The sequence below is a fragment of the Polynucleobacter sp. 31A-FELB genome, from assembly GCF_018882405.1.
Lineage (GTDB): Bacteria > Pseudomonadota > Gammaproteobacteria > Burkholderiales > Burkholderiaceae > Polynucleobacter.
In genome coordinates this window covers 1-57,671 of sequence record NZ_JACVOO010000006.1, presented here as the reverse complement: position 1 = coordinate 57,671, position 57,671 = coordinate 1, and the positions used below count along the sequence as shown (strand labels likewise).

At 45.7% G+C, this 57,671-nt stretch carries 53 protein-coding genes, 1 tRNA gene and 1 pseudogene (1 of these 55 running past the window's edge); 26 read left to right on the top strand and 29 right to left on the bottom strand.

The genetic code is table 11. The annotated features are described in order from the left end of the window. From rsfS to rng, 4 genes and pseudogenes are all read left to right on the top strand, one after another. Window positions 1-368, top strand: a pseudogene (rsfS, locus tag ICN30_RS05370) (ribosome silencing factor); its annotated part reaches 16 nt to the left of the window's first position; the annotation flags it as partial. Window positions 369-381: 13 nt separating this feature from the next. Next, window positions 382-825, top strand: coding sequence for a 23S rRNA (pseudouridine(1915)-N(3))-methyltransferase RlmH (gene rlmH / locus ICN30_RS05365; RefSeq protein ID WP_216273817.1), 444 nt, complete (start codon window positions 382-384; stop codon window positions 823-825). A 7-nt stretch (window positions 826-832) separates the two neighbouring features. Further along, window positions 833-1,456, top strand: a complete 624-nt coding sequence (locus ICN30_RS05360; RefSeq protein WP_216273815.1) for a nucleoside triphosphate pyrophosphatase — start codon at window positions 833-835, stop codon at window positions 1,454-1,456. Next, window positions 1,453-2,916 (top strand): ribonuclease G, encoded by a 1,464-nt coding sequence (gene rng, locus ICN30_RS05355; protein ID WP_216273812.1) that lies wholly within the window; start codon window positions 1,453-1,455, stop codon window positions 2,914-2,916. Before ICN30_RS05360 ends, rng begins: the two co-directional genes overlap by 4 nt. Window positions 2,917-2,923: 7 nt before the next feature. Here the strand turns inward: rng and msbA are convergent, their stop codons facing one another. Next, on the bottom strand, window positions 2,924-4,687 hold the full coding sequence (gene msbA / locus ICN30_RS05350) for a lipid A export permease/ATP-binding protein MsbA (protein ID WP_216273811.1): 1,764 nt from the start codon (window positions 4,685-4,687) through the stop codon (window positions 2,924-2,926). Between the two features lie 10 nt (window positions 4,688-4,697). Between msbA and ICN30_RS05345 the strand changes: the two genes are divergently transcribed. The 3 genes from ICN30_RS05345 to ICN30_RS05335 are packed head-to-tail and all read left to right on the top strand — an operon-like array spanning window position 4,698 to window position 7,431. Then, on the top strand, window positions 4,698-5,477 hold the full coding sequence (locus tag ICN30_RS05345; RefSeq protein ID WP_216273810.1) for a glycosyltransferase family 2 protein: 780 nt from the start codon (window positions 4,698-4,700) through the stop codon (window positions 5,475-5,477). Continuing rightward, a complete protein-coding gene (locus tag ICN30_RS05340; protein ID WP_216273809.1) occupies window positions 5,474-6,253 on the top strand; it encodes a glycosyltransferase family 2 protein in 780 nt (259 codons plus the stop codon). Before ICN30_RS05345 ends, ICN30_RS05340 begins: the two co-directional genes overlap by 4 nt. A gap of 20 nt (window positions 6,254-6,273) precedes the next feature. Beyond that, window positions 6,274-7,431 carry a glycosyltransferase family 9 protein gene (locus ICN30_RS05335; protein WP_216273808.1) on the top strand — a complete coding sequence of 386 codons (1,158 nt, stop codon included), beginning with the start codon at window positions 6,274-6,276 and terminating at the stop codon, window positions 7,429-7,431. A 30-nt stretch (window positions 7,432-7,461) separates the two neighbouring features. Here ICN30_RS05335 and dnaE read toward each other — a convergent pair whose 3' ends face one another. Then, window positions 7,462-11,088, bottom strand: a complete 3,627-nt coding sequence (gene dnaE, locus ICN30_RS05330; protein ID WP_216273807.1) for a DNA polymerase III subunit alpha — start codon at window positions 11,086-11,088, stop codon at window positions 7,462-7,464. A 15-nt stretch (window positions 11,089-11,103) separates the two neighbouring features. Between dnaE and gluQRS the strand changes: the two genes are divergently transcribed. Then, window positions 11,104-12,057: a tRNA glutamyl-Q(34) synthetase GluQRS gene (gene gluQRS, locus ICN30_RS05325; protein WP_370626601.1), complete on the top strand. Its 954-nt coding sequence runs from the start codon at window positions 11,104-11,106 to the stop codon at window positions 12,055-12,057. Here the strand turns inward: gluQRS and ICN30_RS05320 are convergent. From ICN30_RS05320 to ICN30_RS05310, 3 genes are all read right to left on the bottom strand, one after another. After that, window positions 12,044-13,462, bottom strand: coding sequence for a DEAD/DEAH box helicase (locus ICN30_RS05320; protein WP_216273806.1), 1,419 nt, complete (start codon window positions 13,460-13,462; stop codon window positions 12,044-12,046). The two genes, gluQRS and ICN30_RS05320, sit on opposite strands and share 14 nt — an antisense overlap. Window positions 13,463-13,468: 6 nt before the next feature. Beyond that, window positions 13,469-13,873 (bottom strand): heme-binding protein, encoded by a 405-nt coding sequence (locus ICN30_RS05315; protein ID WP_216273915.1) that lies wholly within the window; start codon window positions 13,871-13,873, stop codon window positions 13,469-13,471. A gap of 73 nt (window positions 13,874-13,946) precedes the next feature. Then, the gene (locus ICN30_RS05310; protein ID WP_216273805.1) at window positions 13,947-15,131 is read right to left on the bottom strand and encodes an alanine--glyoxylate aminotransferase family protein; all 1,185 of its coding nucleotides are present in this window, start codon (window positions 15,129-15,131) and stop codon (window positions 13,947-13,949) included. A gap of 179 nt (window positions 15,132-15,310) precedes the next feature. Here ICN30_RS05310 and ICN30_RS05305 point away from each other — a divergent pair, with 179 nt between their 5' ends. Further along, window positions 15,311-15,994, top strand: coding sequence for a GntR family transcriptional regulator (locus tag ICN30_RS05305; RefSeq protein ID WP_255533116.1), 684 nt, complete (start codon window positions 15,311-15,313; stop codon window positions 15,992-15,994). Continuing rightward, a complete protein-coding gene (locus tag ICN30_RS05300) occupies window positions 15,991-19,083 on the top strand; it encodes an FAD-binding and (Fe-S)-binding domain-containing protein (protein WP_216273804.1) in 3,093 nt (1,030 codons plus the stop codon). Before ICN30_RS05305 ends, ICN30_RS05300 begins: the two co-directional genes overlap by 4 nt. Before the next feature lie 23 nt (window positions 19,084-19,106). Here the strand turns inward: ICN30_RS05300 and ICN30_RS05295 are convergent, their stop codons facing one another. From ICN30_RS05295 to queG, 3 genes are read right to left on the bottom strand one after another with little or no spacing between them, the layout of a single operon-like run. Then, window positions 19,107-19,448 carry an AzlD domain-containing protein gene (locus tag ICN30_RS05295; protein ID WP_216179062.1) on the bottom strand — a complete coding sequence of 114 codons (342 nt, stop codon included), beginning with the start codon at window positions 19,446-19,448 and terminating at the stop codon, window positions 19,107-19,109. Further along, entirely contained in the window at window positions 19,448-20,233 is a 786-nt protein-coding gene (locus ICN30_RS05290; protein WP_216273802.1) for an AzlC family ABC transporter permease, read from the bottom strand. The genes ICN30_RS05295 and ICN30_RS05290 overlap by 1 nt, the downstream gene beginning before the upstream one ends. A 44-nt stretch (window positions 20,234-20,277) precedes the next feature. After that, on the bottom strand, window positions 20,278-21,372 hold the full coding sequence (gene queG, locus ICN30_RS05285; RefSeq protein ID WP_216273800.1) for a tRNA epoxyqueuosine(34) reductase QueG: 1,095 nt from the start codon (window positions 21,370-21,372) through the stop codon (window positions 20,278-20,280). 43 nt (window positions 21,373-21,415) lie between these two features. On the opposite strand from queG, the gene tsaE reads away from it, so the two are divergent. From tsaE to ICN30_RS05260, 5 genes are all read left to right on the top strand, one after another. After that, window positions 21,416-21,943, top strand: coding sequence for a tRNA (adenosine(37)-N6)-threonylcarbamoyltransferase complex ATPase subunit type 1 TsaE (gene tsaE, locus ICN30_RS05280; RefSeq protein WP_216273796.1), 528 nt, complete (start codon window positions 21,416-21,418; stop codon window positions 21,941-21,943). 5 nt (window positions 21,944-21,948) lie between these two features. After that, window positions 21,949-23,286 carry an N-acetylmuramoyl-L-alanine amidase gene (locus ICN30_RS05275; RefSeq protein ID WP_216273794.1) on the top strand — a complete coding sequence of 446 codons (1,338 nt, stop codon included), beginning with the start codon at window positions 21,949-21,951 and terminating at the stop codon, window positions 23,284-23,286. Between the two features lie 86 nt (window positions 23,287-23,372). Beyond that, window positions 23,373-23,448: transfer RNA gene (locus ICN30_RS05270), tRNA-Lys, on the top strand. Between the two features lie 215 nt (window positions 23,449-23,663). Further along, window positions 23,664-24,041: a recombinase family protein gene (locus ICN30_RS05265; RefSeq protein ID WP_216273792.1), complete on the top strand. Its 378-nt coding sequence runs from the start codon at window positions 23,664-23,666 to the stop codon at window positions 24,039-24,041. Window positions 24,042-24,248: 207 nt separating this feature from the next. Continuing rightward, entirely contained in the window at window positions 24,249-25,025 is a 777-nt protein-coding gene (locus tag ICN30_RS05260) for an alpha/beta fold hydrolase (RefSeq protein ID WP_216273790.1), read from the top strand. Window positions 25,026-25,052: 27 nt separating this feature from the next. On the opposite strand, the gene ICN30_RS05255 is transcribed toward ICN30_RS05260, so the two are convergent. The 10 genes from ICN30_RS05255 to ICN30_RS05210 form a co-directional block, all read right to left on the bottom strand. Further along, window positions 25,053-25,988: an electron transfer flavoprotein subunit alpha/FixB family protein gene (locus tag ICN30_RS05255; RefSeq protein WP_216273787.1), complete on the bottom strand. Its 936-nt coding sequence runs from the start codon at window positions 25,986-25,988 to the stop codon at window positions 25,053-25,055. Further along, window positions 25,989-26,744, bottom strand: coding sequence for an electron transfer flavoprotein subunit beta/FixA family protein (locus ICN30_RS05250; protein ID WP_216273785.1), 756 nt, complete (start codon window positions 26,742-26,744; stop codon window positions 25,989-25,991). A gap of 59 nt (window positions 26,745-26,803) precedes the next feature. Beyond that, window positions 26,804-27,937, bottom strand: coding sequence for an acyl-CoA dehydrogenase (locus ICN30_RS05245; protein WP_216273784.1), 1,134 nt, complete (start codon window positions 27,935-27,937; stop codon window positions 26,804-26,806). A 10-nt stretch (window positions 27,938-27,947) separates the two neighbouring features. Further along, window positions 27,948-29,141, bottom strand: coding sequence for an acetyl-CoA C-acyltransferase (locus tag ICN30_RS05240; protein ID WP_216273781.1), 1,194 nt, complete (start codon window positions 29,139-29,141; stop codon window positions 27,948-27,950). Window positions 29,142-29,160: 19 nt separating this feature from the next. After that, complete coding sequence (locus ICN30_RS05235) at window positions 29,161-29,925, bottom strand: SDR family NAD(P)-dependent oxidoreductase (RefSeq protein WP_216273779.1); 765 nt, start codon at window positions 29,923-29,925, stop codon at window positions 29,161-29,163. A gap of 40 nt (window positions 29,926-29,965) precedes the next feature. After that, window positions 29,966-31,117 carry an acyl-CoA dehydrogenase family protein gene (locus ICN30_RS05230; RefSeq protein WP_216273777.1) on the bottom strand — a complete coding sequence of 384 codons (1,152 nt, stop codon included), beginning with the start codon at window positions 31,115-31,117 and terminating at the stop codon, window positions 29,966-29,968. A 33-nt stretch (window positions 31,118-31,150) separates the two neighbouring features. Next, complete coding sequence (locus ICN30_RS05225) at window positions 31,151-32,209, bottom strand: enoyl-CoA hydratase/isomerase family protein (RefSeq protein ID WP_216273774.1); 1,059 nt, start codon at window positions 32,207-32,209, stop codon at window positions 31,151-31,153. A gap of 31 nt (window positions 32,210-32,240) precedes the next feature. Beyond that, a complete protein-coding gene (gene mmsB, locus ICN30_RS05220; RefSeq protein ID WP_216273772.1) occupies window positions 32,241-33,137 on the bottom strand; it encodes a 3-hydroxyisobutyrate dehydrogenase in 897 nt (298 codons plus the stop codon). Window positions 33,138-33,276: 139 nt separating this feature from the next. After that, window positions 33,277-34,053: an enoyl-CoA hydratase gene (locus ICN30_RS05215; RefSeq protein ID WP_216273770.1), complete on the bottom strand. Its 777-nt coding sequence runs from the start codon at window positions 34,051-34,053 to the stop codon at window positions 33,277-33,279. A gap of 17 nt (window positions 34,054-34,070) precedes the next feature. Further along, window positions 34,071-35,576 (bottom strand): CoA-acylating methylmalonate-semialdehyde dehydrogenase, encoded by a 1,506-nt coding sequence (locus ICN30_RS05210; protein WP_216273767.1) that lies wholly within the window; start codon window positions 35,574-35,576, stop codon window positions 34,071-34,073. 178 nt (window positions 35,577-35,754) lie between these two features. Between ICN30_RS05210 and ICN30_RS05205 the strand changes: the two genes are divergently transcribed. Further along, a complete protein-coding gene (locus ICN30_RS05205; protein WP_216273764.1) occupies window positions 35,755-36,627 on the top strand; it encodes a LysR family transcriptional regulator in 873 nt (290 codons plus the stop codon). 21 nt (window positions 36,628-36,648) lie between these two features. Here ICN30_RS05205 and ICN30_RS05200 read toward each other — a convergent pair whose 3' ends face one another. Both ICN30_RS05200 and ICN30_RS05195 read right to left on the bottom strand, forming a co-directional pair. Beyond that, window positions 36,649-37,725 carry a CaiB/BaiF CoA transferase family protein gene (locus ICN30_RS05200; protein ID WP_370626599.1) on the bottom strand — a complete coding sequence of 359 codons (1,077 nt, stop codon included), beginning with the start codon at window positions 37,723-37,725 and terminating at the stop codon, window positions 36,649-36,651. Between the two features lie 2 nt (window positions 37,726-37,727). Next, window positions 37,728-38,411, bottom strand: coding sequence for a Crp/Fnr family transcriptional regulator (locus tag ICN30_RS05195; RefSeq protein ID WP_216273762.1), 684 nt, complete (start codon window positions 38,409-38,411; stop codon window positions 37,728-37,730). A gap of 107 nt (window positions 38,412-38,518) precedes the next feature. Between ICN30_RS05195 and ICN30_RS05190 the strand changes: the two genes are divergently transcribed. The 7 genes from ICN30_RS05190 to ICN30_RS05160 all read left to right on the top strand — a co-directional run bounded on the left by ICN30_RS05190 (window position 38,519) and on the right by ICN30_RS05160 (window position 46,774). After that, a complete protein-coding gene (locus ICN30_RS05190) occupies window positions 38,519-40,459 on the top strand; it encodes a long-chain fatty acid--CoA ligase (RefSeq protein ID WP_216273760.1) in 1,941 nt (646 codons plus the stop codon). Between the two features lie 2 nt (window positions 40,460-40,461). Continuing rightward, entirely contained in the window at window positions 40,462-41,253 is a 792-nt protein-coding gene (locus ICN30_RS05185; protein WP_216273758.1) for an ABC transporter ATP-binding protein, read from the top strand. Between the two features lie 29 nt (window positions 41,254-41,282). After that, window positions 41,283-42,197, top strand: a complete 915-nt coding sequence (locus ICN30_RS05180) for a branched-chain amino acid ABC transporter permease (RefSeq protein WP_216273756.1) — start codon at window positions 41,283-41,285, stop codon at window positions 42,195-42,197. A gap of 9 nt (window positions 42,198-42,206) precedes the next feature. Continuing rightward, a complete protein-coding gene (locus ICN30_RS05175) occupies window positions 42,207-43,283 on the top strand; it encodes a branched-chain amino acid ABC transporter permease (protein ID WP_216273754.1) in 1,077 nt (358 codons plus the stop codon). 68 nt (window positions 43,284-43,351) lie between these two features. Continuing rightward, the gene (locus ICN30_RS05170) at window positions 43,352-44,680 is read left to right on the top strand and encodes an ABC transporter substrate-binding protein (RefSeq protein ID WP_216273752.1); all 1,329 of its coding nucleotides are present in this window, start codon (window positions 43,352-43,354) and stop codon (window positions 44,678-44,680) included. Window positions 44,681-44,697: 17 nt separating this feature from the next. Next, window positions 44,698-45,510, top strand: a complete 813-nt coding sequence (locus tag ICN30_RS05165) for an ABC transporter ATP-binding protein (RefSeq protein WP_216273750.1) — start codon at window positions 44,698-44,700, stop codon at window positions 45,508-45,510. Window positions 45,511-45,523: 13 nt separating this feature from the next. Continuing rightward, complete coding sequence (locus tag ICN30_RS05160; protein WP_216273747.1) at window positions 45,524-46,774, top strand: phenylacetate--CoA ligase family protein; 1,251 nt, start codon at window positions 45,524-45,526, stop codon at window positions 46,772-46,774. A 15-nt stretch (window positions 46,775-46,789) separates the two neighbouring features. On the opposite strand, the gene ICN30_RS05155 is transcribed toward ICN30_RS05160, so the two are convergent. The 8 genes from ICN30_RS05155 to ICN30_RS05120 form a co-directional block, all read right to left on the bottom strand. Then, window positions 46,790-47,710: a hydroxymethylglutaryl-CoA lyase gene (locus tag ICN30_RS05155; protein ID WP_216273745.1), complete on the bottom strand. Its 921-nt coding sequence runs from the start codon at window positions 47,708-47,710 to the stop codon at window positions 46,790-46,792. A 16-nt stretch (window positions 47,711-47,726) separates the two neighbouring features. After that, window positions 47,727-49,742: a biotin carboxylase N-terminal domain-containing protein gene (locus tag ICN30_RS05150; RefSeq protein WP_216273743.1), complete on the bottom strand. Its 2,016-nt coding sequence runs from the start codon at window positions 49,740-49,742 to the stop codon at window positions 47,727-47,729. After that, the gene (locus ICN30_RS05145; RefSeq protein ID WP_216273912.1) at window positions 49,742-50,509 is read right to left on the bottom strand and encodes an enoyl-CoA hydratase/isomerase family protein; all 768 of its coding nucleotides are present in this window, start codon (window positions 50,507-50,509) and stop codon (window positions 49,742-49,744) included. The genes ICN30_RS05150 and ICN30_RS05145 overlap by 1 nt, the downstream gene beginning before the upstream one ends. Window positions 50,510-50,533: 24 nt before the next feature. Next, on the bottom strand, window positions 50,534-52,156 hold the full coding sequence (locus ICN30_RS05140) for a carboxyl transferase domain-containing protein (RefSeq protein ID WP_216273742.1): 1,623 nt from the start codon (window positions 52,154-52,156) through the stop codon (window positions 50,534-50,536). A 16-nt stretch (window positions 52,157-52,172) separates the two neighbouring features. Further along, window positions 52,173-53,354 carry an isovaleryl-CoA dehydrogenase gene (locus ICN30_RS05135; protein ID WP_216273741.1) on the bottom strand — a complete coding sequence of 394 codons (1,182 nt, stop codon included), beginning with the start codon at window positions 53,352-53,354 and terminating at the stop codon, window positions 52,173-52,175. An 11-nt stretch (window positions 53,355-53,365) separates the two neighbouring features. Then, window positions 53,366-53,806: a PaaI family thioesterase gene (locus tag ICN30_RS05130; protein WP_216273740.1), complete on the bottom strand. Its 441-nt coding sequence runs from the start codon at window positions 53,804-53,806 to the stop codon at window positions 53,366-53,368. A 151-nt stretch (window positions 53,807-53,957) separates the two neighbouring features. Next, window positions 53,958-54,383: a MerR family DNA-binding transcriptional regulator gene (locus ICN30_RS05125; protein WP_216863398.1), complete on the bottom strand. Its 426-nt coding sequence runs from the start codon at window positions 54,381-54,383 to the stop codon at window positions 53,958-53,960. 146 nt (window positions 54,384-54,529) lie between these two features. Next, complete coding sequence (locus ICN30_RS05120) at window positions 54,530-54,829, bottom strand: hypothetical protein (RefSeq protein ID WP_216273739.1); 300 nt, start codon at window positions 54,827-54,829, stop codon at window positions 54,530-54,532. A 145-nt stretch (window positions 54,830-54,974) separates the two neighbouring features. Here ICN30_RS05120 and ICN30_RS05115 point away from each other — a divergent pair, with 145 nt between their 5' ends. The 3 genes from ICN30_RS05115 to ICN30_RS05105 are packed head-to-tail and all read left to right on the top strand — an operon-like array spanning window position 54,975 to window position 56,213. Continuing rightward, on the top strand, window positions 54,975-55,169 hold the full coding sequence (locus ICN30_RS05115) for a hypothetical protein (protein WP_216273738.1): 195 nt from the start codon (window positions 54,975-54,977) through the stop codon (window positions 55,167-55,169). Between the two features lie 7 nt (window positions 55,170-55,176). After that, the gene (locus ICN30_RS05110; protein ID WP_216273737.1) at window positions 55,177-55,533 is read left to right on the top strand and encodes a hypothetical protein; all 357 of its coding nucleotides are present in this window, start codon (window positions 55,177-55,179) and stop codon (window positions 55,531-55,533) included. Between the two features lie 2 nt (window positions 55,534-55,535). Next, window positions 55,536-56,213: a response regulator transcription factor gene (locus tag ICN30_RS05105; RefSeq protein ID WP_216273735.1), complete on the top strand. Its 678-nt coding sequence runs from the start codon at window positions 55,536-55,538 to the stop codon at window positions 56,211-56,213. Window positions 56,214-56,238: 25 nt separating this feature from the next. Here ICN30_RS05105 and ICN30_RS05100 read toward each other — a convergent pair whose 3' ends face one another. After that, complete coding sequence (locus tag ICN30_RS05100) at window positions 56,239-57,180, bottom strand: ketopantoate reductase family protein (protein WP_216273734.1); 942 nt, start codon at window positions 57,178-57,180, stop codon at window positions 56,239-56,241. Window positions 57,181-57,671 lie beyond the last annotated feature (491 nt).

The window sequence follows — 57,671 nt, the reverse complement described above, 5'->3', positions numbered from 1 at the left end:
TACAACGTGTCGTGATCGATGCCCTGGAAGATGTCAAAGCGCAAGATATTCGTGTTTATGACACTACTAAGCTCAGTGAGTTATTTGATCGTGTGATCATTGCCACCGGTACCTCCAATCGCCAGACCCGATCTTTGGCCATGTCAGTTAAAGAGGCCGTCAACGCTAAAGGTGGCGAAGTCATCTCAGTCGAAGGTTTGGAGACTGGTGAGTGGGTGCTCGTCGATTGTGGCGATATCGTGGTTCACATTTTGCAACCTGCACTGCGTGCGTACTACCAACTTGAAGGTATGTGGGGCGCTAAGCCAGTGCGCGTCAAATTGGCAGCGGATAAGGGACTTGTGAAAGCAAGCGAACCTGACGACGAGTAACGCTCTAGCAATGCGCTTAACGATTGTTTCTGTTGGTCACAAAATGCCAGAATGGGTTGCAACTGCAACCCATGATTACATTAAGCGTATGCCCGCTGATTGCAGTATTGAAATCAAAGAGATCAAACCCGATCTCACTCCAGCCAAAGAGGCCATAAAAATTGCAGCCGCCATTCCGAAAGGCTCTCGCGTCATTGCGCTGGATGAGCGCGGCAAAGATCACACCACTCAAAATCTAGCCACCCAGTTAGCAGGTTGGCGGCAGGAGGGTTTTGACATCACCTTCTTGATTGGTGGTGCAGATGGACTCGACCCTAGCCTCAAAGAAGCCGCGCAAGCTATGTGGCGCCTCTCAAGCCTAACCTTGCCCCATGCTATGGCAAGAGTTTTGTTGGTAGAGCAACTCTATCGAGCTTGGACCATTTTGCAAGGTCACCCTTATCACCGCGAGTAAGCCATTGATGTTTTCTTATATTTACCTTGCATCACAAAGTCCACGACGCCAAGAGTTGCTCAAACAAATTGGCATCCAGTTTGAGATGCTGATTGCGGCACAAGGCGAAGATACAGAAACCCTGGAAGTGCCCCTCCCCAATGAAGAAGCCCTTCAATATGTCGAGCGGGTCACTTTTGCCAAAAGCGCCATTGCATTAGCAAGATGGCAAAACAGCGGCAAACCTTGGGCGCCTATTCTGTGCGCAGATACCACCGTTAGCTTGCCTGGCAACCCTGCCGGCGAGATCCTTGGCAAACCCAGTGATGCTGCCGATGCAGTACGCATTCTAAAAATGCTCAGTGGCAAAGTACATGAGGTACTTACTGCGGTTGTACTCACAATCGATCCCCAAACCAACCCTCTATGTTTAGTGCAGGTATCCGAAGTGGAATTTGCCCACCTAACTGAAGCGCAAATTGATAGCTATACTCAGAGTGGCGAGCCCTTTGGTAAAGCTGGGGCATATGGCATTCAGGGCCTTGGAGGGGCTTTTATTCCCTCAATTAAAGGCAGCTATAGCGGTATCATGGGATTACCTATTTTCGAAGTTAACCAATTATTGGATTTCGCTAAAGTTGCCCGCATATGAATGAGGAAATTCTGATCAACATCACACCCCAAGAAACACGGGTGGCATTAATTCAGCAAGGCGCCGTGCAAGAGCTTCAGATTGAGCGCACGCGTCAACGCGGCATCGTTGGCAATATCTATTTGGCTAAAGTGGTACGCGTACTACCTGGCATGCAATCAGCCTTCATTGAGATTGGCTTAGAGCGCACTGCATTTATGCACGTTGCAGATATCACCCAAAACAATCCTCAGGCTCAAATTGAAAAGTTACTCTTTGAGGGGCAAAATGTTTTGGTCCAAGTTCTTAAGGATCCCTTAGGAACTAAAGGTGCACGCCTTACAACCCAACTCAGTATTGCTGGCCGAAACTTAGTTTATCTACCACCAGCCGGCACAGATGCAGCCACCGAGAAGTATATTGGCGTATCCCAAAGAATTGATCAGCCCGAAGAGCGTGAAGCAATTAAGGTGCGCCTTGCTGAACTAATGCCTGCCGATGAAAAAGGTGGAATCATTGTGCGTACCAGTGCACAAGACGCCAGCGATACCGAACTTGAGCATGACATGCATTACCTACGCACTACCTGGGAGAAGATCCGAGAGGCAGTGAACCACAAGGCTGCCCCCAGCCTGCTTTACCAAGATCTCAGCTTAGCTGAACGCGTTTTACGCGATGTTGCCGGTGAAGAAACCACCCAAATTCGAGTTGACTCAGCCGAGAACTTTGAAAAGCTCAAAGGTTTCGCTACGCTCTACATGCCTAATCTCTTGGACAAGCTCACACTACATCGTGGTGAGCGCGCCCTATTTGATTTATTTGATGTTGATGCAGAAATCAATAAGGCTTTAGGCAGAAGAGTTGACCTCAAATCGGGCGGCTACCTGATGATCGATCAAACGGAGTCAATGACCACAATTGATGTCAACACCGGAAGTTACGTCGGCGCACGCAATCTAGATGACACTGTATTTAAAACTAATCTTGAGGCTGCTCAGGCAATTGCTCGTCAACTCCGTTTACGAAATCTTGGCGGCATCATCATCATTGACTTTATTGATATGCTAAGCAAAGATCATCAAGAATCCGTTTTGCACGAACTCAATCGCAATTTAGAACGTGATCATGCTCGGACCTCAGTGAGCGATTTTTCCTCATTGGGCTTAGTAGAGATGACGCGCAAACGTACTCGCGAATCTCTGGCTCATATCACCTGTGAACCATGCGCCACTTGCCAAGGTAAGGGTGAAGTCAAAACAGCGCAGACTATATGTTACGAAATTTTGCGAGAGATTGTGCGAGAGCATCGCCAATTTAATCCCCGTGAATTTAGGATTGTTGCGGCACCTGATGTAATTGACCTTTTCCTTGAAGAAGAAAATCAATTTTTGGCACAGTTAGGGGACTTCATTAGCAAGCCCATCAAACTACAAGCAGAAGGAAGTTTCCGCCAAGAACAATACGATATCGTCCTCAGTTAATCACTGATTAAGCATTTGAAAACTGGATGCGATGCAAGTTGGCATACAAGCCATCTTTGGCAATCAATTCTTCATGCGTGCCATTTTCGATAACGTGGCCGTGCTCCAACACCACAATCCGATCAGCATGCTCTATGGTTGATAAGCGGTGAGCAATCACTAAAGTAGTTCGTCCAGCCATCAGGCGCTCCAAAGCATCTTGTACTTGACGCTCAGATTCGGAATCTAGCGCTGAAGTTGCTTCATCCAAGATCAGGATGGGTGCATTTTTATAAATCGCCCTCGCAATGGCTAAGCGCTGGCGTTGACCACCAGACAAACGATTGCCGTTATCACCAATTTGCGTATCAATACCTTCAGGCATTTCTTTCATGAGAGTGCTTAAGTTTGCCGCTTCGAGCGCTTCCATCACGCGTCCCCGGTCGATACCCTCCGGGCCTACAGCCCCATATGCAACGTTCGCTGCAATACTGTCATTAAATAAAATGACATCCTGGCTTACAAAAGCAATTTGTTTACGTACATCCGCAAGAACAATATTCTCAAGAGGAATGTCATCCAAGAAAATTTGTCCGCTTGTTGGTTTAAAGAAACGCGGCAGTAAATTGACTAGAGTAGATTTACCACCGCCAGATGGGCCAACAAAAGCAACCACCTCCCCAGGATTGATATTTAAATTCACGCCAGTGAGTGCATCTTTGCGCCCAGCTTCTTGCTGATAAGAGAAGCCAACATCTTCAAATCGAATTCCGCCCTTAGTCTTACCTAAGGATTTCATATTTTCTTTGCGGGATTCATCCTCCTCAAAGGGTTGATCCATGAGAGTGAAAATCATTTCCGCTGCAGTTAAGCCACGCTGCAGAGGCTGATTGATATCTGCCAGATGCTTAATCGGCGAAATCACCAACATCATGGCGGTAATAAATGCAGCAAAACCGCCCACCGTAGTCCCCTCCGAAGCCGATTGCATCAAGGCAATCACCAACACGATCGACAATGCCATAGAAGCAATAAGTTGAGTAATAGGCTGATTCAAGCCACCAGCTACCGCGGCTTTCATTGAAAACTGACGCAAACGTTCTGCCTTATCCATGAAGCGACGCAACTCGTATTCTTCCGCACCATGCACCTTCACAATCTTGTATCCAGCCGCAGACTCTTCAACGATATAAGCCAACTCACTAGTCAGGGTCTGCTGCTCACGATTTAAAGATCGTAGGCGCTTATTAATTTTGCTCATGATGAAGGCAATAACAGGGAAGATCACCAACACGACAAGCGTCAATTGCCAATTTAAATAAATAAGATAGCCAATTAAACCAACCACGGTGAGTGAATCCCGCACCAAGCTAATTAACATGCCACCCATGATGGATAGAACGTTATTAACCTCAAAGACAACTGCATTAATTAAATTGGATGCAGAGTTCTTTTGAAAAAATACAGTAGATGCATTTAACAGCGTCTGAAACATCTGCTCACGCAATTTGAGCAACACTGAATTAATGACGCGAGTCAGCAAATAATTTGAAAGGAACTGGGCTAGGCTGCGAACAAGCGCCAAACCCACCAAGAAAACAGGTACCTGCCAGAGCTTGCTGTTGAGCTGTCCAGTAAAGCCACGGTCCAATAATGGCTTCATCAGGGCTGGGATAGACGTTTCAGCACCAGCGACTAGGGCCATAGCCAGTAAAGACCCAATAATCGTCCAGATATGGGGCTTCAGATACTGAATTAAGCGATTTAAGGCGGTACGGTCTTGAGCATTCATATAATGAATTATGCCCACCTTATCCGTCATACTCATCACTCGCAATGAAGAGGCCAATTTGGCCGATTGCTTGGCATCCCTAGAGGGGATTGCCCAGCAAATCGTGGTGGTTGATGCCAACAGCACCGATAGCACCCTAGAAATTGCCGAAAACCATAGGACCACCATTAGCCAACCAGCTGATTGGCCTGGATTTGGCCCTCAAAAGAACCGTGCTCTGGACCTCGCAACGGGTGAGTGGGTTCTATCCCTGGATGCTGATGAGCGACTTACCCCGGCCCTCAGAAGCGAAATTCTGACCGCAATTCATCATTCTGCTCATGTCGACTGTTTTGCGATTCCGCGCCTATCTTGGTACTGCGGACGCTTCATTCATCATTCTGGCTGGAGCCCCGATTACGTGGATCGGTTATTTAAGCGCGGCACTGCTCGCTTCTCCGATGACCTGGTGCATGAGCGCCTAATCCCAAATGGTCAAGTAGCGAAGCTGGAAAATCCCATGTTGCACTTCAGTTTTATGAACTACTCACAAGTGCTGCAAAAACTTGACAGATATTCAACAGCATCAGCAGAGCAGGCATTTTCCAAAGGCAAAAAGAGTGGTCCCTTAAAAGCAGTGCTTCATGGCATCTGGGCTTTTATTCGCACCTACTTTATTCGCCTTGGTTTCTTAGATGGCCCACAAGGCTTTGCTTTGGCAATCTCCAACGGGCAAGGAACCTACTATCGCTACATGAAGTTATGGCAATTACATCAAGAAGCTGCGCATCATCAACATCACGGCAAATGATCTCTGTACTTCTAGCGACCTACAACTGGCCCCAAGCCCTCAAATTATGTCTTGAGTCACTCAGCACTCAAACAGATTTAGATTTTGAAATCATCATTGCTGATGACGGCTCCACCTCAGACACTAAAGAACTTATCGCAGGAGCTCAGGTTGATTTCCCAGTGAAAATAACGCACCTCTGGCAAGAGGATCAAGGGTTTCGTAAGACCCGCATTCTTAATCAAGCTATTGAAGTATCTCTTGGGGATTATTTAATATTTCTGGATGGTGATTGCATTGCTCAGCCAGACTTTATCGCCCAACATCGACGCCTATCTCAGGCCAACCACCTGGTAACAGGCAGTCGTATCTTACTTAACGACAAACTCAGCAAACAATTACTCTCTTGGCCCCAGTGGGATTTCAAGAGATTTATCGACAACTTATTAAGCTATCGACTATCTGGCGGCATCAATAAGTTCTGGCCTCTCAAAATCAAACTCGGTGCTGGTGCATGGCGCAACTACAAGAAATTTGTCTGGCGGCGCATTAAAGGCTGCAATATGGCCTGCTGGAAGGCCGATGCCCAAGCCATTGGTGGCTTTGATGAAACCATAACAGGCTGGGGTCATGAAGATGCTGATTTTGTTTTCAGACTACAAAATAAAGGTGTGATTCGTAAATCTGGGTCCTGGTCCACTGAAGTTCTCCACCTCTATCACCGCATTAACAATCAATCTAATGCCGCAGAAAATGCACGTCGCGTACGTGAAAAAATTCTGGCTAAAGCTCAGTAGGATTGAGTTACATTAACTCCATGACTGTATTCTCAGCACTAAAGCCTAAAAAAGTTTTATTCATTGCGACTCGCCAAATTGGCGATGTCCTCGTCACTACGCCACTAATCTCACAAGCGCGTGAACTGTGGCCTGATGCTGAGTTTCACTTTTTGGGCTACCGCGGTAAGCTCGACATGCTCAAGGGCAATCCTGATGTTGCCCAGACGATCGAAACTTCCGACCGCCCCAAACTCAGAGAATATCTTTCCTTATTTTTTAGACTCTTTCAACGTTACGATTTGGCGATAGTCACACAACCGAGCGATCGCGCCTATTTCTATGGCTTAGCAGCAGCTCATCAACGCGTAGGCGTATTAGGCGGTCACCCTCAAGGGCTAACAGAGCAGGACAAAGCCAAGAAAAGCAAAAGTGATAAGCAAAATGCCTGGAAAAAGACCATCAGTTTACATACAGTTGATGTGGATTATTTTGCACAACATGTCATTACCGAAAAGATCCGCCTGCTTGAAATTTTTTACAAGAGGCCTCAAGAGATATTTAACAAACCGATATCAGTGATAGCCCCCGCCGGTGATCCTATTACCCCAAGCATTGCCGCTCAACTTCATTCTCCCTATGTAGTGGTTCATCCCGGTCCCTTAACCGCTTATAAGCGCTGGCCGCTAAGCTATTGGCAATCCTTGCTGACGTGGATTGCGGAACAAGGTTGGCAAGTTGTGTTGAGCGCATCCCCCGCCAAACAAGATCTTCAACTCAATAAAGATATTCTTTCCCTGCTTGATGAAAAGACGCGCAGACAAGTTGTTGATACCGCAGGCCTACTCTCTATCCCACAAGCAGGCACACTGATTCGTGGAGCTATAGCCTATGTTGGAGTGGATACGTCGATCACCCATCTTGCGGCAGCATGCAACACGCCTACCATTGCCTTGTTTGGTCCAACCCCACCCACCAACTTTGGCCCATGGCCAAATGGCTTTATTGGCACGCAACCTTATCAATTAAGAGCTCGCTCGCAGACGGTTGGCAATGTCACGATCCTACAAGGGCCCGGTGAATGTGTTCCCTGCCGCAAAGCAGGCTGTGAAGACCGCGCTAGCAGCAATAGTGAATGCTTGGATCACTTAGAGCCAAATCACGTAATTGCAGCGCTTCAAGCTGCTACAAATAAGTAAAGCACTCTGGGTGGTTTTGTTACCGCTGATTTAGTGGTACTGAACCTGAACAGTATTGGATTGCTTGGCAGCCAAAATTTGATTCAGGCTATGCAAGCAAGCATCATCAGGATAGATGCGTAGCTCTTCTGGGAATTGCATTAGACAGGCCCCGCCACTAGTAGTGACTGCAGCCGTCAGCATTAAACCTTTGAGACCCTCACTAGCGCTTGGCATAGATGCTGCTGCAGGCCCTAACTTGGGATCCCGCACACGATTACTCATTAAGTAGGGTCCGATTTGGCTTCGTAAGGATTTAAGATCAATTGCTGAATCGATCGATAGATGTACATTACGCGCAAAACGCATGCGGGCACCCGTAATATCCATCACCGCTTCTGACACAATTCGCATCCCTCCAGAAAACTTGTCAGGTGTAACGTTAACCTTTGCTACTAGCAACTCATCTTCTTTGAGCCAAGAGCGATTCGGTTCATACACTTCGCTATAGAGAGTCACTTCAATTGCAGCAGTCCCATCATCAATGGTTGCAATCATCATGCGGCCCCGTTGACCAGTTAGCATACGAGCAGAAGTAATAATGCCGGCGATCAACTGATCTTTACCCTCGATCACCTTAGATAACGGTTGGCGAATAAAATGCGCAGTCTCATCGCGATAGGCATCAAACATGTGGCCGGTTAGGCAAAGCCCTAGGGCGCTTTTCTCATCCTGTAGGCGCTTCTTTTCAGACCAAACTGGCTCACGCACTAATTCAGGCAAGTGGCGATCTTCTTCACCTGCTACCTCAAACAAACTCACTTGGTTGATTGAGGCTTCTGCTTGTTCAGCCGCCTCAATTGCACGTGCAAGCGAAGCTAATAAAGTGGAGCGAATATCGTAAAGATTACCGCCAGCTGGAATGGAGTCTTTATACAAACTATCAAAAGCGCCGGCACGCATCAAAGCCTCAATCGCGCGACGGTTAACTTGTCTACGATCGACGCGAGCACAGAAATCAAACAGATCTTTAAACGGACCGCCCGCCTCACGCGCTTTCACAATCACTTCGATTGCGGCCTCACCAGTGCCTCTTACCGCGCCTAAGCCATAGCGAATATGACTAATCGGAGAATCCGGGGCAGCATCTGGCGCACGCAATGGTGTAAATACATAAACACCGGTGTTAATGTCTGGTGAGAACACACGAATGTTATTTGCCAAACAATCGTCATACAAAATCTTCACCTTATCGGTGTCATCCATTGCGAGCGATAAGTTGGCCGCCATAAATTCAGCAGGGTAATAGGCTTTTAGCCAAGCCGTTTGATATGCCAGAAGCGCATAAGCAGCAGCATGGGATTTATTAAATCCATAGCCGGCAAAACGCTCCATCAAGTCATAAATCTCGTTGGCCTTGCCTTCGGTAATACCACCCGCTTTTGCACCATCACTAAAAATCTTACGGTGCTGCGCCATCTCTTCAGGCTTCTTCTTACCCATCGCGCGACGCAACATGTCCGCGCCACCGAGTGAGTAGCCACCGATCATCTGGGCCATCTGCATCACCTGCTCTTGATAGACCATGATGCCGTAGGTTTCTTGCAGAACGGGTTCGATACGTGGATCTGGATACTCTACTTTTTGACGCCCATGCTTACGCTCAATAAAGTCTGGAATTAAATCCATTGGACCTGGACGGTAAAGCGCGACGAGCGCAATAATGTCTTCAAAGCGGTCAGGCTTAGCCTCACGAAGCATGCCTTGCATGCCGCGACTTTCTAGCTGGAAGACGGCGACCGTATTGGCATTCTTTAAAACTTCAAAAGCTTTTTCATCGTCTAGAGGAATTTCACCGATATTCCAATCTTTACGATCAGCATGTAATGTCTTAATCCATTTTTCAGCAGCCGCCAAAATCGTCAGCGTTGTTAGGCCCAAGAAGTCAAACTTCACCAGACCAATGGCTTCTACGTCATCCTTATCAAACTGACTAATAACGGAACCGCTCTCTTGATCTTTAGAATCTTTTGCTTCCTGTGTATAGAGCGGGCAAAAATCAGTTAAACGACCAGGAGCAATTAATACGCCACCCGCATGCATACCGACGTTGCGGGTCATACCTTCTAACTGCTGCGCAAGAGATAAGAGCTGGCGCACTTCATCCTCATTCTTTTCGCGTTCGCCTAATTGCTTTTCTTCCTTCTTGGCCATTTCAATAGTCATGTACTGACCCGGCTTGTTCGGAATCAACTTAGCAATACCATCAACGAAGTTATAGCCTTGCTCCAGCACACGACCAACGTCACGAATGGCCGCTCTGGCAGCCATGGTTCCAAAGGTAGCGATTTGACTGACCGCATCTTTTCCGTATTTATCTTTTACGTACTGAATCACGCGATCGCGCCCATGCTGACAGAAGTCAATATCGAAGTCGGGCATGGATACCCGCTCAGGATTTAGAAAACGCTCAAAGAGAAGGTTGTAGCGCAATGGATCTAGGTCAGTAATACCAAGTGAGTAAGCAACCAAAGATCCGGCACCAGATCCACGACCAGGACCCACTGGAACGCCATTGTTTTTTGCCCAGTTGATAAAGTCTGCAACGATTAGGAAGTAGCCCGGGAAACCCATTTGAGCAATGGTCTTCACCTCAAAGACTAGACGCTCGTGATAACGCGCTTCTTCCTTGGCGCGCTCTTCTGGATCCGGGAAATTGCGCTCCATATGGCGCTTCAAACCAATCTCAGATTGCTGCAACAAATAATCGTCGAGCGTAATACCAGGCGGCGTTGGGAAGTCCGGTAAGCGTGGCTGACCCAAGGTTAAGGAAAGATTGCATCGCTTTGCAATCTCTACTGAATTGGCAAGTGCAACTGGTAAATCAGCAAAGCGCTTTTCCATCTCCTCTTGAGATAAGAAATATTGCTCTTCATTAAATTTTTTGGTGCGACGGGGATTACCCAGAAGCTCACCCTCTGCGATACACACGCGCGCCTCATGAGCTGTGAAATCACTGCGTTGCATAAACTGCACAGGATGTGTAGCGACGATTGGTAAATCTAATTCGCTTGCGAGGTGACAAGCAAGCTGAAGCTGCTTTTCATCCTGAGGATGACCGCCACGTTGAACTTCTATGTAAAAAGCATTTGGAAATAATGCTGCCCAGCGTTTAGCGGCATCTATAGCTAGATCCTCTTGGCCTGCCAACAGCGCAGCACCAACATCACCCCAGCGTCCGCCCGAAAGTGCAATCAATCCATACGCAAGCGTTCTTTTTGCCGCTTTATCTTCAGTTTTAGAGGTGGGCTCACTAAACCATTTGGGATCTACTTCAGCACGACCACGTGTCTGATTTTCTAGGGAGGCCTTACTTAACAACTGGCACAGATTGAGATAACCAGAGTGGTTTTGAACTAAGAGTAATAAACGGTAGGGTTGATCTGGGTCCTGAGGATTACTCACCCAAACATCCGCGCCCGCAATTGGCTTAATTCCGCCGGAACGTGCAGCGCTATAAAAACGAACCAAACCAAATAAATTACTTAAATCAGTGAGCGCTAAGGCCCCCATCCCATCTTTTTCAGCTGCAGCAACCGCATCGTCAATGCGAACGACACCATCCGTTATTGAAAACTCGGAATGGACGCGCAGATGAACAAAACGGGGTGAAGCCATGAGATCATTTTAGCTGTGCCGAACCTTAAAAACCCCTCACCCCCAGCCGACGGCTATCGCGGGCGCTTTGCTCCCTCACCTACCGGCCCGCTTCATGCGGGATCGCTAGTTGCGGCCCTAGGAAGCTGGCTAGATGCCCGACAAAATCAAGGGAAATGGCTACTCAGAATCGAAGATTTAGACACCCCCCGCTGCATTCCGGGGGCGGATCAAGAAATCCTGCGCCAATTGCTTGCCTGCGGCCTCAGCTGGGACGAGGAGCCAACCTGGCAATCAAAGCGTCAAGAGCGCTATAAAAGGGCTCTAGAGCGCTTAAATAGGCTCCAAATCATCTATCCTTGCACCTGCTCCCGGCAAAGCATTGCAAACACCCTAGAGGCTCGCGGAGTCATTACCCCGCGCAATCAAGAAATGGTCTACCCAGGAAGCTGCCGCCCCCAAGAAATACCCGCCTATGGGGATGAAAACACCCTCTCGGCTGAAGTACCTTGGCGGCTCGCCCTCCCCCCGGATCTCGCCATTCATTTTGAAGATCTAGCTCTAGGCAAACAAAGCCAGGATCTCAATCGAGAAGTGGGAGATTTTGTACTGCGTCGTCGAGATGGTGTATTTACATATCAACTGGCAGTCGTGGTGGATGATTCCGAGCAAGGAATAACGCACATTGTGCGTGGCGCAGATTTACTCAACAACACGACACGACAAATCCATCTTCAAGATGTTTTGGGATATTCAACACCAAACTATTTACACCTGCCCCTGGTGCTGGATGAACATGGTGAAAAACTCAGCAAGCAAACTTTAGCGAGCGCAATTCACACTGAGAATGCGCAGCAGGCTTTACAAGAATTACGTAAAGCTGCAGGACATTTAGGATTGAGAGGTCTTCCGGATGGAAAAGATACATCGATTGCTGAGTGGCTTTTAGCAGCCACCCAGGTCTGGGATAGAAAAATTATTTCTTCTTAAAGCCACCGAGCAAAGCACCAACGGCTGGCCTTGCAGGGGTGATGCCAACTTTTTTCTCTTCAGGGTTTGTCGTATCTGAAGACGCCTTAGTAACAGCGCTAGGCTCATAGGGCTTATAGAAAAATGGATCTGACATTTTGGCTGGCGCGTCTGATCTTGATGAGCTTCTGCTCGGCGCAGAACTAGGACTACCTTCGGGCAATGGCTGAACGTCCAACTTCCGTTTCATCAACTTTTCAATATCGTCGAGCAAACGTTTTTCACTGGCATCGACCAATGCAATCGCATCGCCCTTGCTGCCCGCACGTCCAGTCCGACCAATGCGGTGAATAAAGTCTTCTGCATTAAATGGCAATTCATGATTAATCACGCAAGGCATTGAAGGAATATCTAAACCACGTGCAGCTACGTCTGTTGCAACGAGAGCTTCGATCGCGCCAGACTTGAATGCGTCCAGCGTTAAAGTGCGCTCACCTTGACTCTTATCTCCATGAATCGCACCCGCTTTAATACCATCGCGCTCTAATGAGCGAGCCAATCGCGCACAACCCAAACGGCTATTAGTAAAGATGATGCACTGGCGAGACAAGCCTTGACGCGTACGAGCTTCAAGCACTTTCACAATCGCGCGCTGCTTGTCAGCACTAGACACCATATGCACCACTTGCTTAACGGTATCTGCTGCAGCATTCTGACGAGCTACTTCAACAGTAACCGGTGTACGCAAATAACTTTGCGCTAATTTTTTAATCTCTGGAGAAAACGTTGCTGAGAACAGGAGTGTTTGACGCTGCGCTGGGATCAAATCAATAATGCGTTGCAAGTCAGGCAAGAAGCCCATATCGAGCATGCGATCTGCTTCGTCCAGAACCAGAATCTCTACTTGCGAGAGATTAGCTACTTTAGAGCCAATATGGTCAAGCAAGCGACCTGGAGTAGCAATCAAAATTTCTACGCCGCCACGCAATGTGGCAACCTGCTCTTTCATATCCACGCCACCGTACACCACGGCAGCACGTAAATCAGTGTGCTTGGAATAGCTCGCTGCATTCTCAGCAACTTGAACGGCTAACTCACGTGTTGGCGTCAATACCAAGGCACGGATGGGGTGACGAGCAGGCGATGCGCTACTACTCGCGTGACGCAAAATCTTTTGAATGATCGGCAACACAAAGGCAGCCGTCTTACCGGTACCCGTTTGGGCCGCGCCCATCAAATCACTTCCCGCCAAAACATGCGGAATAGATTGCGCTTGAATCGGAGTTGGGGTGTTGTAACCCTGCTCAGATACCGCTTTTTGAATCTTTGGATCTAAGCCAAAGTCAGCAAAGGTAATTGTTGCTGGGGTGGCGCTACTCTCAGTAGCGCCGGTAGGGGAATTTATTTCAGGAACAGTATTTGTCAAGGTAACTTACAGAATGGCTGCAATGCCGGCCTTCGCGGTTTCGGCATCCTCAGTCGATTTAACGCCGGAAACGCCGACTGCGCCGATGGTAAACCCATTTACCTCGATATTGACGCCACCTTCCAACATGCCCGAAATATGCGGGGCAGATAAAAAGGAAATTCGTCCGTTATTAATAATTTCTTCGTATACGCGGCTCTCACGCTTACCCATTGCAGCAGTACGTGCTTTTTCTTGAGCGATGTAAACAGAGACAGGAGCGCAACCATCGCGACGAGTTAAACCCAATAGATGTCCGCCATCATCACAAACAGCGATAGTCACTGCCCAGTTATTTGCTGCTGCATGCTTGTCTGCTGCATCCAAAATCTTTTGAACATCAGCCTGGGTTAAATACGGTTTAGTTGCCAACATGATTAATCTCTCTGTCTCTAATACTATTGATATATATGGTGAATTATAGGTTGAGTCTGCCGACTAAGCCTTACTTTAGGTACTCTTGGGCTGCAACCACACCGCTGGCCTTGGGTTTGTAGCCAATAGAGCTAAAACTCATCTCTACGCCACTTAATGCGGCCATCAGGCTCAATTCGTTGCAATCACCTAGGTGGCCAATACGGAAAATCTTGCCTTTGAGCTTGCCCAAACCAGTTCCAAGCGAAAGATTGAACTTTTCTAGGGCATGCTTACGCAGTACATCTGCATCCATTCCCTCTGGAACCACAATCGCTGTTAATACTGGTGAATACGCATTTGGATCCAAGCACTGGTTCTCAAGACCCCAAGCCGCAACTGCGCGACGACAAGCTTCAGCCAAACGTTGATGGCGAGCAAAAATCGTATCCAAGCCCTCGGTCTGCATCATGTCGATTGCTTCATGCAAACCGTACATCAAATTGGTGCTAGGTGTAGTTGGCCAGTAGCCTGTTTTATTAGATTCTAAAATTTCATCCCAGGCTAAATAGGCCTTAGGAATTTTGCTGTGCTTACTTGCTTCAATCGCTTTTGGCGACAAAGCATTAAAGCCAATCCCCGGAGGCAACATCAGACCTTTTTGTGAACCGGAAACGGTTACGTCAGCACCCCATTTGTCATGCTCATAGTCCGCTGAACCCAAGCCAGATACGCTATCCACGAGTAATAGCGCTGGATGTTTTGCATCATCCATCGCCTTGCGAACCGCAGCAATATTGGATGTCATGCCAGTTGAAGTTTCATTATGTACTACACAAACCGCCTTGATTTCATGCTGAGTATCTTTGCGTAAGCGCTCTTCAATCACAGATGCATCAACACCCCAACGCCAAGTATCCGCACCTGCTTTACCTACTACCTCAACTTCAATGCCAATCTTTTTGGCTAGAGCACGCCACAAGTTTGCGAAGTGACCGGTTTCATAAAAGAGCACCTTATCGCCAGGATTAAGGACATTAACTAAAGCACCTTCCCAAGAACCAGTTCCAGAAGCAGAATAAATAATCACAGGCTGCTCAGTCTTGAAAATCTTCTTGATGCCATCTAAAACCTTGAGGCCAAATGCACCAAATTCAGGGCCGCGGTGATCAATCGTTTGATAGCTAATTGCCCGCAGAATGCGTGAAGGCACTGGGCTTGGGCCAGGAATATGTAAGAAATGGCGTCCTGAGAGGTGGTTATCTAGTTTTAGCATGCTGAGTCTCGCTTGGTTTTTGTAGTTAATCTTGCAAGCCAGTGTAAGGTACTTTTTGGCAATTTACAATTTTGTATGCAAAATATTTATCAAATAAGTAAAAAATAAGGCTTTTATAGCGTTATTTATGCTTATTGATGGGTTATAATAAATATGTATACAAATTTAAGGCATTTCAAATGATGCTCACTGCACCCCCAAATACCCAAAACTTGCACGAGGCCACCTTCCAAAAGCTCCGATCCTTATTGGTTGAGGGTGCAATCATTCCCGGCAGCAAATTGAATGAACGTGAGTTAGCAGAGCAGCTCAATGTATCGCGCACCCCTATTCGTGAGGCGATTCGTCGCTTAGCCGCTGATGGGCTGGTTGAACTAATTGCCAATCGCGGCGCGATTGCAGTGCAACTGACTCGGGACGACATCATTCACACCTTTGATGTGATCGCAAATTTAGAGGGCTACTCCGGAGAGCTCGCCGCACAAAACATTAGCGATCAAGCGCTCATCGAACTTGAAGCACTTCAATACGAAATGATGGCATCCTACGCGCGTAGAGATCTTTCTAGCTACTACCGACTCAATCTCAAGATTCATCAGGCGATTAATCACGCAGCGAATAACCCCGTCTTAAGTCAGCTATTTACTCAGGTTAACGCACGCATTGAGGCGCTCCGCTTTCGCTCCAACCAAGATGGCGTGAAATGGGAAAAGGCTGTTGGGGAACATCAAGAAATGTTGGATGCATTAAAGGCGCGCGATAGCGTACGGATGCGCAAAGTCATGATGCAGCATGTCATGAATAAGCGTGATGTGGTTATTCAATTAGTTGACTCAGAATCTAACGAGAAGGTTGCAGCATGAACAAGCCACTGGATTTGCCGCTACCGGAATTCGTTGCCAATAAGGCAGAGTTAGCCAAGCGACTGAAACAAGAAACTACCGGTGAAGTCATGACTGACATGGCTAGTCGTGGACGTTATGCAACCGATGCATCGATCTATCAAGCCATGCCAGTTGCGGTCTTTGTGCCGAAAACCGCTGAGGATATTGCGACTGCCATCCAAATTGCAGCCGACCTGGGTGTCCCAGTTCTGCCACGTGGCGGAGGCACCAGTCAGTGTGGCCAGACCACTGGTACAGCACTCGTTATTGATAACACTAAATACTTTCGCAAACTCTTACATGCGGACCCAGAGAAAGCAACTGCAGTAGTTGAGCCCGGCATTGTTTTAGATCACCTCAATGCCGCACTTAAACCCCACGGCCTCTGGTATCCCGTGGATGTTTCCACCGCAGGACAGGCAACGATTGGCGGAATGGCGGGCAATAACTCGTGCGGCAGCCGATCTATTGCTTATGGGAATATGGTGCACAACGTTTTAGGAATTGATGCCTGGTTAGCAAATGGACAGGTCGCCAACTTTGGCAATTACGCACATAGCTCTGGCGCCGCAAAACAGCTCGGCGACTTTGTAAAAGATCTCGCCAATACACTCCAACCAGAAATAGAAGCGCACTTTCCCAAAGTATTACGACGTGTTGCCGGATACAACCTCGATGTATTTCATCCGCAAAGCGAGCGTCCTTACACTCAAGACGGTAGCGTCAATCTAGCGCACCTCTTAGTAGGTAGCGAAGGCACTTTGGCTTACTTCAAATCGCTTGAACTCAAGCTAGCACCTTTGCCGCAACACAAAGTGCTTGGCGTAGTGAACTTCGCCAGCTTCTTCAAGGCAATGGATAGTGCGCAGCATATCGTCAAACTGGGACCTACCGCTGTTGAGTTGGTAGACCGCACCATGATTGACTTAGCGCGCCATAACCCAAGCTTCAAGAAAACCATTGAGACAGCACTGATTGATGCTAACGCTCAAACACCTGAAGCCATCTTATTAGTAGAGTTCTCAGGGGAAGCGCATGCACCCCTGCTCGAGAAGCTCAAGTCCTTGCAAAGCCTTATGGGTGACTTACAACTACCGGGTTCAGTAGTTGCAATGCCTGATGCCGGCTTGCAAAAGAATTTATGGGAAGTGCGCAAGGCTGGCCTGAACATCATGATGAGCCTGAAGGGTGATGACAAGCCAGTCAGCTTCATTGAGGACTGCGCAGTCCCATTAGAAAGTCTTGCTGAATACACTCAAGCACTGACAGATGTATTTTCTAAATACGGTTCGCGTGGCACTTGGTATGCGCATGCATCTGTTGGCACCCTCCATGTCCGCCCAATCTTGGATATGCGTCGCGATGGGGGGCAAAAGATGCGTGCGGTTGCAGAAGAGGCGTCAGCACTTGTTCGCAAATACAAAGGTGCTTATAGCGGTGAGCACGGTGATGGACTCTGCCGCGGCGAATGGATCTCTTGGCAATTTGGACCCAAGATTACTGAAGCTCTCGCAGAAATCAAGCATGCATTTGATCCAAACGGATTATTTAATCCTGGCAAGATCGTTGATCCCCCCAAGATGGATGATGCAAGCAACTTCCGGTTTCCGCCAAGCTATAAAGTCATTCCACTACAACCGGCGTTAGATTGGTCTGCATGGAATGTGCAAAACAATCCCGTTACAGAAGAAACGAGTGCGCCCGGTACTGGTGGCGACCCTGCGATGGGCTTAGCTAAAGCAGTTGAGATGTGTAACAACAATGGCCATTGCCGAAAGTTCGACGCTGAAGTGATGTGCCCGAGCTATCGAGTGACTCGCGATGAAAAACATCTCACCCGTGGTCGCGCCAACACCCTGCGTCTCGCACTCTCCAATCAACTGGATATCAAAGACGAAAGTTCACCACTCGGAAGCGATGCCATTAAAGAAGTAATGGAGCTCTGTGTCAGTTGCAAAGCCTGCCGTCGTGAATGTCCTACCGGCGTTGATATGGCGAAGATGAAAATTGAGTTTCTGTCAGTCTATAAAAAGCGAACCGGTCATACGCTGCGCGATTTAGCGGTTGCCTATTTACCTAAATACGCCCCAATTATTAGCAGTATTCCCGGCCTTCCTGCCCTACTCAATCTTCGCAACCACATCGCGCCGATTGCTAAATTGCAAGAGTGGATCATGGGCATTTCCGCACAAAGAAGTCTGCCAATCTGGAAGGCTAAAACATTCTGGGGCGACAAGAGTGCCAATACGCCTTACCAATTTACGCCAGCGGAACTTAGCCACGCTGATACGAATGGCAATAAAGGGGTTGTGCTGTTAGCTGATACCTTCAACGCTTACTTTGAAGATGAAAACTTACAAGCTGCATTAGCGGTTCTAAAGGCCGCTGGATATCGCGTACATATTCCACAGAAGCGACTGGCAGAGCAAAACTCAAAAGTAAGCTCAACACCAAACACCTGCTCTAAAGAATTCTGCTGTGGTCGTACTTACCTGGCTGCAGGCATGGTCGACAAGGCTAAAGCCAGCTTAGATGAATTAGTAAATCATCTTGCCCCGTTTGCTGAAAAAGACATCCCGATTATCGGTCTCGAGCCTTCCTGCCTCTTTACCCTAAAGGATGAAGCATTGGTTATGGGCTTTGGCGAACGCGCAGTAACGGTAAGCAAACATGTACAGCTCTTAGAAGAATTCTTAGCTGGTGAAGCAAGGAGTGGGAAGCTCCAACTGCAGTTAAAACCTGCTTCGCGCCCCGTGTTGTTTCATGGACATTGCCATCAAAAATCATTTGCCGCTGTTACGCCGGCAATGGAACTTTTAAAGTTAATCCCTAATGCGGAGCCTAAGCTCATTGAGTCTTCTTGTTGCGGTATGGCGGGTAGCTTTGGTTATGAAGCTGAGCATATTGAAGTGTCAAAGCAAATGGCAGAGGCCAGCCTTTTACCCGCAATACGTAAGGCGCCAGATAGCTGGGTGGTTGCGGATGGGACAAGCTGTCGCCACCAAATAGCTGATGGCACACAAAGAGACGCCGTACACATTGCCAAAATTCTGGCGGCCCATCTCTAAACCGAATTACTGGAGTGTTTGACTTAGCGCATCACGCCGTAAGCGAGCATCAAAAGTGTTCCAGTCAATAAGGCTGGGACGAGACGGCGTGTTGGCTTAGAAACCATCACACCGATACTGAGTACACAAATGAGAATCCGAATCCATACGGGTACGGTTGCCAGAAGACCAATCGGCATCAAAATCATTCTGACAACTAGGGCAGCAACCATCGCATAAGTTACCGCTGCTAGCCAGCGAAAGATCTCGCTATCTTGATTAATGCGTTTTGCGAGTAAGACACCAATCGCGCGGCAGAAGTAGGTCCCGATTGTGGCGCCCGCTAAGGCGATCCATAAACCCCATCCTTGAAGAGCGGCATTCATTAGCTGATCACCCCTGCTTTCTTACGCAATACTTTACGGTCAAAGAAGTAAGCGGCGGTTCCTGCCACCAAGCCAGTGGTGAGCAAGCTAGTATCACGATCTAAGATAAAGAAAAAAGGTCCGAGCACAAATCCCAAACCAATCGCAATCCGATTAATCCAGGGCTTTACCTCGGTAAAGGTCAACAAAAAGAATAGGGGATTAATAAAAACGAGGCCAAGCGTAATTGCCGCAGGGACCATGCCGGCCAGAAAATATCCCAAGATAGTTCCTGGGATAGAAATTAACCAACATAACAATCCCAAGCCAACAAAGTAACTCAGGCGATGTTTTGCCTCAATCGTCTGAAACTCGCGCATCGAGATAGCCCAAGCAGTCATTGCCAATAAATGCACCGAAGCATAGAGGCGATGATTGCGATCTTTTTCGTGGAACTGCGGAAAGAGGGTTACCGTCATCGTGATGAAGCGAGTAGATGTTAGGGAGACGGCCAAAATAATTGCCAAGACTGATGATCCAGTAATCGCCATCTCCAGTAAAACTACCTGGCCAGGCAAGGCAAACATTAAGAAGCTAGTCGCTCCAGTAAACCAAGCATCTACGCCATTAGTTTTGCCCATTGCTCCAAAGCCCACCATGCCAGCAAATAAGACCATGGCTGGTGCTCCTGCAGCATCCCGAATGCCCGTCCAGAAAGCATCGCTGCGATTTTTAAAACGCTGCGCTGTTGAACACTCGAGAGCAATTTCGCTAGGGTCTATATAGGGTTGATCGGCTGATGACATGAATTCATTGTAAGTGAGATGAAGGTAAAACTGGCAAGGTGAACTTAAGAGCCCAGCGCCCAATCAATATGCTCGGCTACCAAGGCATCTGCCACGGGCAAAGCATCAGACAAGGCTGCTCGTAGCAAATCTTTATCTGCCTGGGGAGCAGCACTATCAGCCAGGGCATTGCCCATAGCCACTGCTAAGTTTCTGCGCCAGCGGGAGTAACCGATGCGACGAATGGCGCTGCCCTCGTGGCGCTTTTCAAATTCATCTTCAGTCCAAGACCAAAGTTGCAAGAGACCTGCTCTACCAAGACCATGACGCTCAGCAAAATCTGGCAAGGTAGATCGTTGCGCAAATTTATTCCAAGGGCAAATCAATTGGCAGTCATCGCATCCGTAAACGCGATTACCCATCGCCCTACGAAACTCTACCGGGATAGAATCTGGGTTTTCAATCGTCAAATACGAGATGCAACGTCGGGCGTCTAATTGGTAAGGTGCAGTAATTGCCTGTGTTGGACAAACATCAATACAGGCTTGGCAAGTGCCACAATGCGATTCTTCTTCTTGATCAATCGGTAGCGGAACATCGACTAGGATTTCACCCAAAAAGAATGTTGACCCAGATTCACGATTCAGTAGCAGTGTATGTTTACCTCGCCACCCCAAGCCGGCCTTACGAGCCAACTCGACCTCCATCAATGGCGCTGAATCTGTAAAGACACGATAACCAAACGATCCAATTTTCTTTTCAATCAACTGCGCAAATTCTTGCAAACGATTGCGCATGACCTTGTGATAGTCGCGCCCTCGCGCATACATCGAGACCACGGCTTGAGTAGGATCTCTCAATCTATCCCACTCATGATCAAAATCGATTACAGGTGAAAGGTAATTCATGGTGACGCAAATGACTCTGACGGCTCCTGGAACCAGCATGCTTGGATCAGAGCGAACATTGGCATGCTTAGCCATGTATTCCATCTGACCATGGCGACCCTGCTCTAACCACTCATGCAGCCTGTCTGTAGCTGATCCAAGATGGGTATCAGTAATACGTAAACCATCAAAACCGAGTGCACGAGACTGCTCATCTAGCCATTCACGCAGATTGGCCTGATCAACAGGGTTCAGTATTTGGAAAGAAGTCATTAGGAATACAGAATGTAGCTTAATAATTGAATAAACTAGGCAAATGGCTCAGAATTCATTTAATCAATATTGTAGGCAAGAAGCGGATACCACTGCTTTAGCGCAAAAGCTTGCCAGCAGCCTCAACCATCTTTTTCAAGCAGATCACAGCACTCACCTCAATATCTCCTTAGAGGGGGATCTAGGAGCCGGCAAAACCACCTTTGCTCGCCATCTAATACAAGCCCTGGGATACGAGGGTCGCGTCAAGAGTCCAACCTATACTTTGTGTGAGCCTTATCTTATTCAAATCAATAGCAGCAATCCCTCCACCGCTACAAATATCACAGCCCACCACTTCGACCTCTACCGCATGAGAGATCCGCTGGAGTGGCGGGAAGCTGGCTTTGCAGAGCATTTTGATGAGCCCGGATTCTGTTTAGTGGAGTGGCCAGAAAAAGCTGAAGGCACCCTGCCTGCTTTTGATATTGAAATTCATCTCATTGCTGACGATGATGAGAATGCGAGAAATATTAGTTTCAAAGCAAGCTCTAGCCAGGGAATAGCCGTTATCGAAAAGATGCAAACCTAATAGAGATGAGCAAGCCCCTGATTAATTCCTCCAGAAGAAAGCATCTCAAGACTTCAGCAAAGATGCTGGGCTTCATCCTCTTTTTCAGCGAGGCAGAGATCGCTTGGGGTGCCAAGATCTTAGGCGTACGTATTTGGCCAGCAGAGGATTACACACGCATCACTCTGGAGTCCGACAAAGCATTGCCCATTACCCAACAACTACTTACCAACCCCGATCGCTTGGTGGTAGACGTTCAAGGCATGGAATTGAATTCCACCCTGAAAGACTTGGTCGCCAAGGTCAAACCAAATGATCCTTATGTTTCACAAATTCGAGTGGGTCAATTTCAACCAGGTATGGTGCGCTTGGTATTTGACCTCAAAGAGCCCGTAAAGCCTCAACTCTTTACGCTGGACCCGATTGCTGAATACCAATACCGCATGGTGCTCGATCTCTACCCAGCGATCCCGCCAGATCCTTTGATGGAATTGGTGAAGAGTAGCGCCCGTAAAGAAAGTGCTTTAGAAAAAGCCAATGAAGAAATTGACCTGATTGCACAGTTCGCTACCAAGAAAGAAAAGGATGCTCCAAAGGCGCCGGTAGCACAAGCAATTCCGGATGCAAAAGAGCCGCCTGCTCAAGCAAAACATAAACGTCTTATTACTATTGCAATCGATGCGGGTCATGGTGGAGAAGATCCGGGCGCAATTGGTACGATGGGCTCTAAAGAAAAACATGTGGTGCTATCGATTGCCAAACGCTTGCGTGACAAGATTGAAAACGATCCATATATGCGTCCGTTCCTCACTAGAGATGGCGATTACTTTGTTCCACTACATACGCGCGTACAAAAAGCGCGTCGAGTAGAGGCAGATCTCTTTGTCTCAATCCATGCGGATGCCTTTATTGAACCCAGAGCCAAAGGAGCATCAGTTTTTGCTCTATCCCAAATGGGCGCCAGTAGCACAACCGCGCGCTGGATGGCCAATAAAGAAAATGCTTCCGACTTAATTGGTGGCATCAATATCAAGACGCAAGATAAGCAGGTAGCGAATTTATTGCTAGATATGTCAACTACCGCCCAGATCAAGGATTCGCTTCAAGTGGGAACATCGATCCTCAAGCAAATTAGTGGATTTGCCCCACTACATAAAGCGAAAGTTGAGCAAGCTAGCTTTGCTGTTCTCAAAGCCCCCGATATCCCATCCATCCTGGTGGAAACCGCCTTTATCAGCAACCCCCATGAGGAAGCTCGCCTCAATGACGATGCCTACCAAGACCGTATTGCGGAGGCAATTTTGAGAGGAATTAAGGACTATTTCTCCAAAAACCCACCGGTAGCCAGACGGGCAAACGCGTAGCGCTCTTGTAACTACAAGGCGTAGAGGGAAAACCCAGCAAACTGGGGGAAGTCAAACCAAGTTCTTGCTATAATTTCTGTCTTACTGGGTCGGTAGCTCAGTCGGTAGAGCAGCGGACTTTTAATCCGTTGGTCGCGAGTTCGAATCTCGCCCGACCCACCATAAGTTCTTGATTTAATTAAATAAATTCTGAACTTAGTTAGAGAAAAGTATATTAGTGTGAATTATTATACTTTTGCAGTAAAAACCTGAGACCCGCATATTCATTAGAGTTGCGGGTTTTTTGTTGCCTGTTCACAGTAGGAACATGCTTGCCATTCCCATGCCTTCCTTTACCTTCCAGATACCGAACCACCATTTCTGAAAGGTTATTTAAAGTGAATAAACGAGTCGCACTATACGCACGAGTATCAACAGACAAACAAACTTGTGAGAATCAACTCACAGAACTACGTGCCATTTCAGCGAGAATGGGTTACACAATCGTTCAAGAGTTCGTCGATGAAGGCATCTCAGGAGTGAAAGCACGGCGCCCTGCTCTCGACTTAATGATGAATATGGCAACTCAACGAAAGTTCGACATGGTCATGTGTTGGTCAATAGACAGACTCGGCAGGTCATTACAGAATCTTATTGAGTTACTCAATCAACTTGAATCAGTCAAAGTTGATTTGTTCTTTCATCAACAAGCGATTGATACGTCTACACCGATGGGTAAGATGATGTTCTCAATACTGGGGGCACTTGGTGCGTAGGCTTTTGGCTAAGCGTTACTTTAAGTAACGCTCAAAAGACAAAACCCTCATCAGCAATGGTGAGGGTTGCTTTTTTGGTTAGCATTGGTGCTTAGTGAGTGTTTTAAGAAATATAATACGAGCATTGAAAGATGAAAAACGTCCAATGCTAGCAAATCCTGATACCCTGTGTCTTTGAGTAAAAATTTTAATTAGCGAGTTTGGCACGTGCCCTTTTTTGACAAAACACTAAAAGGTAAAAATGGGGGCGTCTTTGTGCGAGAGTGGAATACCCATTTCTGCGATAAAACTCCAATCGTCTTAATTCATGACTCCCTTGGATGCGTAGAGCTATGGCGAGACTTTCCAGACCTATTAAGCCAAAAAACCAATAGAAGAGTAATTGCCTATGACAGGATTGGGTTTGGAAAATCTGACCCCATACCCAAACCTATCTCAAAAGAATTTATTGCCAACGAGGTAAGCGAAAGCTTTGCAACGGTTTGCGAACAGCTAAACATCTCAAAATTTATTTTATTAGGACATAGCGTGGGTGGTGGCATGGCATTAAATTGCGCAAGTCAACTTCCTAATCAATGCGAGGCCATCATCACTATTGCCGCCCAATCATTCGTTGAAGACAAAACCTTAGCTGGAATACTGGCCGCCAAATCCTTGTTTCAAAATCCAAAACAGATTGAGAGGCTAGAAAAATACCATGGCGAGAAAACGCAATGGGTTTTAGACTCCTGGATCAAAACCTGGACATCAAATGACTTTAAAAATTGGTCCCTGGAAGATGTACTACCAAAAATAAACACGAATCTCTTAGTCATACATGGACTGAATGATGAATATGGAAGCGAAAAGCATCCCAAATCAATAGTAAATTTATCTGGCGGTAAATCTTCTCTCGCTCTAATGGAAGATACAGCCCACTTTCCACATCGGGAAAAACCAGTGGATGTACTGAAATACATCCACGAGTTCCTGGAGTCTTTGTAAATCTAACTTAGCGATACAAATTACTTATCAACCCAATGCTTTGGTAAGCTCAGGCACAGCAGTATTCAAATCCGCTACCAAACCATAATCGGCCACGCTAAAGATGGGTGCTTCTGGATCCTTATTAATGGCGACGATCACTTTGGAGTCTTTCATGCCCGCTAAATGCTGAATGGCGCCAGAGATGCCCACTGCAATGTAAAGCTGGGGCGCAACAATCTTGCCAGTCTGACCAACCTGATAATCATTGGGAACATAACCAGCATCCACTGCAGCACGGGATGCCCCTAAAGCAGCGCCCAGCTTATCTGCCAAAGGCGTAATGAGCTCTTGATACTTCTCTCCAGAACCCAATCCACGACCACCAGACACGATGATCTTGGCAGCAGTCAATTCAGGGCGGTCGGACTTAGTCAACTCTCGACCAACAAAAGAAGATTTACCAGCGCCTTCAACGGCAGGTCCTTTTTCAATTGCAGCAGAACCACCTGTGTTCGCCACTGGATCAAAGCCAGTGGTGCGAACGGTAATCACCTTGATGGCATCGCCTGACTGTACGGTTGCAATAGCGTTACCTGCGTAAATTGGGCGCTCAAATGTATCAGCAGAAACCACTTTAGTGATGTCCGATAACTGGGCAACATCTAACTTAGCGGCAACACGTGGCAATACATTCTTACCATTGGCAGTTGCAGGAGCCAAGATATGACTATAGCCATTAGCAATTGACAGAATCTGAGCTGCCAAAGGCTCAGCCAATTGATCGGCCAAATTAGCAGCATCGATCTGAATAACTTTGCGTACACCAGCGATTTGAGCTGCAGCCCCGGCAGCAGCATCAGATTGGTTGCCAGCAACCAAAACATCCACCTCAGGGGAGCATTGCAAAGCGGCTGCTACCGCATTGAGCGTAGCTGCCTTTAAAGATTGATTGTCGTGTTCAGCAATAACAAGTGCGGCCATTTAGATCACCTTCGCTTCATTTTTGAGTTTTTCTACCAAGGCTGCTACATCAGCAACCATCACACCTGCGGAGCGCTTAGGAGGCTCTTCAACTTTGATTGTTTTTAGACGTGGAGCAATATCTACACCCAGATCTTCAGGCTTCACAATATCAATCGTCTTTTTCTTAGCCTTCATGATGTTCGGCAATGTGACATAACGTGGTTCATTCAAACGCAAGTCAGTTGTAATCACTGCAGGCAATGACAACGCAATAGTCTCTAAACCACCATCGACCTCACGAGTCACAGTAGCTTTGCCATCAGCAATAACTACTTTAGATGCAAAGGTTGCCTGTGGAATATCCATCAGGCTTGCCAACATCTGACCAGTTTGGTTGCTATCGTCATCAATCGCTTGTTTGCCGAGGATGATAATTTGCGCCTGTTCTTTATCAGAGAGTGCCTTGAGAATCTTTGCTACTGCTAAAGGCTGTAAGTCGGCATCAGGAGCGGTCTCAACCAAAATTGCACGATCAGCGCCAATAGCTAAAGCAGTACGCAGCGTTTCTTGGCATTGGGTTGCACCTGCAGTCACCACCACCACTTCAGTTGCTACGCCCGCTTCTTTTAAACGCACCGCCTCTTCAACAGCGATTTCATCAAAGGGATTCATACTCATTTTGACGTTGGCTAAATCCACACCAGAGTGATCTGATTTGACTCGGATTTTGACGTTGTAATCCACAACGCGTTTTACAGCTACTAAGATTTTCATCTAAATGTCTTTCGATTAATACTAATTAAATATAAAAAAATTTGGCAATAAGATGATTTTTATTGAGCAAGTGCTCTGCCAATAACTAAGCGTTGTATATCGCTAGCACCTTCGTAAATTTGGCAAACACGCATATCTCGATAAATACGCTCAACCGGGAAATCACTCACATATCCATAACCACCATGAATTTGTATGGCGTCAGTGCAGACTTTTTCAGCTACCTCTGAAGCAAATAATTTGGCCATCGAGGCTTCGGTCAAACAAGGCTTGCCAGCGTCTTTAAGTATTGCAGCACGCCATACCATCAACCTTGCAGCATCCAATTGAGTGGCCATATCAGCCAAACGGAAATTAACAGCTTGGTGCTCAATAATGGGGACTCCAAAAGTGATACGGTCCTTTGCGTAGGCAATTGCAGCATCTAAAGCAGAACGCGCCATTCCAACAGCTTGTGCAGCAATACCAATGCGACCAGCTTCCAAATTTGAAAGTGCAATTTTGTAACCTTCTCCTTCGCTACCCATTAAACAAGAGGCGGGGATACGGCAGTTCTCAAACAGAATCTGTGCTGTATCTGAAGCATGTTGCCCCATCTTCTCTTCAAGACGAGCCACAATGAAACCAGGAGTGTTGGTAGGCACCAAAAAGCAGGAAATCCCTTTTTTACCAGCAGCCTTATCCGTCACAGCCAAAACAATGGCTACATCAGCATGCTTTCCTGAAGTAATAAATTGTTTTACGCCATTCAAAACATAATGATCCCCATCTCGATCGGCACGAGTGGTAATGGCTGATGCATCAGAGCCGGTGTGCGGCTCTGTTAAACAAAAACAACCTAGCTTTTCACCTCTTGCCAATGGTTTTAACCATGCTTCCTTCTGGGCCGCACTTCCATATTTAAGAGTGATGCCACAAGCTAATGAGTTTTGCACGCTCACAATCGTCGATGTAGATCCATCTCCTGCGGCAATTTCTTCGAGAGCCAAAACAAGGGACATGTAGTCCATGCCTGCTCCACCCCACTCTTCTGGCACTACCATTCCCATTGCGCCTAGCTCACCCAATTCTTGGATAGCTTGTTTTGGGAAGGCATGAGTCTTGTCCCATTCTGCAGCAAAAGGGGCTAAGCGTTCTTGCGCAAAACTGCGCATAGAATTGCGAATCATTTCTTGTTCAGTCGTTAATAACATTTAATCAGCCTCAATACATTTCTACAGCCAAAGCAGTTGCTTCGCCGCCACCAATACACAAAGAAGCAACGCCTCGCTTCAAGCCATTCTTTTTCAAGGCGCCCAATAGCGTTACTAAAATTCGTGCGCCAGATGCGCCAATGGGATGACCTAGCGCGCAAGCACCGCCATGAATATTGACCTTCTCTGAAGAAAGCTTTAGATCATGAATAGCAGCCATCGCCACCACTGCAAAGGCTTCGTTAATCTCAAATAAATCGACTGAATCTACCGACCAATCAATATTTTTAAGTAATTTTTGTATGGCTCCAACAGGTGCAATTGGGAACAATGCAGGTACACCAGCATTATTAGCGTGCCCCACAATACGAGCCAAAGGCTGCATACCTAGCTTTTTGGCATGAGACTCCCTCATGAGCACTAAAGCAGCAGCACCATCAGAAATCGAAGAGGAATTTGCCGCCGTTACAGAACCATCTTTTTTGAATGCGGGTTTTAATTCAGGAATTTTTTCAATATTGACTGCAAAAGGACCATCATCTTTCGCAATAATTTGATCTCCTTTTCTGCCACTCACCGTGACTGGCGCAATCTCCCAATCAAAACTGCCGTTATTACTTGCCTCTTGCGCACGCATAGTCGAACGAATTGCATATTCATCCTGCGCATTGCGAGTAAAGCTATAGCTACCGGCACAATCTTCCGCAAACGTACCCATCAATCGACCGCGATTTTCTTTTGAGTACGCATCCTCCAAGCCATCCATAAACATATGGTCAAGCACTTGCCCATGACCAAGGCGATAACCTCCACGAGCCTTAGGCAACAAGTAGGGAGAATTTGTCATCGACTCCATGCCGCCCACCACAGTTACCGCATAAGAATTCGCAACAATGCCATCATGACCAAGCATAGTTGCCTTCATTCCAGATCCGCAAACTTTACTAATCGTTGTGCAGCCCGCATGAAGTGGCAAGTTCGCTAGCAATGCAGCTTGACGAGTAGGGGCCTGACCTAAACCCGCAGGCAACACACACCCCATCAGAACCTCCTCAACTAAGTTTGCATCTAAGCCAGCCCTTTCAACAGCCGCCTTAATCGCAACGGCGCCTAATGTCGGCGCAGTTAAACCTGAAAACGCACCTTGAAAACTACCCATAGGGGTTCTTGCTGCAGAGACGATTACTACTGGATCATGTGTCATAAATCTATCAATCAAAAAATTATTTTGCAGCCATGCGAATAGAACCATCTAAACGAATGACTTCACCATTGAGATACTCATTACTTAAAATCTGTTGAACCAAAGAGGCAAATTCCGCTGGCTTACCCATACGTGCGGGAAATGGCACCGTTTTACCTAAAGCGTCTTGCACTTCTTGCGGCATACCCAAAAGCATAGGCGTCTCCATAATCCCTGGGGCGATAGCCATAACGCGAATGCCATATCGAGACAATTCACGGGCGATTGGCAAAGTCATTGAAACAATGCCCCCCTTAGAAGCAGCGTACGCAGCCTGACCAAGCTGGCCATCATAAGCAGCTACCGATGCAGTGCTAATTAATACGCCGCGCTCTCCTGACTCAGTTGGCTCAGATTCGCTCATCATGGCTGCAGCCAAGCGGATCATATTAAAACTACCAATTAAATTAATGCCAATTGTTCTAGAGAAACTCTCTAATTTATGCGGACCTTCTCTACCCACCACTTTTTCAGCAGGCGCAACACCTGCGCAATTAATCAATCCACGCAACACACCCATCTGTGCAGCCGCTTCAAATACCTTGCTAGCACTCAATTCATCAGTAACGTCTGCCTTTACAAAACAAGCATGATCCCCCAGCTCAGCAACCAATGACTCGCCGCCAACAGAGTTCACATCAGCCAACACAACTTTGCCGCCCTGATTAACTAGCATACGAGCAGAGGCTGCACCTAAACCAGACCCCCCGCCAGTGACTACAAACACGTTATCTTTAATTTGCATAGAAACTTATCTCACTTATTTCTTTTTGTATAAAAATTGCTTAAAAATCCAAATCTTTTAAAGAACGTGCGATAACTAGACGCTGTACTTCACTCGTACCTTCATAGATTTGAGTAATGCGGGCATCACGATAAAACCGCTCGACCGGATAGTCTTCTAGGTAACCATAGCCCCCATAGATCTGTATTGCTTTAGAACAAACTGTTTCGGCCATTTCAGAGGCAAATAATTTAGCTTGAGAAGCCTCGGATAGGCATGGCACATTTCTTTCGCGCATACTTGCTGCCTGCAATATCAATAGTCTTGCAGCATTGATTTGGGTTTGCATGTCTGCTAAAAAATTAGCAATACTTTGGTGCTCGATTAAAGGAGCGCCAAATTGAATGCGCTCTTTAGAGTATCTAAGAGCCGACTCAAAAGCAGCTTTTGCGATTCCAAGCGCTTGCGCACCAATTCCAATTCGGCCACCCTCCAGATTTGCTAATGCAATAGCCAAACCTTTACCTCTTGGCCCCAAAAGATTAGCCTCCGGAATTTCGCAATTATCTAAAGTGATGGCGCAGGTATCTGAGCCGCGTATACCCATCTTCTTTTCAACTCGATTCACAATAAAACCAGAGGTATTGGTGGGAACTAAAAATGCGGAAATGCCTTTTTTACCCAACTCAGGATCAGTAACTGCAAATACGATCGCTAGGGATGCGCGCTTACCGTTACTGACAAATTGCTTGGAGCCATTTAAAACCCATTTACCGTCTTTAAGGGTGGCTCGTGTTTTCAGATTATTTGCTTCTGAACCAGCTTGGGGCTCAGTTAAACAAAAACAGCCAATTGCTCTGCCGCTAGCTAACTCAGCTAACCACGCTTTCTTTTGCTCGTCGGATCCAAACTTCATCACAGGGCCGCAGCCAACTGAATTATGAATACTCATGAGCGCGCCTACCGCGCCATCACCAGCGGAGATTTCTTCAACTGCTAAAGCATAAGAAATGTAATCAACACCTGCACCGCCCCACTCTTCAGGAACAATCATTCCCAAAAGACCGAGTTCACCCATTTGAGCAACAGTCGAATCATCTATCCAACCCTCATGATCCCAGCGTTCACCATGGGGAGCGAGTTCATTCTTGGCAAAATCTCTTGCCATATCCCGCACCATCATTTGTTCTTCAGTAAATTCTAAAAAGCCCATGATTGAATCCAGTTATTTGTTGAGATTGACTGATTAATGTGGATATAGCTCTGGTAATAAGCCATTTAATTCTTTAGGTGATAACTCGGCTTTCTTGTAGCGCCATTTCGGAGCATTATCTTTATCAATAATGAGCGCCCGAATGCCTTCTATAAAGTCACCAACGATCATCCAGTGCTTTGCCAAAACTAGCTCCATAGCAAAACATTGCGATAAATCCAAAGACTTTCCAGCCTGAATCATTCTCAATGTTCCGGCCATAGCGATTGGAGAATTTGTCGACATTTTATTTAATGCCTCCGCAATCCATTCAGCAGGAGCCTTCTGCTCCAATTCCTGGAGAGCCAACTCTATAGCCTCTACCGTATCCAAAGAAAAACATTGCTTAATCTGCTTGCCAATCTTAGAGAAATTGGCATCAGTAGCATGATTAGATGCGCCCAAGCCCTTAAGTATTCCGTCAATTTGAGGAGCCAAGGGCTGAGCAGCATTTAAGCCTTCCAAGCCCACGAGCAATTTAGGAAAATTTTCAGAATTCATTACCCAATCGGCTAGCTGGCTATAGACAGCGTCCTGAGCTTGAATGGATTTGCCAGTTAAGCCCAAATAAATACCAATGGAGTCAGGGCAGCGCGACAAGAAGTAGCTACCCCCAACATCTGGAAAATATCCAATCGCCGTCTCTGGCATCGATAGCTTGGTTCGCTCAGTAGCAATGCGATAAGTAGCGCCTTGTGAAATACCCATTCCACCACCCATCACATAGCCATCTATAAATGCGATGTAGGGCTTTGGATAGGTGTAGATGTACTCGTTAAGCGCGAACTCTTCTTCAAAAAATGTGAGGTGATCACTTTTACCCTCTTTCATACTTTCGTACAAAGAGCGAATATCACCGCCAGCGCAAAATGCCCGATCCACGGCGCCACTTACTACCACCACATTCACCGAATCGTCGCTAGCCCACTTCTTTAAGCAAGCATGCATTGCACGAACCATATTCAAATTAATTGAATTGAGCGCTTTTGGGCGATTCAAAATAATTTGACCGACACCGTTCTTTTGCTCAATGATTAAATCTTCTGTCTGCATGGCGCTAATGAGTAGTTGTTATAAGTAATTATTATTTTTTACGAAATAGATTGATGATGGCTGAAAAATCTAAGCCTCCATCACCCTGTAAGCTAAATGTTTGATAGATCTGCTGAGCCAAGCTACCCAATGGGATTGGCTGTTTTGCAGATTTTGCCGCCTCAGCAGCCAAACCTAAATCCTTGAGCATGAGATCAGAACCAAACCCACCGGTATATCCGCGGCTAGATGGCACATTCTCTAAAACACCAGGATAGGGATTGTAAGTATCTGAGCTCCAGCAACGACCGCTAGAGGTATTGATAATTCCTGCCAAGACTTTAGGATCCATGCCTAAAGAAACGCCCAAGGACATTGCTTCTGCTGTACCAATCATGGAGATACCTAAAAGCATATTGTTAGCCACTTTAGCAACCTGACCATTGCCGCTGCCGCCACAGTAGACGATATTTTTTCCCATCAATGAAAAAATGGCCTTCCATTGATTGAAGTCAGACTCTTCTCCGCCCACCATAAAAGTCAAAGTACCAGCTTCCGCCCCACCAGTTCCACCTGAAACTGGTGCGTCCAACATGACTGTTCCCTGCGCTTTAGCTAAGCCTGCAATCTCTCGGGCTGTTTGCGGATCAATCGTAGAGCAATCAATCAGCACTGTATTTTTGGTAACGTTTTCAAGTAGTCCGGCAGGGCCAAGATAAACAGACTTAACATGAGCAGCAGCTGGCAACATGGTAATAATCACATCCATTCCAGCGGCGGCAATCTCTTGAGGCGCAGATAAAGCTTTTGCTTTACCAGGACTTTGATCTACTAATTTTTTGATTGAGGCTTCCATCAAATCAAAAATGAAGAGCTCATGACCAGCCTTCAGCAAATTGCTTGCCATTGGGCCACCCATATTTCCTAAACCGATAAAACCTATCTTCATTAAAACCTCCGATTAAAGCCAGCCCACCCTCTTCATCTGAGTGTCGAGCTTAAGCCTATAGCATTGAAATAGTTGTCATTTAATGGACAATTTAAGGGGAAGTCCTGATATATCCCGTGGACTCCCCTGGCAAAGCAATTTATTTATTCTTAAAACTGGGTTTGCGTTTTTCAGCAAACGCATTCATGCCTTCTTTTTGATCTTCTGTCGCAAAAGTGGAATGAAACAGTCGTCTCTCAAAATGAACGCCTTCATTTAAAGAAACCTCATAAGATCGATCAACCGAGTCTTTTGCCATCATCACAATCGGCAGAGACATTGAGGCAATCTTTTGAGCGGTCGCTATGGCATCGTCAATTAACTGATCAGCCGGCACAACTCGGCTCACCAGACCACTTCGCTCAGCCTCTTGAGCATCCATCATGCGACCTGTTAACACCATTTCCATGGCCTTTGACTTGCCAACAAAACGAGTCAAGCGCTGGGTTCCACCGGCGCCAGGTATGGTTCCAATCGTAATCTCTGGTTGCCCGAACTTCGCAGTGTCTGCAGCAATAATGAGATCACACATCATTGCCAGCTCACAACCGCCGCCTAAGGCATAGCCAGCAACGGCAGCAATAGTAGGTTTGCGAAACTTCGTAATGCGCTCCCAAGTGCCGGTAATGAAGTCTGACTTATACACATCCATATAAGACCAATCTTTCATTACCTTAATGTCTGCACCCGCAGCAAATGCCTTATCACTACCAGCAAGCACCACTACTGCAACATCGTCATCAGACTCTAGATTATCTAAGGCATCAGCCAACTCTCTAGTGAGATCCGGGCTAAGCGCATTGAGTGCTTTTGGTCTATTTAGACGAATCAGGGTGACCTTGCCATGCTTCTCTAGCAAAATATTTTCATAAGTCATTTCAAGTGATCTCCAAATTATTTCAAGCTAATCGTTGTATTCACACCAGTCGCAACAGTGCTGTCATCAAACCAGCGCTCAGTAACCGTCTTAGTTTGAGTATAGAAGGCGATGACTTGTTTGCCATAAGGACCTAAATCACCAAGCTTGGATGCTCGTGAACCCGTAAATGAGAACATGGGGACTGGAACAGGAATAGGTACATTAATGCCAACCTGACCTACATCAATCTCCTCTTGGAATTTACGTGCGGCAGCACCAGACTGAGTGAAGATTGCAGTTCCATTGCCATTTGGATTGGCGTTAATCATCTCAATCGCCTCATCGATATTCGCGGCAAAACTAATGCAAAGTACTGGCCCAAAAATCTCTTGGTCATAAATCACCATGCCTTGCTTAACACCAGAAAAAATGGTAGGCCCAACAAAGTTTCCACTCTCATAGCCCTTAACCTGAACCTTGCGACCATCCAAGACTAAAGCTGCCTCTGATTCACCTTTTTCAATAAAGCCAGTCACACGCTTGTGAGCATCTTTTGATACCAGCGGGCCAACATCCGTGCCTGTCTCAACACCAGCACTCACCTTTAGTGTTTGAGCTTTAGCTACCAGATCTGCAACCCAATCCTTTGCTTCACCAACCAAAATCGCTACTGAAATTGCCATACAGCGTTGGCCAGCCGCACCAAACGCAGCGCCTGCCAAGTTATTTAATGTTTGCTCTTTATTGGCATCCGGCATCACGATGGCATGATTTTTTGCACCCATCATGCATTGCACACGCTTGCCGTTTAAGGATGCGCGGTTATAAACATGCGTACCTACTTTTGTAGATCCCACAAATGAAATAGCCTTGATATGGGGGTGATCACAGATAGCATTCACCACTTCTTCGCCGCCATGAACAACGTTCAAGACACCCGGTGGCACGCCCGCTTCATGAGCCAACTCAACCAAACGCATCGTCACCATTGGATCTTGCTCAGAAGGCTTAAGTACAAATGTATTCCCTGTGGCAATAGCCATAGGGAACATCCACAAAGGAATCATGGCTGGGAAGTTAAAAGGGGTGATGCCCGCGCAAACTCCTAAAGGTTGCAGAATGCTGTAGGTATCAACACCATTGGCTACGTTATTAGCAAATTCACCAAGCTGTAAGTTACCAATTCCAGAAGCGTGCTCAACCACTTCAAGACCACGGAATACATCCCCTTCAGCATCAGCCAAAGTTTTACCTTGCTCAGCAGTCAAGATTGCTGCGAGCTCTTTCATGTTGTCGCGAATCAACTGTTGGTATTTCAAGAAAATTCTGGAGCGAGTGCCAATTGGTACTTTCTTCCATGTTTTAAATGCTTCTCTAGCACTTTCAACAGCCTGATTAACCTCATCAATCGTGGCAAATGGAACTACGGCCAACACTTCTTGTGTTGCAGGGTTAACAACATTGCGCAAATTGGTCGACTTAGAAGAAACCTTCTTGCCATTTATGAAAAGCGGGATTTGTGGGACGTTTTGTGCTGACATAAAGATTCCTTGTTTTTCGGGTTAACTGAGGTAATAAAGAAAAAGCAGGTTATCAGCATAAAAATATGGTATCAATAGCATTTAATGCATACTTAATGTGCAAAAATGCACACATAAGGGTTACTATTTACCCATATCAAAAGCGCATTAACAAAACCGCAAAAAATTGGGGTATTCAATGGATTGGGACCATCTACGTTTTTTCTTAGCCTTAGCAAAAGATCATCGCCTGGTGGTTGCAGCACGGTCTTTACAAGTCAATCACACGACGATTGCTCGCAGAATTTCTGCTTTAGAGCAAGAAATGGGAGTGCAGCTATTTACCCGCAGCAATTCTGGGTATGAGCTTACAGTCGCGGGGTTGCAATTGCAAGACATTGCCAAACAAGTAGAAAAACAAATTGGCAACATCCGAAATCAAGTCAATGAAGTTAATCAGGAAATTACCGGGGTTGTACGAATTGGAACTACTGAAGGATTTGGCACCGTTGTTATCGCTCCCATTCTGAATGCCTTGGGAAAGCAATACCCAAAACTCATCATCGATTTACTAGCGCTACCGCGTATGGTGAATCTTTCTCGGCGCGAAGCCGATATCGTCATCACCCTGCAACGCCCGACCCGCGGGCCTTATTTGGTTACCAAGCTACAGGATTACTCTCTACATCTTTATGCTTCACCTGAGTATCTTGTCAATAACCCTCCCATTGAAGCCAGATCTGACTTAGACAAACAAACCTTCATAAGTTACATAGATGATTTACTGTTTAGTAAAGAATTAAGCTACCTAGACGATATCTGTCGCCCCCAAAGAATTGCTTTTCGTAGTACGAGTATCCAAGCGCAATTGCAGGCTGCCTTATCTGGACTGGGCATCGCCATCCTTCCCAGCTTTATGGCAGAATCAGTAGCGGGGCTAGTTCCAGTATTGAAAAAGGAAATAGAAATCATCCGCAGTTTCTGGATGATCATGCCCAACGAATATCGAAAGATTGATCGAATGAATCTAGTATGGGATCACATTAAGAAACACGGCGGGAATAATCCCTGAGAAACAACTTCTAAATTGGATTTAGAGAAACCTTACCGGACTCTGAATCCAGGGCTTTCCTTCGGCATCAGTCTGAACCATTGCGCGCTCGCCAAAGAGGGGGTGCTTCATGGTCTCATCCAGCGAGAGTACGGGGGTGAGGCAGCAATCCACCCCAGAAAATTGACGCTCCCAATTGGCTCGATTTTGCGTTTGAATAAGCGCCTGAACTTTATCTCGCAAATCCAGGGCCTCTGGGCCCCCAATAGCCTGCCCAAGCGACCAATGTAGCCCGGCCCATTCTGACTTTCCCACGGTAGAGCAGAAAATCTCCCAAAATTTGAGCTCCAAAGCCCCTAAGGCAATCCACCGACCATCCTTACACTGGTATAGGTTGTAGCAAGGTACGCCACCATTTAACAGATCTTCCGTTGGGCCCGGGGCAGACCCAGAGTGATGAACTGCAACCTGTGCGGTCACGTTATGAGCCAACACCCCATCGGTCATAGAAACATCGACAACAGACCCTTGGCCGCTACGTTGAGATTGCCATAAAGCCGCTAAGCAGCCCATGGCCGCAGAAACAGCGCCGCCAAGAACATCTGCAATCTGAATGTTGGGCATGATCGGCCTGCCATCCAAATCGCGCATTTGATCGAGCACTCCAGTGAGCGCCAAAGAATTAATGTCGTGACACGCTTGATTTTTCCATGAGCCAGTCATGCCATAACCAGTAATAGCGCAATAAACGAGTGATGGCTTTAACTTTAATAATTGCTCATGTCCGATACCAAGACGCCACATTACTCCTGGTCGAAAACTTTCTATAACAAGATCAGAAGATTTCACTAATTCAAGAAATTCATTTCTATCTTGATCGACTTTCAAATCCAAAAATACAACTTTTTTATTATGGTTAATGGATCGATAAAAAACGCTTGGCGTTTGTGATTTTTCTTCTTCAGGTGTTTGGAAAAAGTTACGTGCATAATCGCCCGCTCCCTTATCTTCCACCTTGATGACATCCGCGCCCATACTGGCCAGATGCCACGTACATACAGGCCCCGGGAGGAGACGTGTCAAATCCAGAACCTTCAGTCCGTGCAGGGGTTGCTTCACAATTATTTACCCAATTGATCCGAGTGAAATGTACTAAGCTTTTCTAAATCAATAATATGGATCTCACCATAACTCACGCGAATTAACCCATGTTCTTCGAGTGTTTTTAAGGAGGTATTTACGCGCTGTCGAGAAAGACCGGCTAACTGCCCCACTTCCTCTTGAGAAATCTTGAGCATCATCGTTTGCTGTGGATACCAAGCGTCAAACATTGCTGCCAGTGAACGAGCCACTCGCGTATCTACATCCAACAATCTTTCATTTTCCATGGCGCCAATGAACTGACCTAGGCGCTTATTTAATTGAGATATTAAAAAACGATTAAAGAAAATGCTGTTATCTAGCAACCACAAAAAAGTAGCTCTTGGCATGAGTGCCAACTCGGAATCGCGCAAGGTCAAAGCATCGTAGCGCCTAGACTCCTCTTTTAATAAAGAGCCTTCACCAAACCAAGCACCAGGGGTAAGACCAAGCAAGGTCGTTGATTTGCCGCTTGGAGCGATGTTATTAATTTTGACCACACCACTAATCACACCAAACCAATGATCAGCAGCATGCCCTCTTCGGCACACATATCCTTCTGCGGGGATGCGCTTTACCTGAATTTCTGAGCGAACTTTATTTTGCTCTGCAGCATTTAAGCCAGTCATCCACTCACTATTTTGTAACAAAACTTCTAATGACATCAGGAGTTCCCCTAGTTTGTCAGGTAAATGACAACCATTCTAATTTGTGGAGGATTATGCTTGTTTCAACCCAATAATGCCAACAAAGTTAAACAAATACATTCCCTATGAATAAGGCAGTTAATTCGCTTACTTTTCCTAAGCTACTCCTAAAACACGCCAACGCTATACCCAAAAGACCAGCCTATAGAGAAAAATACCTCGGTATTTGGCAAGTGACCAGCTGGGAGCAAAACCTTGATGACATCAAAAAGCTAGCTAGCGGCCTAGCTTCCCTGGGCTTTAAGCGTGGAATGAACCTGGCAATTATTGGTGATAACCGTCCTAAGCTATATCAGGCCATGGTTGCCGCCCAATCTTTAGGCGGCGTTCCAGTGCCCCTCTACCAAGATGCCGTAGCAGCAGAGATGATTCACGTTCTAAATGACGCTGCGATTTCTTTTGCCATCGTAGAAGACCAAGAACAGGTTGATAAGTTATTAGAGATCAAAGATCAGATCCCAACCTTAAGCACCATTATTTATGAGGACCCCAAAGGCCTTAATGATTATGTGCAAAGCTTTTTACACTCAGTAAAACAAGTTCAATTGTTGGGTGAGGTCTTTTCTAAAGAGCATCCCGAATTTTTTAATACTGAATTAGAAGAAGGCAAAGCGACTGATCTTTCAGTCATTTTGTACACCTCCGGCACCACTGGCAAACCCAAGGGCGTCGCTCACACACATCAGAACTTTATTCGAGCAGGGCAAAATAGTTCTGAATTTGACAAGCTCAATTACAAAGACAATATCCTCGCTTACCTACCAATGGCGTGGGTTGGCGACCATCTCTTCTCTTTTGCGCAGGCCATGGTTACAGGCTTAACCGTTAATTGCCCAGAGTCAAAAGAAACCGTCATGGCAGACATGCGCGAGATCGGACCAAGCTATTACTTTGCTCCACCACGGATATTCGAAAGCTTATTGACTCAAGTTACGATTCGCATGGAAGATGCTGGTGCGTTCAAACGTAAATTATTTGAATTGGCAATGGCTCACTCCAAAAAAGTAGGCAGTGACATTTTGGATGGCAAGCCTGTTGGCTTTTTAGATCGCCTGAAATACGCTTTCTACAACCTCACCATCTATGCTCCTTTGCGCAATGCGCTAGGCATGAGTAAGATTCGCGTTGCCTACACCGCAGGTGAAGCAATTGGGCCAGACTTATTTCGTTTCTACCGTTCAGTTGGCGTGAATTTGAAACAGTTCTACGGCCAAACAGAAACTTGCGCTTATGTCTGTTTACAGCCTGACGGCCAAGTGAAATATGACTCTGTCGGCATCGCAGCTCCTGGAATTGAAATCAAACTTGCTGATTCAGGCGAAGTTTTGGTCAAGGGCGTGAGCGTAATGGATAGCTACTATATGCGACCAGATGCGACCGCTGAATCCATTGATGCCAATGGTTACTTTCACACTGGTGATGCAGGCATTTTGGATAAAGATGGTCACTTACGCATCATTGATCGCGCAAAAGACGTTGGCAAGATGGGCAATGGCAAATTATTTGCGCCTAAATATATTGAAAACAAACTGAAATTCTTCCCCTTCATTAAAGAGGCAGTTGTATTTGGCGATGGAAAAGATTCCATCATGACTTTCATCAATATTGATTTTGATGCAATCGCCAACTGGGCCGAACGTCGCCATATTCCTTTTGCAGGCTATATCGATCTTGCTTCCAAAGCAGAGGTTTATAAGATGATTGGTGAGTGTATTGATAAGGTCAACGTAGATTTAGCTGATGACCCAATGCTTAGCCATGCTCAAATTGCTCGCTTCCTTGTGCTCCACAAAGAATTGGATCCAGATGATGGTGAACTTACTCGCACCCGTAAGGTACGCCGTGGCTTCATCGCCGAAAAATATGCCCCACTGCTTGATGCGCTATATGCAGGCAAGACAGAGCAATTTATTGAAACTAAGGTGAAGTTTGAAGATGGAAGGGATGGCAGCATCAGTGCAACCGTTCGAATTCAAGACGCCAAATCTACTGCGGAGCACGCATAAATATGACTTCACGGACAACCCAAGATAAAGACACCGTTTTAAAGCTTGAAAACATTTCACTGTCTTTTGGCGGTGTAAATGCACTCACCAATATTTCATTTGATGTCAAAGAGCATGAGATCCGCTCCATCATTGGCCCAAATGGTGCTGGCAAAAGCTCCATGCTGAACGTAATCAATGGTGTCTATCACCCACAAGCTGGCAGCATTTACTTTCGCGGTGAAAAGCGTAAGCAAATGAATCCCGCCCAAGCAGCACGTCAGGGCATCGCCAGAACCTTTCAAAATATTGCTCTCTTCAAAGGCATGACTGTGCTCGACAACATCATGACCGGAAGAAATACCCAAATGAAGTCTGGCTTTATTAGTAATGCTATTTGGGTTGGCAAAGCGAGAGATGAAGAAGAGTTAAATCGCCAAAAAGTAGAAGAAGTTATCGACTTTCTTGAAATTCAGCATATTCGCAAGACTCCAGTTGGCAAATTACCTTACGGCTTGCAAAAACGTGTTGAACTAGCACGCGCACTTGCTGCTGAGCCATCACTACTTCTACTCGATGAGCCGATGGCAGGCATGAACGTTGAAGAAAAGCAAGACATGTGCCGCTTCATATTAGAAGTCAATCAGCAATACGGCGTAACCACCGTATTGATTGAGCATGACATGGGCGTGGTAATGGATATTTCAGACCGCGTCGTTGTGCTGGACTATGGCAAGAAAATTGGGGATGGATTGCCCGATGACGTGAAAAACAACCCCGAGGTCATTAGTGCCTATTTGGGCACTAACCATTAATGACTATCGATAAGGGATAAGGAATCAGAATGCAATTTTTTATAGAAATCGTTATCAGCGGGATCTTATCGGGCCTGATGTACTCTTTGGTAGCTCTTGGGTTTGTATTGATCTTCAAGGCATCCGGCGTGCTAAATTTTGCGCAAGGCGCAATGGTTTACTCAGCAGCACTTGCTGTGGTGGGCTTTATTGATTATGGGCTGCCAATGTGGCTTGCCGTCATTGCCGCCTTTATTTTCATGGTGATTGTGGGCATTTGCACCGAAAAGTTTGTACTCGGCAAACTGGTTAACCAGCCGCCCATTACTCTTTTCATGGCCACCATAGGATTGAGTTTCTTTTTAGATGGTCTTTCACCCATTTTATTTGGCAATGAAGTACGTCCTATTGATTTAGGCATCGTTGATGAGCCGATTCAAAGCGTGATGGAATTGACTGGTATTGGCATCTCTAAATTAGATTTATTTTCATCCGGCATCATCATTCTCTTGGTGATTCTCTTGGCACTCCTCTTTCAGTACACCAAAGTGGGTCGCGCTCTTCGCGCAGTCGCAGATGATCACCAAGCAGCCTTATCGCTAGGTATTCCACTGGAAAATATCTGGGCGATTGTTTGGGCTATTGCTGGCTTTGTAGCCTTGGTAGCGGGATTGCTGTGGGGTTCACGTAATGGCGTGCAATTTGCACTTTCACTAACCGCATTGAAAGCGCTCCCTGTCCTCATCTTAGGAGGCTTTACCTCCGTTCCAGGCGCTATCGTTGGCGGCATCATTATTGGCGTATCTGAAAAGCTAGCTGAAATTTACATCCCACCTGTATTACAAGATGCCTTTGGAGGCAACTTTGGTGGTATCGAGGGATGGTTCCCTTATATCTTTGCTTTAGTCTTTTTGCTCGTCAGACCTGAAGGTCTGTTCGGCGAAAAACACATTGATCGCGTTTAAGGAAAAAATATGCTCTACCGTGAAGCCGGTCAATTTAAGACCTCTTACAAATCTGATAGTCAAATCTTCCCAATTCTGCAAGACAGAATTGGCATGGTCATTTTGATTGCGATTGCCGCTATTGGCGTCCCCTTATTTGCTAGCGAATATTGGCTCAATGCAATTTTGATCCCTTTTTTAATCTTTTCATTAGCTGCTTTAGGTCTAAATTTCTTAACAGGTTACGCAGGTCAGCTTTCCTTGGGATCTGCAGCATTTATGGCAATTGGCGCCTATGCGACTTATAACTTTCAATTACGTATTGAAGGCATTCCATTCCCCATTTCCTTTTTGCTAGGCGGCTTAAGCGCAGCATTTGTAGGTGTTCTATTTGGCCTACCCTCTTTGCGCATCAAAGGCTTCTATCTTGCTGTTGCAACATTAGCCGCTCAGTTTTTTGTAGTGTGGTGTCTGACTAAATTCCCCTGGTTTTCTAATAACAGCTCATCAGGCGTGATTAGTGCGCAAACCCTTTCTTTATTTGGGTTTACTTTTGATACCCCAGCCTCTAAGTATCTTTTGGTCCTGGTCATCGTCTCAGGCTTGGCTTTATTAGGCAAGAATCTAGTTCGCTCATCTACCGGCAGATCTTGGATGGCCGTACGCGATATGGACGTTGCGGCAGAAGTCATTGGCATTCCACTGATGAAGACAAAACTACTTGCTTTTGCAATTAGCTCTTTCTACTGCGGCATTGCGGGTGCCCTGTACGCTTACTGCTACCTTGGATCTGTAGAACCAGATGGCTTTTCATTAGATATGTCATTCAAGATTTTATTTATGGTGATTATTGGTGGCGTTGGCAGCATTCTGGGTAATTTCCTAGGTGCGGCGTTTATTTTGCTATTGCCGATATTTTTGGATATTGCCCTCCCCTTTATTTCTCAAATTTTGCATTTACCAATACCAAGCTCAGTGGTGTCACACATCCAGCTCATGGTGTTTGGCTCTTTAATTATTTTCTTTTTAATCGTAGAGCCCCATGGACTAGCTAGACTTTGGCAAATCAGTAAAGAGAAGCTAAGACTCTGGCCATTCCCGCATTAAGCAGTAATTGCAGTAAATGATTTAGTAATTGAAGTATGTACACAGCATGTTTTACCAAGGAGATGACAATGAAACGTATTAAAACCTCGGTCTTGGGGGCTGCTTTTGCTCTCATTACCTCCCTCTGCAGCATTTACCCGCTGCAAGCTCAGGCTGATGATCAGTTTGTAGCATTACCGAGCTTCCGCGTTGGCCCATACGGTCAAAATGGTCAAGCTTTCTACGGCGGCTTTATCGACTACCTCTCTTACGTCAACATCAAGGATGGCGGCGTAAATGGTGTCAAATTCGCCTGGGAAGAGTGCGAGACTGAATACAACAATGCTAAAGGCGTTGAGTGCTATGAGCGCTTGAAAGGTAAATCTGGCCCATCAAAAGGCACTGCTATTCATGTGATGTCTACAGGCATTTCTTATGCGATCTTGGATAAAACCCAAAATGACAAAGTTCCTTTGATCATGATGGGCTATGGCCGTACTGATGCCGTTGATGGCTCTGTATTCCCATATGCCTTCCCTTTGGTTACCACCTATCAGATGCAAGCTTCTGCGATCGTGAAGTTTTTAGCGCAAAAGAATGGTGGCAAGCTCAATGGCAAAAAAATTGTGTTCCTCTACCATGATTCTGCGTATGGCAAAGAGCCGCTAGTTGCCTTACAAGCTGAAAGCAAAATCAACAACTTCAAACTAGTTGAGATTCCTGTTGCCCATCCAGGCAATGAACAAGGCGCACAGTGGTTGAAGATCCGTGAAGAAAATCCAGACTATGTAATCTTCTGGGGTTGGGGTGTCATGAACCAAACAGCACTCAAAGCAGCTCAAAAAGTGGGCTACCCAAGGGATAAGATTATTGGCTCTTGGTGGGCTGGCTCTGAAGAGGACGTTGTACCTGCTGGTGAAGCGGCCAAAGGTTATATGAGCGCAACTTGGAACGTATCCGGCAAGAATGTTCCAGCCATCGCTGATATTGAAAAAGTAGTTTATGGCGCAGGCAAAGGCAACTTCTCTGACAAAAACAAAATTGGCACCGTTCTCTACAACCGTGGAGTTTCAGCTGCTATTGTCACTGTTGAAGCAACCCGTTTAGCCCAAAATAAATACGGCAAAGGTAAGCCAGCGACTGGTGAGCAAATGCGCTGGGCATTTGAGAACCTCAATATCACTGAAGCTCAACTCAAAGCCTTGGGTGCTACAGGCTTGCTACCTGAAATTAAGACTTCATGCGAAAACCACGAAGGATCTGGCAAGATCAAGATCCAGCAGTGGGATGGCACGAAATGGGTAGTGATCTCTGATTGGATCGAAGGTAATAAAACTTTGATTCACCCATTGTTTAAAGCTTCAGCACGTGACTATGCAAAAGAGAAGAACATCACCCCTTCTTGCATGAAAAACTAACTTAATAGATTACCTATATGACTTCTCTACTTTCCGTTAACAATATCGAAGTGATCTACGATCACGTGATTTTGGTCTTGAAAGGTGTTTCCCTCGAGGTTCCAAAAGGGAAAATTGTAGCCCTCCTGGGGGCGAACGGTGCTGGAAAATCCACCACTCTCAAGGCTATTTCAAACTTATTGGGTGCGGAAAGGGGAGATGTCACTAAAGGTAGCATTCAGTACAAAAATGAACGGGTTGATAAGCTTTCGCCAAATAAACTCGTTACGCGTGGTGTGATTCAGGTAATGGAGGGCAGACACTGTTTTGCCCACCTTTCCATTGAAGATAATTTACTCACTGGAGCCTACACTCGCAAAATTAGCAATGCCGAAGTAAAACGTGAATTAGAAAAGATTTACGAGTATTTTCCACGCCTCAAAGTACGTAGAAAATCTCAGGCCGCATATACATCGGGTGGCGAGCAACAGATGTGCGCTATTGGACGTGCCATGATGGCAAAACCAGAAATGATCCTCTTGGATGAACCATCCATGGGTCTTGCTCCGCAAATCGTTGAAGAAGTCTTCGAGATTGTGAAAGACTTAAATAAACGTGAAGATGTGAGCTTCTTGCTGGCAGAACAAAATACGATGGTCGCCTTGAAATATAGCGATTATGGCTACATCCTAGAAAACGGTCGCGTAGTAATGGATGGAGCAGCAGAAGACCTGCGAAATAACGAAGATGTTAAAGAATTCTATTTGGGCGTATCAGCCAATGATGAGGCTGAGCGCAAATCATTTAAGGATGTTAAATCTTATCGCCGACGTAAGCGTTGGCTGTCATAAAAATAGTAAACCCATGGATAAACTCGAAACTCGCCAACCTGAAGCGAGAGAGCAAGCCTTGCTGCAAAGACTCTCCGCTCAAATTGAACACGCCAAGAAAAATACCGAATATTTTGCTCATATTTTCTCGAATGTAGATCCAAGCAAAATTAATTCTAGAAATGCATTGGCGCAGTTGCCAGTCACTAGAAAATCAGAGTTAAGCGTAGAACAAAAAAGGTTGCCGCCCTTTGGTGGCATGAATGGCACGCCTATTCATAAACTAAAGCGGATTTTTCAATCCCCAGGTCCAATACACGAACCTCAGGGCGCTGAAATTGATAACTTTCGCTTAGCCAGGGCATTAAGAGCCGCAGGCTTTAAAGAAGGTGACTTAGTACACAATACCTTCTCATATCACTTTACGCCAGGCGCATGGATGCTCGAAGGTGGCGCACATGCCTTAGGTTGCTGCGTATTCCCCGCGGGAATTGGCCAAACTGAACTTCAAGCACAAACGATTGCGCATCTAAAGCCAAACGCTTACGCCGGAACCCCATCCTTCCTCAAAATTATTCTAGAAAAGGCGGATGAACTGGGTTTAGATTGTTCCAGCCTCACAAAAGCAGTTGTCTCTGGCGAAGCATTAACACCCAGCATGCGCGCATGGTTTAAAGAGCGCGGCATTCAAGTCAACTCTACCTATGCGACAGCTGATGTAGGCTTAATTGCCTATGAGTCACCCGATCTACCGGGTGGAATGATTGTTGATGAAGACATTATTCTAGAAATTATCGAACCCAATGGCAGTAAACCTGTGCCTATTGGAGAAACCGGTGAAGTTGTCATCACGGTTTTTGATAAAGACTATCCTTTGATTCGTTTTGGCACCGGAGATCTCTCCGCAATTGATCCAGAATCTTTGACCAAACCCTCGCCATGCGGCAGAACCAATATCCGCATTAAAGGATGGCTAGGAAGAGCAGATCAAACCACCAAAATCAAAGGTATGTTTGTTCACCCAGGCCAAATTCAGGACATCATCAGAAGACATCCTGAGATTAATAAAGCTAGAGTGATTGTCACTGGTAATATTGGTAACGAAGAAATGACTGTGCATTGTGAATTAAAGAATGATGCCAAATGTGATTTGAGCGCATTAGAAACAGGGATTGCTCAATCTACTAGAGAAGTCACTAAACTCCGTGCCAATGTTCGTTTTGAAGCCATGAACTCATTGCCGGCAGATGGAAAACTCATTGAGGATGCCAGAACATACGCGTAATAGCGTATGTTCCACTTACTCGCCTAATTTGGCTAGATAAGCCCTACCGGCCCGAGATCCATTTGGACGGTTTATCAACTTAGAGATCTGTCCTCCAATTCGGGCAACCGCTTCAAAATCAACATTTGTCTCGATGCCCAAGCCGCGTAAGAGATAAAGTACGTCTTCAGTAGCCACATTTCCAGTAGCTCCTTTTGCATAGGGGCACCCGCCCAAACCGGCAACAGAAGAGTGAAAAGTGCTGACGCCAACTTCTAAGGCCGCATAAATATTTGCAAGTGATTGGCCATAGGTATCGTGAAAATGTCCAGATAAACGAGCAATTGGAAATATCTGAGAAACCCTCTCAAATACCGCCTTTACCTTTCCAGGGGTACCTACCCCGATTGTGTCAGCAATGTCAATTTCGTCACAACCTAAATCAGCCATACGTTGAACCACATTCGCAACCTTTGCTGGATCAATATCGCCTTCATAGGGGCAACCCAGAGCACAAGAAACACTAGCCCTAGTTCTCACCCCTGCCTCCTTGGCTGCATTGACCACAGGAATAAACCGCGCAATAGACTCTTCGATACTGCAGTTAATATTTTTTTGTGAAAAAGCCTCTGAGGCAGCTCCAAAAATGACAATTTCATCCGCTTTGGCTGCTAATGCCTTTTCCAAGCCCTGCATATTTGGCACCAATACTGAATAGATCGTATTTGGCTTACGCTCAATACCTTGCATAACCACATCACTTCCAGCCATTTGTGGCACCCATTTGGGAGATACAAAGGCAGCAGCCTCAATGTTCGCAAACCCAGCAGCAGAAAGCTGGTTAATGAGGTGAATCTTGATCTGATTTTCTACAAATTGCTTTTCGTTTTGCAAGCCATCTCGTGGCCCCACTTCAACGATTTTTACTTTTTTAGGTAGAGTTGTTGAGTGATTCATGATGATTCGAGTTTTATTACTCTTGCGTTTTAAAAATAATCAACTGATCGCCTTCGTCAACCTGATCCCCTTTGGCATAGTTAATCTCAGCCACTTCGCCATCAATTGGCGCGGTAATCGTATGCTCCATTTTCATTGCCTCTACAACGATTAATGGATCGCCTACCTTCACTTTGTCACCAATTTTGACGTGTATTGAAATCACTTTGCCCGGCATCGGTGCGGATAATTTTCCTGAAGCGCCATCTTCAACATGGCTAACTTCTAAAGGATTTTGATAATGCCAAACTTGATGTCTGCCATTGCGAAATAAATGCAAGGTATTGGGATGAATCGTATTGGGAATGACGTAGGCAGAAAGTTTAGCGCCATCTAGCGTTAATCGAATCGATGAGCCCTCCCCATCAAATCCAAATAAATGCTCTTTGCCCGCATGGAGTATCGACTGATTTTGATAGCAGTATTCGATTGCCTGGTTTGCAGATTGTCCTTCAAGTTGGAAGGCAAAATGGCGATTGCATGCTCCATTCATGCGCCATCCATCTAATGTATGCCAAGGTGAAATAGCCTTACCATTTGCATGATGAGTCTGCTGCTGTTCATAAGCTAATCTACCGGCCAATAAGAAGGCAAGATCTTCAACTTCTACCCCTGTATCACTTTGTAGCAGAGTCTGTTCATTGCGAGCAATCAAACCAGTATCTAGATTGGCAAAAGAAAAATCTTTGGTTCTTAATAAGCGCCCTAAAAAAGCAAGGTTTGTTGATAAACCAACAATGTGCGCTTCATCTAAAGCGCGGCGCATGCCAGAAACCGCAGATATGCGGTCTTTACCCCAAACGATCAATTTGGCAATCATGGGATCATAGAAGGGGCTAATCACATCACCAGCACGCACTCCAGTATCGATTCGAACACTGCCATCAATCTCATTTGGCATTTCTAGTGCCAGTAATTTTCCGGTTGACGGCAGAAATTGATTCTCTGGATTTTCAGCATAAATACGCGCTTCAATAGCATGACCATTAAGAACAATTTCATCTTGCAACAGTGGCAATCTTTCTCCAGAAGCCACACGCAATTGCCATTCGACTAAATCCTGACCACTAACCATTTCTGTTACTGGGTGCTCTACTTGAAGACGGGTATTCATCTCCATGAAGAAAAATTGCTGCGCATTACCTGCTGGGCCAGCTTCTACAATAAATTCAATCGTTCCCGCGCCTTCATACGCAACTGCTTTAGCGGCATTTACAGCTGCCTCACCCATTGCCCGCCTAATTTCAGGGCTAACCTTAGGAGCAGGCGCCTCCTCTAAAACCTTTTGATGTCGACGCTGCACAGAGCAATCTCGATCAAATAGATAGATGCAATTACCCTTTGAGTCAGAAAATACCTGAATTTCAATATGTCTTGAGCGTTCGAGATACTTTTCCACCAAAACCTTTTGATCGCCAAAACTACTCTGGGCTTCACGTTTACAAGATTCCAATGCATCAATAAATGAAGCACTGTCTTTTACGATACGCATTCCTTTGCCCCCGCCGCCAGCAGAAGCCTTTAAAAGGACGGGGTAGCCAATCTTATCGGCTTGCGCTCTTAAAAAATCAGGGGTCTGTTCTTCACCGTGATACCCCGGCACCAATGGTACTTGCGCACCCTCCATCAAAGATTTGGCTGCTGACTTAGACCCCATTGCACGAATGGCATCAGCTGGTGGCCCAATAAAAACCAAGCCTGCTTTTGCACAAGCGTCCGCAAAGTCTGCATTTTCAGATAGAAATCCATATCCTGGATGAATAGCTTGAGCTTTTGATGCCAAGGCAATTTGAATCAACTTCTCGCCCAGCAAATAACTTTCTTTAGGCGCCGACCCGCCTATATATAAAGCCTCATCGCAAGCCTCAACATGCAGCGCATTGGCATCTGCATCTGAATAAACCGCTACTGTAGCTATACCCAAACGCTTACAAGTCTTCGCAATCCGGCATGCAATCTCACCGCGATTGGCAATTAATATCTTATTAAACACTAGCTTTTCTCCAGAAAAGATTTCATGCGATGTTGCGCTTCTTTGCTGCAACGAATTTTTGCGATTCTTTCAACAGAATCCTGCACTAGGGCTGCATCAATATTTTTAGACGCGTAGTCCTGTACTAATTTTTTGCATTCAATCACTGCTGCTGGTCCATTTTGAAGAATAGATTGAGCAATTTTTTCAACACTCGGATCTAACCCTGAAGGTTCGCAAATAATGTGTACAAAACCCAAACGATAGGCTTCAGCCGCTGAAAATCTTTCAGAAGTAATAAAGTAGCGTCGACAAGCTTGCTCACCCAAGGCCTTGATCACATATGGGCTGATCGTGGCTGGTAGCAAGCCTAGCCTAGCTTCAGATAGACAGAAGTGAGTCTCTTCGCTAGTTATTACAACATCACAAACAGCAACCAATCCCACTCCACCTCCGTAAGCATCCCCTTGCACTTTGGCAATAAGGGGTTTAGGGAAGCGATACAAAATCTCCAGCATCTTCGCCAACTGCTGTGCATCCGCTATATTTTCATCATAGGAATAACCTGCCATGGCTTTCATCCATGTTAGATCGGCACCAGCACAAAAACTTTTTCCATTTGCAGCTAATACAACTAGATCAACACCATCTTGTTTTTCTAAAGCAGTAAATGCTGAAGTTAATTCTGCAATTAATACATCATTAAATGCATTCCTTACGTCAGGACGATTGAGAGTTACCGTAGCAACTAGGTTTTCAACTTGTACGGTTAATGTTTTATAGAGCAAATTCATTTTTTGTCCGAGTAAAAATTACATGCGGAATAAACCAAATTTGGTTTCTGGTATCGGCGCATTCAAGCTAGCTGAAATTGCGAGTGCGAGAATTTTTCTCGTATCTTTTGGATCAATGACGCCATCATCCCAAAGCCGCGCACTGGCGTAATACGGATGCCCCTGAGTTTCATACTGCTCTCTAAGTGGAGCTTTGAATGCAGCCTCTTCTTCTGGACTCCATGCGCCACCCTTTGCCTCTATGCCATCACGCCGAACCGTGGCCAAGACGCTTGCAGCCTGTTCTCCACCCATGACTGATATGCGGGCATTGGGCCACATCCAGAGCATCCGCGGACTATAAGCGCGCCCACACATTCCATAATTACCTGCGCCAAATGAGCCGCCAATAATGACGGTAAATTTTGGAACTTGCGCAGTTGCTACAGCGGTAACCATCTTTGCACCATTACGTGCAATACCTTCATTCTCATACTTACGGCCCACCATGAAGCCCGTAATGTTTTGTAGAAAAACAAGGGGGATTTTTCTTTGGCAGCACAACTCAATGAAATGTGCTCCTTTGAGTGCGCTTTCAGAAAATAGAATGCCATTATTGGCAATGATGCCCACTGGGTATCCATCGATATGGGCAAAACCCGTTACCAAAGTTGTTCCAAAGCGCGCCTTAAATTCATCAAACTCAGAACCATCAACTAGCCTTGCAATCACCTCTCTTACATCATAGGGCTTACGAGTATCACTAGGAATAATCCCATAAAGCTCATCTTCAGAATACTGGGGAGGTACAGGTGGCAAGCGCAGTAACGGATCTGGCTTCTTGCGATTTAAATTCGCTACAACATTGCGAGCAATTGCCAAGGCGTGCGCATCATCTTGCGCAAAGTGATCCGCCACACCAGAAAGGCGTGTATGTACATCTGCTCCACCCAAATCCTCAGCACTGACGACTTCACCTGTAGCCGCCTTTACTAATGGAGGTCCAGCCAAAAATATGGTGCCTTGCTCTTTCACGATAATGCTCTCATCGCTCATTGCAGGAACATAAGCACCGCCAGCCGTACATGAACCCATTACTACTGCAATTTGCGGGATGCCTTTGGCTGACATATTGGCCTGGTTGTAAAAGATTCTTCCGAAGTGATCGCGATCGGCAAATACCTCATCCTGATTTGGCAAATTAGCCCCACCAGAATCAACTAAATACACACATGGCAAATTATTTTGATCCGCAATTTCTTGTGCTCTTAAATGTTTTTTTACCGTCATCGGAAAGTAAGTTCCACCCTTGACCGTTGCATCGTTACAGACAATCACACACTCTTGCCCTGAGATGGAACCGATGCCGGTAATTAAACCTGCGCCAGGCGCTGCATCAGCTCCAGATTTTTCTGGGTACATTCCATATGCAGCCAGCTGCGAAAACTCCATGAAAGGCATGCCAGGATCAAGCAATAATTGAACGCGATCTCTTGGTAATAATTTCTCGCGATCGGTATGCTTTTTCCGAGCAAGCTCACCCCCACCTAAGGCAATTTGTTCAACCTTACTTTTGAGATCAGTCACCAAGGACTGCATTAGCCGTGCGTTATCTGAAAATTCAGCGCTGCGCGTATTTAATTTTGACTCAATCTTAGGCATGAAATTTGTCTCTTATTTACATTGTTTCCGCAAACAACTCGCGGCCAATTAACATCCTACGAATTTCTGAAGTACCAGCGCCAATTTCATACAACTTCGCATCTCTCCATAAGCGGCCAACAGGATATTCATTAACGTAACCGTTACCACCTAAGATTTGAATTGCCTCACCTGCCATCCAGGTTGCTTTTTCAGCGGTATAGAGAATGATGCCTGCAGCATCCTTGCGAACTTGACGGGCATGCTCAGAGCCCAAGGCATCTAATTGCTTGCCTACGGCATAGCAATACGCGCGGCAGGCTTGCAAAGTGGTGTACATGTCCGCCACCTTACCTTGTATCAGCTGAAATTCACCGATGGACTGGCCAAATTGTTTCCGATCATGAATATAGGGAACCACTGCATCCATACAGGCCTGCATAATGCCCAATGGACCAGCGGCTAAGACGGCGCGCTCATAATCAAGGCCACTCATTAGCACCTTAACGCCACCGTTCAAGCTCCCAAGAATATTCTCCGCAGGCACTTTGACGTTCTCAAAAACCAACTCTCCAGTATGAGAACCACGCATACCGAGCTTATCGAGCTTTTGCGCCACTGAGAAACCTGGCATGCCCTTCTCAACAATAAACGCAGTAATACCTTTTGCTCCCGCTTGAGGATCTGTTTTGGCATACACGACCAAGACATCACAATCAGGACCATTAGTAATCCACATTTTGGTGCCATTCAAAATGTAATGGCCATCTTTTTCAGTAGCAGCAAGCTTCATACTGACTACGTCAGATCCTGCATTGGGCTCGCTCATTGCTAAAGCGCCAATATATTCACCCGTTACAAGCTTAGGAAGATATTTTTGTTTCTGCGCAGCAGTTCCGTTGCGATGGATCTGGTTTACACATAAATTAGAGTGAGCTCCATAAGAGAGGCCGACTGATGCAGAAGCTCTCGAAATCTCCTCTAAAGCGACCATGTGTGCCAAATAACCCATATTTGCACCGCCATACTCTTCGGCTACGGTAATACCTAAAAGCCCCAAATCACCCATCTTTCTCCACTGCTCCATCGGGAATTCATCTGTACGATCAATCTCGTTGGCCAACGGCGCTATCTCTGCTTGCGCATATGCATTGACTGCATCTCGTAATGAGTCGATGTCTTCACCTAAATAAAAATTGATCCCTGGAATATTGCTCATCATTACCCCCGTTACTTATGCTCAAGATTTTTAACTACACACATAGTCATGAGCATGAAGGCGCATAACTTTCGCTTACCGTCTTTTTCGATAAATACATCGCCCTGACAAACAATCAAGGTACGACCTGATTTGATAATGCTTCCCACAGCAATCAAACGATCGCCATCAGCTGGTGCCAATAAATTAATTTTGTATTCCGCAGTTAATGCTGCCTCGTCCTCGCCAATCATGCTGATTGCAGCGTAACCACAAGCGGTATCAGCCAATGCGCCAATCGCACCCCCATGAAAAAATCCATGCTGCTGTGAAACAGCATCGGAATAGGGCATCGATATCTCTAGCGCCCCATGTTCAAGCTTATTAATGCTTGCCTGAAATATCCGCATTAAGCCCTGTTTAGCAAAGCTTGCTTCGATTTCTGCTCTACGCCCTTCCAACAAAGTTTTCATGGTTTACCTCAAAGATTCAATTCCATCAATTTACTTTACGTTAACGTAAACGTCAACATAATTTGGGATGTGTAATATTTATATTATTCCCTTAAATATCAATAGGTTATAGTATTTTTAGCCAGCATTAAGGGAAAACGATGAGGGCTAATTAACCTACTTTCTTGCTCTTTAAAATCCTTTTGCACTCCAGCTCGTGGGAGGCTAATTCATTGAGCTGATCACTCAAATCCTCCATTTGCCTCTCTAGAGCCTCTCGATGCTTGGCTAAGGTGCCGATAAATCGCCCCAACTGAAGAATGGAGCCCCCTGGCTTGCTGTACAGATCAATATCTAAGATTTCCTTAATTTCAGCTAAAGAAAAGCCCAAGCGTTTTCCTCGCAATATCAATTTCAGTCTTGTCTTATCTGATCCGGAATACATTCTGACCTGAGCATTTCTTCCACCCCTCTCTGGGGATAGCAGCCCTTGATCTTCATAAAAACGTATTGCCCGATGCGTCACATCAAACTCATCGGCCAGGTCGGCAATGGTGTACTTTGAGATTATTGCTTTCGATTTTCTAGCAGTCGACATATGCAGCATCCAATTATCATTTACTTAACGTTAACGTCAATATAACCGCTTGTACATAAAAATTTGAAAAAGTGTTGGCACTCAAAAAGGAAACCCCCACCATTGCTGATGAGGGTTTTTTTATTCGGCGATTACACTCCACCAAATTATGTGAGCTTCACACTTTTTTCCAAACAATTAGACATAAATTCAATGTATTTGGCGGCCAATCTTGTGGGAATCACTGATTTTTTTCGAGCGTCCTTTTTGTCGGCAATTAACTTAACGTAACCATGTAATACCAAGTCTTTAAGCCTGCTATGCAATGTAGCCTGGTTTTGTGCTTGTTGCTGAACAATAAATTCAAGTAATTGAATCTCAAGAGAGTCTAAAGAGCGGTCAGGATTCATATGATCGAGCGCATCAATCAGATTTAAAAAACGAATATAGGCATTTGACACAGACACATCCTATGCAATAGAAACGTTGTATGCATTGATTATGGTCAAGCAAAACGTTTTTAAGGCACCCTTTATTTTGCGGCAGTGCATTATAAAAAATTAGAACTAAATGAAGGTTCTGGGCGTATAGTTATTTTCATAGAAAGCTACTATGAAACGAATAGTCGACATCTACCGTAAAGATCAACGAGATCAAGTGATTTGGACATACATCGTCAGTCTGGGAGGCGATGGATTTCATCCCAGTCTTGAAGACTTTAAACAAGAGGGATTAAGACTGGCTGTTTTAGATAAACGCGGTCCGGCAGATAGTCTTGATGCCCATGTCCATCTAGAAATCATTTAATACGACCATGGCCAACAGCGCACTACACGCTATTGCGATAGAGGAGCTGCGACACTCAAACCCTCTCTTTTATCAAGAATATTGCAAGTTGGTTGAAGGCTTAAGCAGCCAAATACGCGAGATTGCTAGTCAACATGCTGACACTATGGATTACACCAGCTTTACCGAGAGCTATGACAGAGCAAGCCGCGAACCCATATTACAAATTGTGATTGGCGCCAATAAAACTGAGCTTTATATCCACATTTACATTCATAAAGACAATTATTTTGTTGTTGGCAAGTCCGGAAGTGGTGAAATTGCCAAAAATGCACAAGAAGCTCTGGCTTTAGTGACTCAAAGAATGAAAGCATTAACCCAGTGAACATGCGGCAAGCAACTTCAAATCCCACCAATACCAAACCCTCCATCCAAAGCGGCGTAGTTTATGTGATCGATGATGACGAGGCGATTCGGGATTCATTATCCTTACTTCTAAATGCCAATGGTTTTAGAGTGAGCCCCCATGAGAGCGCCGAAAGATTCTTAAAATCCCTAGCTTCAAGCGATCCGCAATCTTTGAGCTGTGCCCTAGTAGATATTCACCTTGGTGGCATGTCCGGGATTGAGCTACAAGAAACGCTTTTAAATACGGGCCTTAATATTCCTATTTGCTTTATCACCGGGCAAGCAGAAATTCATAGTGCAGTAACAGCTTTTAAAAAAGGTGCTTTTGACTTTATTCAAAAACCAGTAGATGAAGAAAAGCTTTGTGGCTTAATCAATGAAATGCTATCAAAGGCTTATCTCAGTAAAGAACAATCTTCGGAGCTCAAAGAGATCAAAGAGAGATTTAGACTTCTAACCCAAAGAGAAGTTGATGTGCTTGATCGCATTGTTGCTGGCAGGATTAATAAGGAAGTTGGCATGGACTTAGGTATTTCAATTAAAACCGTAGAAGCGCATCGAGCGAACCTCATGGAAAAGCTTAAGGTAAATCGTGCGGCTAAGCTACTTCAGTTAACCTTGAGATATCGAGAGGCTAAAGCCAAAGGGCTTGTCTAATTGGAGCCGTTACTTAAAGTAACGCTCAAATAGGCATTCTCGATTCCAACATTTTTATCATTGCATAGACTGATTCATTCAATGGGGTAGGAATTTCATATTCCTTTCCAAGCTTAACAATATAGCCGTTGAGATAATCAATTTCGGATTTCTTTCCACGCCTTAAGTCCTGCGCAGTTGACGATATCTGAGTAGACATAGTTTTTGCTATAGCATCATTAGCCGCCATTGCTTCATGCCTCTCTATATGCAGTCCTTTTTGAGCGGCTATCTGTAAAAACTCCTCAGTAATCCCGTTAATTAATTTCACAATTTCAGGAACCTTTACCATTTCCCCGTATGCAATCTGACCAATTCCTGAAATGGCGTTGTAGGAGCAATTAACCAAAAACTTTAACCACATGTCCTTTAGTATTTGGGGCGCTATTTCACAAGGCACAGCTGCACTTTCAAAAAGAGTACAAATTTCTCTAAGACTTTCGAGTTCATGAGGTGAAATAGCATTGATGCTGCCTACCAATAATTCACCTCTACCGTGGTGTTTGAGAACTCTCTGACCATGCATCCCACAGGCAACATACACGACCGCAGGATATACGGGGTTATTAGTAATGCTAGAGGCTATTTCCACATTAGCAACCCCATTTTGCAAACTTAATATCACGGCCTCTTTTGGAATGATGGATGACACCTGCTTCATCGTATTTTCTGTATCGGGCGACTTAACACAAAGCAAAACAAGATCTGCATCAGTCAAAGCAGAAAGGTCGTGACTTACATTAATTGAAACAATCTCTTGAAATTTTTGACATTGCATCTCTAGTCCATCAGCACTTATAGCATTTGCACGCTCTGGCCTAGCGATAAGCGTTGTATCTTTATTTGATCGAGCAAGCATTCCGCCGAAAAAACAACCGACAGCACCGGCACCTAGAACATAGATCTTTTTAAATTTTCTCAATTTCAATTACTTCGTATTTTTTAATGTAAAAACCCGATTTTTAGGCGGGTATTAAATTCATAGAAGACCACAGAGCAATCCTACTTTTACCCCTCTCAAGAGGCAATCATTACTTTAAGTAACACTCAAAAGTTCGAAATCCGAGCTACAGATTTGATCTTTGCACCAAAAAGCAATCGCACAGTCAATCGCACAGTCATTTTTTGGCTCTATAACCTATTGATTTATATGGATTTTTGAAGAGCCACGACTTCTTTTAATCCGTTGGTCGCGAGTTCGAATCTCGCCCGACCCACCAGTTATACAAAGGGATCACAGAAATGAACTGACCCACAAAAGTTGGACAGTTTTATTAGGTTAGCAGAAGGGATTTGACCTCCTCCCACAAACCGGTCAGCTCTGAGCCAGAAAATCGGGCGGTGTGGTTGAACTACAAAATGACTTTGCAAACATCGCTGGTGGGAGATCCCCCAGCGATGAATGCGGTCTAAAACAAT

Excerpts from the sequence above, each read along its gene's own strand:
- ICN30_RS05185 (WP_216273758.1), top strand. The coding sequence starts at position 40,462 with ATGACTTCACGGACAACCCAAGATAAAGACACCGTTTTAAAGCTTGAA.
- ICN30_RS05300 (WP_216273804.1), top strand. The coding sequence starts at position 15,991 with ATGAACAAGCCACTGGATTTGCCGCTACCGGAATTCGTTGCCAATAAG.
- dnaE (WP_216273807.1), bottom strand. The coding sequence starts at position 11,088 with ATGGCTTCACCCCGTTTTGTTCATCTGCGCGTCCATTCCGAGTTTTCA.
- ICN30_RS05105 (WP_216273735.1), top strand. The coding sequence starts at position 55,536 with ATGCGGCAAGCAACTTCAAATCCCACCAATACCAAACCCTCCATCCAA.
- ICN30_RS05215 (WP_216273770.1), bottom strand. The coding sequence starts at position 34,053 with ATGACTTATGAAAATATTTTGCTAGAGAAGCATGGCAAGGTCACCCTG.
- ICN30_RS05190 (WP_216273760.1), top strand. The coding sequence starts at position 38,519 with ATGAATAAGGCAGTTAATTCGCTTACTTTTCCTAAGCTACTCCTAAAA.
- ICN30_RS05360 (WP_216273815.1), top strand. The coding sequence starts at position 833 with ATGTTTTCTTATATTTACCTTGCATCACAAAGTCCACGACGCCAAGAG.
- ICN30_RS05115 (WP_216273738.1), top strand. The coding sequence starts at position 54,975 with ATGAAACGAATAGTCGACATCTACCGTAAAGATCAACGAGATCAAGTG.
- ICN30_RS05240 (WP_216273781.1), bottom strand. The coding sequence starts at position 29,141 with ATGACACATGATCCAGTAGTAATCGTCTCTGCAGCAAGAACCCCTATG.
- ICN30_RS05290 (WP_216273802.1), bottom strand. The coding sequence starts at position 20,233 with ATGTCATCAGCCGATCAACCCTATATAGACCCTAGCGAAATTGCTCTC.
- rlmH (WP_216273817.1), top strand. The coding sequence starts at position 382 with ATGCGCTTAACGATTGTTTCTGTTGGTCACAAAATGCCAGAATGGGTT.
- ICN30_RS05140 (WP_216273742.1), bottom strand. The coding sequence starts at position 52,156 with ATGCCTAAGATTGAGTCAAAATTAAATACGCGCAGCGCTGAATTTTCA.
- msbA (WP_216273811.1), bottom strand. The coding sequence starts at position 4,687 with ATGAATGCTCAAGACCGTACCGCCTTAAATCGCTTAATTCAGTATCTG.
- ICN30_RS05155 (WP_216273745.1), bottom strand. The coding sequence starts at position 47,710 with ATGAATCACTCAACAACTCTACCTAAAAAAGTAAAAATCGTTGAAGTG.
- rng (WP_216273812.1), top strand. The coding sequence starts at position 1,453 with ATGAATGAGGAAATTCTGATCAACATCACACCCCAAGAAACACGGGTG.
- ICN30_RS05275 (WP_216273794.1), top strand. The coding sequence starts at position 21,949 with ATGAGCAAGCCCCTGATTAATTCCTCCAGAAGAAAGCATCTCAAGACT.
- ICN30_RS05205 (WP_216273764.1), top strand. The coding sequence starts at position 35,755 with ATGGATTGGGACCATCTACGTTTTTTCTTAGCCTTAGCAAAAGATCAT.
- ICN30_RS05255 (WP_216273787.1), bottom strand. The coding sequence starts at position 25,988 with ATGGCCGCACTTGTTATTGCTGAACACGACAATCAATCTTTAAAGGCA.
- ICN30_RS05345 (WP_216273810.1), top strand. The coding sequence starts at position 4,698 with ATGCCCACCTTATCCGTCATACTCATCACTCGCAATGAAGAGGCCAAT.
- mmsB (WP_216273772.1), bottom strand. The coding sequence starts at position 33,137 with ATGAAGATAGGTTTTATCGGTTTAGGAAATATGGGTGGCCCAATGGCA.
- ICN30_RS05335 (WP_216273808.1), top strand. The coding sequence starts at position 6,274 with ATGACTGTATTCTCAGCACTAAAGCCTAAAAAAGTTTTATTCATTGCG.
- ICN30_RS05195 (WP_216273762.1), bottom strand. The coding sequence starts at position 38,411 with ATGTCATTAGAAGTTTTGTTACAAAATAGTGAGTGGATGACTGGCTTA.
- queG (WP_216273800.1), bottom strand. The coding sequence starts at position 21,372 with ATGACTTCTTTCCAAATACTGAACCCTGTTGATCAGGCCAATCTGCGT.
- ICN30_RS05170 (WP_216273752.1), top strand. The coding sequence starts at position 43,352 with ATGAAACGTATTAAAACCTCGGTCTTGGGGGCTGCTTTTGCTCTCATT.
- tsaE (WP_216273796.1), top strand. The coding sequence starts at position 21,416 with ATGGCTCAGAATTCATTTAATCAATATTGTAGGCAAGAAGCGGATACC.
- ICN30_RS05130 (WP_216273740.1), bottom strand. The coding sequence starts at position 53,806 with ATGAAAACTTTGTTGGAAGGGCGTAGAGCAGAAATCGAAGCAAGCTTT.
- ICN30_RS05250 (WP_216273785.1), bottom strand. The coding sequence starts at position 26,744 with ATGAAAATCTTAGTAGCTGTAAAACGCGTTGTGGATTACAACGTCAAA.
- ICN30_RS05180 (WP_216273756.1), top strand. The coding sequence starts at position 41,283 with ATGCAATTTTTTATAGAAATCGTTATCAGCGGGATCTTATCGGGCCTG.
- ICN30_RS05340 (WP_216273809.1), top strand. The coding sequence starts at position 5,474 with ATGATCTCTGTACTTCTAGCGACCTACAACTGGCCCCAAGCCCTCAAA.
- ICN30_RS05125 (WP_216863398.1), bottom strand. The coding sequence starts at position 54,383 with ATGTCGACTGCTAGAAAATCGAAAGCAATAATCTCAAAGTACACCATT.
- ICN30_RS05235 (WP_216273779.1), bottom strand. The coding sequence starts at position 29,925 with ATGCAAATTAAAGATAACGTGTTTGTAGTCACTGGCGGGGGGTCTGGT.
- ICN30_RS05210 (WP_216273767.1), bottom strand. The coding sequence starts at position 35,576 with ATGTCAGCACAAAACGTCCCACAAATCCCGCTTTTCATAAATGGCAAG.
- ICN30_RS05110 (WP_216273737.1), top strand. The coding sequence starts at position 55,177 with ATGGCCAACAGCGCACTACACGCTATTGCGATAGAGGAGCTGCGACAC.
- ICN30_RS05310 (WP_216273805.1), bottom strand. The coding sequence starts at position 15,131 with ATGCTAAAACTAGATAACCACCTCTCAGGACGCCATTTCTTACATATT.
- ICN30_RS05135 (WP_216273741.1), bottom strand. The coding sequence starts at position 53,354 with ATGAGCAATATTCCAGGGATCAATTTTTATTTAGGTGAAGACATCGAC.
- ICN30_RS05305 (WP_255533116.1), top strand. The coding sequence starts at position 15,311 with ATGATGCTCACTGCACCCCCAAATACCCAAAACTTGCACGAGGCCACC.
- ICN30_RS05225 (WP_216273774.1), bottom strand. The coding sequence starts at position 32,209 with ATGCAGACAGAAGATTTAATCATTGAGCAAAAGAACGGTGTCGGTCAA.
- ICN30_RS05165 (WP_216273750.1), top strand. The coding sequence starts at position 44,698 with ATGACTTCTCTACTTTCCGTTAACAATATCGAAGTGATCTACGATCAC.
- ICN30_RS05230 (WP_216273777.1), bottom strand. The coding sequence starts at position 31,117 with ATGGGCTTTTTAGAATTTACTGAAGAACAAATGATGGTGCGGGATATG.
- ICN30_RS05160 (WP_216273747.1), top strand. The coding sequence starts at position 45,524 with ATGGATAAACTCGAAACTCGCCAACCTGAAGCGAGAGAGCAAGCCTTG.
- ICN30_RS05175 (WP_216273754.1), top strand. The coding sequence starts at position 42,207 with ATGCTCTACCGTGAAGCCGGTCAATTTAAGACCTCTTACAAATCTGAT.
- ICN30_RS05295 (WP_216179062.1), bottom strand. The coding sequence starts at position 19,448 with ATGAATGCCGCTCTTCAAGGATGGGGTTTATGGATCGCCTTAGCGGGC.
- ICN30_RS05245 (WP_216273784.1), bottom strand. The coding sequence starts at position 27,937 with ATGTTATTAACGACTGAACAAGAAATGATTCGCAATTCTATGCGCAGT.